The sequence below is a fragment of the Streptomyces sp. NPDC048389 genome (assembly GCF_040706335.1).
Taxonomy (GTDB): Bacteria; Actinomycetota; Actinomycetes; order Streptomycetales; family Streptomycetaceae; genus Streptomyces.
On record NZ_JBEZKP010000001.1, the window covers coordinates 1 to 56,636 of the forward strand.

A 56,636-nucleotide genomic window follows, 5' to 3' on the forward strand; every position below is an offset into this window, starting at 1 on the left:
GATCATGGAACAGAACCGTGGACAGACCATCGGGACCGACACCGGAACCCGCAGGTCACAGCGCAGCCAGTGGCCAGCGGCGAAGGAAACCTACACAGGGCGGTGGTGGTTAGGTCTCTCGTCAGGATCATGCCGCGCCGCCTCTGCCGGACGGCGGACGTCCCCCGGCAGGGCGGGCACCAGCACGACGACCGAGTCCCCGTCCCGCGAGGTGACCGCCGCCTGGTCCGTGACCGGTTCGAGCCGGCCGTCGGTCCGCAGGACGAACAGCACGTCGTGCTGCGGCGGCAGTGGCCGGGAGGCGGGCAGCACCGCGAAGCGGGCTCCCTGCGCGTGCCGGGTCGCCAGGGTGTGCCGGGTGAGCGTCCTGCCGAAGAGGATGGTCCCGCCGGTGTACGGGGCGACAGCGCCGTCCCTGTCGTCCGGGGGGCCGACCCGGTACACCGGACCGTCGGCGCCGCCCCCCATCACGACGGAGGCGAGCGCGTTGAAATCGTCGTCACCGGTCATCAGGAACACCGCGGTGACGCTCTCCGGTCGAGCGTCGTCGACAGCGGCGGCGGCCAGCAGTTCCCCGGAGGCCAGGGCGAGTCCCGCCTCTCTGATCCGGTGCCGCTGCTGTTCGGGCCCCGCCCACATCAACACGTCGAGTCCGGCGGACCGCAGCGCCCGTCCCAGCCCGATCACCCACGGATCGCCGCCGACGAGCAGCGGACGGGTTCGAGGGGAGACGACGACGCCCAGGGCGGTGGCCACCGGACCGGCCGTCAGCGCGTAGCACACGACGGTCCCGGTGATCACCAGGAAGGTGATCGGGAGGATCTTGTCCGCACCGTCCAACCCCAGGTCGACGAGGGCCGCGGAGAAGGTCGCCGCGGTCGAGGCGGCGACGATGCCGCGCGGTGCCATCCATCCGATGAAGGCCCGAGCTCCGGGGCTGAGGTCCGTGCGGAGGGTGGACAGACAGGCGACGAGGGGTCTCACCACCAGGACGAGCACGGCGACGAGGACGAGGCACGGCAGCAGCACGGGGGGCACGGAGGACGGCGGCACCGTGGCGGAGATGGAGACGAACAGCAGGCCGATGACCAACTGGACGAGCGTTTCGAAGAACGGCCGGCGGGAGGGCATGTCGAAGCCGGGCACGTTCGCGACCGCCAGCCCGGCCACGATCGCGGCGACGAGACCGGTGTCGTCGCGCACGACGTCACAGACCGCGGACACCGCGATGACGACGGCGAGCTGGGCGAGCGTGCCCAGGGTCTCGCCGAGCCGGAGCGTACGGAGCGTGAACCACAGGAGTGCCGCGGCGACCGCGCCGCCGGCCAGGCCGACCGCCAGGCTGAGGAGGAAGCCTCCGAAGCGGTACGCGCTTCCGCCGACGAATCCGCCGGCGGCAATGGACTGGAAGACGAGGGCGCCGAGGACGGCACCCAGCGGGTCGATGAGCGACCCCTCCCAGATGAGGATCCGCCGCACCGCGTCGGCCGGCCTGACGTACTCGAGCAGCGGCCCCACCACGGTCGGACCGGAGATGACGAGGATCACGCCCAGCATCGCGGCCACAGCGAGCGGGACGTCGAACAGCACGAGGGCCAGACCGAGGCAGGCCCCCCAGGTGATCAGTACGCCCAGCACGATCAGCCGCACCACGACACGGCGGGTGCTGCCCCCCAGACGGCGCAGGTCCAGCCCCAGGCCGGCGTCGTAGAGGATCACCGCCACCGCCAGCGAGACCAGGGCGGAGAAGTCGGGTCCCACGAGTTCGTCGGGCCGGACGGCGTCGGTCAGGGCTCCGGCGGCGAAGCCGACGGGAAGCAGCACGACGAGGGCCGGCACGCGCAGCCTGCTCGCCAGGATCTGGGAACCCACGGCGAGCGCCACGGTCAGGCCGAGGCCCAGCAGAATGTCGTCCTCGGTCACTGCGGCCTCACCTGTCGGAGGTCCGTGCCGCCATGGCCACGGGCGGTCACCTCTCGCCGCTCGTACCGCCGTGCGGGTCGGTGTCGCTGAGGGCTTCCGGTCTGCCGCGGGTGTCGAGCCGGGCAAGGGTGAACGCCATCGGCGACCTGGCGGGAGGCACCGGTGCCGGGGCGTCCGTCGGGAGGGCGGGAGTGCTGTGCTCGGGCGCCTTCTGCTGTCTGGGACGACGGGTGGGGGCGCAGGTCAGCCGCCGGTGGCGAACCCGGGGAACAGCGTCATCCCGCCGTCCACGTAGAGCGTGGTGCCCACGACGTAGTCCATGAGGTCGGAGGCGAGGCCGACGACGGCCCGGGCGATGTCCTCCGGCTCGCCGATGCGGTCGTACGGGATCAGCCTGAGCAGATCCTTCCGGGCCTCGGGCGTCTCCCAGGCGGCGCGGTTGATGGGCGTTTTGATGGCTCCCGGCGCGATCGCGTTGACGCGGATCTTCTGCGGGGCGAGCTCCTGGGCCAGGGTCTGCATCATCATGTGCACGCCACCCTTGGAGGAGGCGTAGTTGACATGGCCCGCCCAGGGAATCAGTTGGTGCACCGAACTCATGCAGATGATCTTTCCGGCCGCTCGTGACACCTCCGGGACGACCCCGCGGCGCAGGAACTCCTTCGTCGCCTCCCGGGCGCACAGGAACTGCCCGGTCAGGTTGACGTCCAGTACCTTCTGCCACTGGGCGAGGGTCATCTCGGTGAAGCGGGCGTCGCGCTGCAGCCCGGCGTTGGCGACCAGGATGTCGATCGTGCCGAACTCCTTGACCATCCGGTCCGTCATGGCGACGACCTGGTCCTCCTGGGACACGTCGGCCTCGTACGCCGCCGCGCGCACTCCGAGCGAGGTGATCTCCTCGACCACGCTCTCGGCTTCCTCCCGGCCCGTCACGTAGTTCACGACCACGTCGGCGCCGGCCCGGCCGAGCCCGATGGCCGTCGCCCTGCCGATGCCCGAGTTGGCTCCGGTGACCAGTGCCTTCTGACCTTTGAGCAGCTGGGCCGGGATCGTGTCCTGGAATGCGCCCGCGGTGGAATTCACGAATGCCTGCCTCCTCGTCGCCCGGCCGTTGGGCCGTCCGGCCCAACGGCCGGTCCGAGGGTCCACAGAAGCACCGGGCGGCCGGGGAGGCGGGGACCACCGAGGGGCGTTGGCCCGCTCGGCGGACGGTGTTCGCCCGTCCGGAGCAGCCACCGTGCGGGCGTCGGCCGGGCGAGGCCGGTGCCGTCCGTCAGCCGAGTCGGTCGAGGATGTGGTCTCCCACCCGCAGCGCGTTGGCGATGGCCGTCAGGGACGGGTTGACGGCGCCGATGCTGGGGAAAAAGCTTGTGTCCACCACATAGAGGTTGTCCAGGTCGTGGGCCTTGCAGTTGACGTCCAGCGCGGAGGTCGCCGGGTCGTCGCCGAAGCGGACGGTACCGGCCTGGTGGGCCGTGGCACCGATGGGCATGCCCTTGTGGAGGTAGAGGCTGCGTGACAGCAGCCCGTGCTCATGGCGCATGCCCAGCCTGCCGAGCATCTGCTGGAGCTTGTGCCGCAGCCGCGTGAGACCGGCGATGTTGTTCTTCTCGTCGAGCGTGAGACGGATGGTGCCGTCATCGCCCAGAGTGACTCTGTTGCCGGGCTGCGGCAGGTCCTCGCCGCACAGCCAGAAGTCGACGGCGTGACGGGCCATCACCTCGAAGGGCAGGTCGGGCGTGACGGCTCCGGCCCAGCGCGGGGCCTCGCCGTGGATCTGGTCGGCGTCGGACTTCCCGAGCATCTGGATGCCACCCAGCGGGTAGTCCCAGTCGTCCGCGCCGAAGTACCAGTCGTTCACGGCGAGGGTCTTCTGGAACCGGGTGTCGTTGGGCTCCTTCGAAATGGCCATCAGGGCCAGGTTGTTGTGCCGCATGTAGTGGCGGCCGACGACGTCGGAGCTGTTCGCGAGCCCCCGGGGGTGCTGATCACCGGCGGAGGCCAGCAGCAGGGCGGCGGAGTTGACCGCACCGCAGGCGACGACCACGATGTCCGCCGAGTACGTGGCCTCGGCCCCGTCGCCGTGCCGGGCGACGACACCGCTGACCGTGCGTCCCGTGGGATCGGTCTCCAGGCGGACCACCCGGGTGTTGGTGATCATCTCGACGCCGGGATGCCGCAGGGCGGGCTCCACACAGATCACCTGGGCGTCGGACTTGCCGCGCACCAGGCAGGGGAAGCCGTCCACACGGTCGCAGCGGATGCAGACGCTGGTGTGTGCGGCCCGCCCGTTGCCGTCCTGGGTCAGGTCGACCCCGATGGGCAGGTGGAAGGGGTGCAGGCCCTGCTTCTCCAGGTCGTCGCTCAACTGCTGGATACGCGGCTCGTGTTCGACGGGCGGGTAGGCGTACTGCGCGCTCACCGGACCTTCGCCGGGGTCCTCGCCGTGGCGTCCGTGCACGAGGTACAGATGTTCGGCCTGTGTGTAGTACGGCTCCAGGTCCTCGTACCGGATCGGCCAGGCGGGCGAGAGACCGTCGTGGTGCCGGATCTCGCCGAAGTCCTCCGGCCGGAGCCGGAAGAGAGCCGCGCCGTAGAACTTGGTGTTGCCGCCGACGTAGTAGTTCACCTCGGGCGGAAACTCGTTGCCGTGCTTGTCGAGCCAGAACTCCGGGGCACGGTACTTGCTCTTGACGAACACGGCGGTGGAGTCCCAGTTGTCCCGCTCGCGCGGAAGACAGTCGCCGCGTTCGAGGACGAGCACCCGCTTGCCGGAGGGCGCGAGCCGGTGGGCGAGTGTGCCGCCACCGGCGCCGGTGCCGATGATGATGACGTCGTAGTGCGGGAAGTCGCCCACGGCGACCACCGTCCTTGCTCTCGCGGCCCGCCTTCCGCGCGGACCTGACATCGCTCCGCAGAGCGGAGATCGGGCGACTCTGCACCTCTTCGAACGTATACGCCCTTCCGCCGTGCGGCACCCGGGGCCGGGCACCGCGGTCCCCGGCCGCCGGCCCCCTCGTCACAGCACGGCGATCGGGTTCACCGGGGAGCCGGTGGCACCGGGCAGTCTCAGGGGAGCGACCACGCACAGAAAGCTCCAGCGGCCGGCCTGCGCGCACAGGGGTGCCAGCTCCTCGAACTGCAGGTAGTCCATGAGGTGCAGGCCCATGGCATGTATGGCCAGCACATGGACGGGAAACGCGACACCGGCCACGGCGCTGGGCGCGGTGTCGTTGTTGCCGTCCGAACCCAGCGCAGCGATCCGCCGCTCCGCCAGGAGGCGCATCGCGGTCGGATGGAGACCTGCCCGTGCCTCGGCCGCCTTCCACGCCCCGAGCTCCCGGCGTCTGCGGCGATGACCGACCCGGACGAACAGGATGTCTCCCGGCCCGGCCCGGACCCCCTGGGCGGCCTCTGCCGCGACCAGGTCGCCGGCCGTCGCATGGTCTCCGGGTTCCAGCCACGGCACCTCTCGCAGCCGGGGAATGTCCAGGAGCACTCCGCGTCCGACGATGCCGTTGCGCACGGTGTCGAGGGACAGCGCACCCGCGCCCTCGGGTGTCACGCTGTCGGCCGGCACGCCGTTGTACAGCTCGCCGTCGAAGATCACGTGGCAGAGCGCGTCGAGGTGGCTGTCCGCGTCCCCGTGTACGTTCATCGCGAACCTGTCGAGGGCGAAGTGCAGTCCGTCGTCGGCGGTGCCCCCGTCGACCGGGCCGATCATCCGATGGCTCGCGGGGTGCGGGTCGTCGGGTCCGGGCTGTGTCTCGATGGGTGCGGCGAGCGACACCGTGAGCCCGGTGCGGATCTCGGCGGCGGCCGCCGCGACACGCTCGGGGGTCAGGTGGCCCAGGGCACCGCGGCGGTCCGCCGGGCCTCGCGAGGTGTCCCCGCGCAACTGTGCGTACAGGGCACGGAAGACCTCCTCGGTCATGCCTCGGCCGTCCGGTGCCTTCCTCGGCGCGGTCATGATGCCTCCCGGGAACGCGGACTTGACCGCGGGACGTGATGGGCGCGCGGTTCCAGGGCCGTGAGGTCCGTACCACCGCGGAAGGCGTCCGGCGGACATGACATGGCTCCACCTCTCGTGCCGCACGGCGGTCGCGGCACGGCCGGTGCGGAGGATCGCGCTGAGCCGGTCCGCCTCCTCCGGCTGCGTGCGCCCGTCGGAGGAAGCGGCTCGCGGACTCGGTTCCGTCATGAGGCCGTCACTTCCCGGTCTCCGGGTCGGCGCCACTCCTCACGCCACTCCTCACGAGCGGACCGTGGTCCGGGCGCACCGCCGCCGCTGCTCTGCGTCCGCGTGGCGGCGTCGGGGGCGGACGGCCCTCCGGGCCATTCCAGCACCCCGCGCGGGGCCCCGCATTTTCTGGCATCGAGTGTTCCCGTGGCCCGAGCCGGTGCTCCCGTGGCCCGAGCCGGTGCTCCCGTGGCCGGTCAGGGCACTAGTTCACGCCGTGCCCCTCCGCGATCCGCTCGACGCGCTCCGCGAGCTCGAAGTCCCGTTCCGTGAGCGCGTTCACATCGTGGGACTGGACGGTGAGGGCAACCGTGTTGTAGCCGAGAGTGAGGTCCGAGTGGTGGTTCAGCTCCTCCTGGATCTGGGCGATGTGCGCGACCATGGCGGTGGCCGCGAAGTGCGAGTCGAGGCGGTAGGAGCGGGCGATCCTGTCCCCCTCGAGGGACCAGCCGGGGAGTTCCCGGAGCCGGTCCTCGATCTCCTTCTGCGACAGCGACTCGGTGGGCATGGCCGGCTCCTTCCATGAGGGGGCGTCGGGACGGGGTCACCATAGATCCGATGCCCGGTAAATCGGATGCCCGCACCCGGCCACGCTGTGTACGTTCCACCGAGTGGAACCATTGACCGACAAACAGATCCGCGCGTCCTTCGTGAACTGCACCAAGGGTGAGGCCACCCGGATGCGCCTGCCCGCCGACTTCGCCGAACTGCCCTGGGAGGACCTGGACTTCCTCGGCTGGGTCGACCCGGGCGCCCCGCTGAAGGCACACCTGGTGCTGCCGCGGGAGGACGGGCCGACCGGCATCACCCTGCGGGTCCCGTCCGCCGGACGGACCAGTGCCCTGAAGTCGAGCATGTGCCAGGCGTGTCTCACCGCCCACGCCGCCTCCGGCGTGACACTGTTCGCGGCGCCGCTGGCGGGTCCCGCCGGGCGCGAGGGGAACACGGTGGGCACCTATCTCTGCTCGGACCTGGCCTGCTCGCTGTATGTGCGCGGCAGACGGCAGCCCAAGCTGCGGCACGGGCGGTACGAGGAGAACCTGACGCTCGAGGAGCAGATCGCCCGCACCATGGGCAATCTGTCGGCATTCGCCGACAAGGTGCTGGGTCGGCGCTGACACCGACGCCGCCGGGCGAGCGGCGCGGCGCCCACGAGGCGCGGGCTCAGCCCCCGGCGGACAGCACCTGTTCGATGGTGTCGGCCTGTGCCGCCGGCTTGTCCGGCCGGTGGCGCACGACCCGCGCGAAGCGCAGGGCGACCCCGGCCGGGTAGCGGCTGGAGCGCTGCAGTCCGTCGTAAGCGATCTCCACGACGAGTTCCGGCCGCACCCGTACCGTGAAGCCGTCGTCCTCGACGGCGAGTTCGCGCAGGGTCTCGGTCTGCCGGCGCAGCATCTCGTCGGTGAGCCCCTTGAAGGTCTTGCCGAGCATCACGAAGCCGCCGTCCGCCGCACGGGCGCCGAGGTGGAGGTTGGACAGCAGCCCGGTGCGCCGTCCGTGGCCCCACTCGGCGGCCAGGACCACAAGGTCCAGCGTGTGCACGGGTTTGACCTTCAGCCAGGAGCGCCCCCGGCGCCCGGCGCTGTAGGGCGCGTCGAGTGACTTCACCAGGACGCCCTCGTGACCGCGGTCCAGGGTCGCGGTGAAGAACTCCTCCGCGGCGGCGACCTGCTGCGCCGCGGCAGGGTCGTCGACGACGACGCGCCGCACCCGGGTGGGCTCGGGGACGAGCCGGGCGAGGATCGCGTGCCGCTCGTGGCCGGGCAGGTCGAGCACCGGCTCCCCGTCGGCGGCGAGGACGTCGAAGTACACCGGGTACAGCGGCAGCGAGGCACGGGCCGCCTCGACGTCGAGGCGCGAGCCCACGCGTGAGGCGATGTCCTGGAACGGTACGGGCCGGCCGTCGGCGGCCATTCCGATGACCTCGCCGTCGAGGATGAACCGGTCGCCGGTCATCTCGCGGGCCCGTTGGGCCACTTCGGGCAGCCGGTCGGTGATGTCGTCGAGGGACCTGGTGCAGATCCGGACATCCGTTCCGGCGCGGTGCACCTGGACGCGGATACCGTCGAGCTTCTCCTCGACGGCACAGGGGGTGCCGAGCGCCGCGACCGCCTCGGTCACGGACTTCGCGCTGTGCGCGAGCATCGGCTGCACCGGGCTGCCGACCCGCAGCCGGAACCGTTCGAGCGCCGCCGGCCCCTCGGCGAGCAGCGCCGCGGCCACCCGGGGCAGCGAGCCCTCCAGCATGACGGCGCGGCGCACATCGGCCGCCGGGGCACCCGCCGCCTTCGCGACCGCTTCGAGCGCGACGGCGTCCAGTGCTCCCTGCCGCACCTCTCCGGTGAGGAGCCGCAGCAGGAACTGCTGCTCCTCGGCGGTGGCCGCTGACATCAGCCGGTGGAGGCGGCTGCGGCGTTCCGCCTGGGCACCGGGGCCGGAGACCCGGGCGAGGGCGGCGAGCGCGGCATCGGTCCCTCCGACGGTGAGGGCCGGTACGGAGGCGGGCGGCACGGGCTCCTTCAGGAGGCTCCAGCCGATTCCGATACGGCCCTGCGGCACCCGTCCGGCGAGGTAGGAGATGACGAGCGCGACGTCCTCCGGCCATGCCTCCGTGAACAGGTCCGCCAGCGCGGCGATCTTGCGCGAGCGGGCGGAGGTGGCGGCGACCTCGCGGGAGACTTCGGCGACGCGGGCGAGCAGCATGCGGCCATCGTGCCCCGGCCGTACGACGCACGCACCCCGGCACGGCGTCCGCCGGACCGGCCCCGCGCGGCGTGCGGGCACCGACCGTGCGCGGCTCTCCACGAGCGCCCGCTGTGGCCGGGTACGGTCTCCCCACGGTTCACCCAACTCCCCTAGCCTTCCGTCGACTTGAGCCCGCCCGGCCGCGATCCGCCGGACGGGCCCACCTTTCGACTCAAAGGCAGGGACCCCCATGGGCACGCTCTCGCGCGCCGCTGTGACGACGACCGTCGCGGCCGGACTGCTCTCCCTCGCGCTCGCCCCCGCGCAGGCGACCACCACCGGCCGGGCGGACACGGGGCAGCTCCCGTACTCCTCCACCACCGGGGTCGGCGTCCACAACGCATACGAGAAGTCGAAGTACCCCTATTTCGCGGACGCGCTCGACTCGGGCGCGGCCATGCTCGAGATCGACGTGTGGACCAACGCCTTCGGCCGGTCGTGGCGGGTCTCGCACGGCAATCCGGTCGGGAACGACAACAACTGCGTGAACGCGTCGGTGGCCGCCGAGCTGCGCGGCAAGGCGAGAAACCAGGATCTCGGCGGCTGCCTGGCCGACATGAGGGCCTGGCACGACGCGAACCCGGGGCACCGGCCGATCCTGATCAAGCTGGAGCTCAAGGACGGCTTCCAGGGCCGTCAGGGCCGCGGCCCCGCCGCCCTGGACGCGCTGCTGACCGCGCGGCTCGGCGACGCCCTGTACCGGCCGGCCGATCTGGTCCGCGGGCATCAGGACCTCGACACGGCCGTGCGGGCGGACGGCTGGCCGGCGCGCTCGGTGCTGGCGGGGAAGTTCCTGGTCGAGCTGATCCCGGGCACGCTGGAGGAGGACAACCCGTTCGACTCCCTGTGGACGGACCGCGAGTACGCGACGCATCTGCGCGACCTCACCGCTGCGGGCCGCCTCGGCGAGGCGGGCGCGTTCCCGGCGGTGCACCACGCCGCGACGGGCGACCCCCGCGGCCGCTACGCGGACGCCTCGATCCGTCCCTGGTTCGTCGTCTTCGACGGGGACACGGCGGCGTACGCGGGCGGGTGGATCGACACCGCCTGGTACGAGCGGAACCACTACCTCGTCGTGATGACCGACGCGCACGGCGTCGCCCCGGCGATCGACGGCACGAACCCGACCGGGCAGCAGGCCCGTGACCGCGTGTCGCTGCTGGCGGGTCGGCACGCGAGCGTGGTGTCGGCCGACTGGTATCCGCTGCCGTCGGTACTGGGCTCGGTGGTCGTGAGAGGCGGAGCATGACCGAGCACACGACCTGTGTCCGGAAATCGCCCATCAGCCGGTAACTGGGCGTAACGCGCATCACAGCCGACCCTGGGCGTTTCCCGGAACGCCACCGAGTGGTTTATCGTTCATCTACACGTGGGTGCGGACGGGGCACTGCCCCCCGGGCCTCGCCATTCGCCCGCAGGGAAGATCGCCCGATCCGAGCCCTGTGGGAGCGCTCCGCCGAGAGGCGGCCGCAGCTCGCACCCACGCCCTGTGACCGCCCCGGCCGGAAACCCCCGTCCGGCCGGGGCTCGCTCCCTTCCGCCCCCGCCGCCACTTCCGCCCCGGCGGCGATGCCGGGCGGGCCGGGCCGCATCCCCTACCCGCACGTAACCAGCCAGGTGTCCCGTTTGTGGCGATTTACGTTGGCGCAAAAGCCTAGCCATCCTGGCGCAATCGTTTCAGTCTTGGTGATGCAGGTCACACGCGCCACTGGCGTCGCTGCACAGGCTCGCCTGCCCGTGCCGACGTACGTGCACGAGAGCGGATCCGCACAGCAGCAGAGGAGCGAGCGATGTCATCGACCATCGAGCAATCCGTCCGGGCCCGCCTCATCAGCGATGTGCCCCACCCCCTGGCCGTCCCGGTACTCCTGCGCTACAGCGACACCGACCCGTTCGCCGTGCGTATGGTCTTCCCTCCGGAGGCGTGCCTGAACGACACCGGCGTGACCTGGACCTTCGCCCGCACCCTGCTCGACGCGGGGCTGCGCGCCCCGTCCGGGGACGGCGACGTGCACATCTGGCCCTGCGGACGGGTACAGACCATGATCGAGCTGCGTTCGCCGGAGGGCGTCGCGCTGCTCCAGCTCGACACGGCGAGCCTGCGCCGGTTCCTGGTCCGCTCCTACGCGACCGTCCCGGCGGGCAACGAGGCGGCCGCCCAGGACATCGACCGGGCGCTCGCCGCGCTGCTGGGCAACGCACGGGGCTGAGGCGCCGGCGGGCCGAGTCCGTAATAACGTCTGGCCATGACAACTGCCGTGCCCGGTACCGGGGTCGGTCCTCTGCTGCGCCGCTGGCGCGAGGAGCGCCGGATCAGTCAGCTCGAACTGGCCCTGCGCGCCGACTCCTCGGCCCGCCACATCAGTTTCGTCGAGACGGGCCGCTCGCGCCCCAGCGAGGAGATGGTCCTGCGTCTCGCCGAGCATCTGGACGTGCCGGTGCGCCAGCGCAACTCCCTTCTGCTGGCGGCCGGTTACGCCCCCCGCTACGCCGAGACGCCACTGGACGACCCGGCGATGGAGGGGCTGCGCGAAGGCATGGAGCGGCTGCTCCAGGGCTACGAGCCGTACCCGGCGCTGGTCGTCGACGGTGCGTACAACGTGCTGGCCGCCAACCGGGGCATCGCGATGCTGCTCGACGGTCTGCCGGAGCACGTGCTCACCTCGCCGCTGAACGCCATGCGGATCACCCTCCACCCCGAGGGCCTCGCGCCCAGGATCCGCAACCTGCCCGAGTGGCGCGGACACCTGTTGGAGCAGATGGAGCGGCAGATGGCCCTGGCCCGCTCCGACGCGCTGCGCAGGGTGTACGACGAGGTCGCCGCGTATCCGCTGCCCGAGGGAGCCGGTGACGAGCGGAGCGTCGCGCCGGGCGAGGCACCGTACCCCTACTTCGCGCTGCCGCTGCGGATCGAGCACGAAGGCCGGACGCTCTCCTTCGTGTCGTCGATCGCGACGTTCAACACACCTCTGGACGTGACCGTCGCCGAGCTGGCCATCGAGACGCTGCTCCCGGCCGACCCGGCGACGGTGAAGTACCTGCGGTCTTTCACGCCGTAGCGGTGACGCGCAGGGCCGACCACTGCAGGACGGCGAAGCCGGCGACGGCCAGCGCCTGCAGCACGGTCCACACCGCGCCCACCGCGGTGGGGTCGAGCCACAGCGCGAGGGCGACGACGCTGACGACGGACCACAGGATGTTGGCGTCCACGACGAGCGTGACACCGGCCCGCGGCGGCCGGGGACGTGCGGCGAGCAGGCCCACGGCCAGGCCGTAGGCGACGAGGAAGGCCCCGAGGCCGAGGAGGAGCGTGCCGTCGACGCCGAGCAGCCGCCCGAGCGGCCCGGAAACCGCGGCGTACGCGACGCCGTTGGCACCGGTCACGACGGCGTCGGCAGCAAGGAACCGGCGCAGCATGGTCCGCGGCTCGGTGGTGCGGGAGATTCCGGTGAGCAAGGTCGTGGACATGGCGGATCAGCCTCCGTCGAGGTGTACGGGCCGTTCGTGGACCCGGGCCCCGGGCGGAGTGCGCCGCCCGGGGCCCGGTGACCCCAGACTGCCGCGCACCCCTGCGCCCGTCGATGACGCCCGAGGTAATGGCCCTCAGGCGTATGCGACGGCCCCGAGTCATCTCGGTGGCCCCGTTGCCGCAGCCGGTACCGAGCGCCGTCAGGGGGCCTCCGGCACCCCGTCCGGGGCGTCCGGCGACAGATGAGCGCCGCCGTCGACCGGGTTTTCCTCCTTCGCGGTGCCCTCCGGCAGGGGAACCCTCACCGACCCGCTCGGTCCCTGCGGCTCCTCGCCCTCCCGCAGCCACCGACGCAGCACCCGGTGCACCTGCTCCGCCCCGATCAGCTCGCCGCCGACGGCCGTCGGCGGCGAGACCAGATACGGCGACAGCAGGAACGCCTGCGACTGCTCCCCGCCGAGCCCGCCGTGCGAGCCGATCTGCTCCTCGAAGGCGTGCACCACACCGGTCTGCGGGTCGTGCATCGAGTTGACCATGATGTCGGCGACGTGCGGGAACGAGTCGGTGCGCCGCACGGCCTCGGCCGCGCCCGGCCCGAAACCGGCGAGCGGTCCGTCGTCGTCCTTCAACGCGTCGACGGGCACCTCCGCTCCGTCGGCGCCGAGCACCACCGAGCCGTGCTCCTCGCTGCGCACCAGCAGGAAGCCGACGCCGGGGTGGTTGGCCACCGTGCCGAGCAGCGCGGGGTGGCGGCGCCGGATCTCCTCACAGCTCATCCGGTACGGCACGTCGGGGAACGAGATCAGCGCCAGATTCCCCGAGGCCAGCACGATCGGGTCGTGCCCCGACGCCGGCCGCTCCTCCTCGCCGTCACCGGCCGGCTGCCTGTGCAGCGCCGTCCGCAGGGCGTCACGGGCCGCGTCCCTGGCCTCCGCACCGCTCTTCGAGCGCTCCGCCCGCCGCGACACCGGCAGCCCGCACCCGGCCCGCACCAGGTCCTTCAGGGTCAGCCCGTACGCCCCCTCGAAGGTCTCCCCCGGGCTCTGGCCGTGGTCGGAGAGGAGCACGATCCGGTAGGGGCGGGGCGCGTGCTCGGCGACCTTGGCGATCAGTGCGATCGAGCGGTCCAGCCGCTCCAGCACGGCCATCGCGTCCGCGCTGTGCGGCCCGGAGTGGTGCGCCACCTCGTCGTAGGCGACCAGGTCGGCGTAGACGGCCCGGCGTCCGGCGAGCATGTCCCCCATGACGGCGGCGACCACCACATCGCGCTCGACGACCGTCGCGAAGGCCCGGATGAAGGGGTAGAGACCGCCGCGGCCGACCCGCGGCGTGTCCCCGCGGAGCCTGGCGCGGGTCGACTGCCCGACCTCCCGGCCGACCTCGGCGACGAACGACAGCGCGGTACGGACGGCGTTGGCCGGGTCGGAGAAGTACGCGAAGTACCCCGCCCGGGAGCGGTTGCCCCTGCCGCGCCTGGCCGCCACCGACAGCACCAGGGCCAGTTGGCCGGCGCCACCGCTGAAGAGGTTGCCCCGGCTCGCGCCGTCCACCGTCAGCAGTCCGCCGTCGCCGGTGCGCGCGACGGCCCGCCGCTGCAGTTCGGCGGCGCTCGCCGGGCGGTTGCTGACCACGATCCGGCGGGTGTCCTTCTCGTACCAGCGGAAGGCGGGCACGTCGTGGTTGGAGCCGTGCAGGATGCCGAGCTGGCTCGCACCGGTCTGGCTGGACCAGTCGGTGCGCCAGCACGTGAGCCGGTGCGTCGCGCCGGTCCAGCCCGCGACGGTCGGCATCACCCCGCTGGCGGCGGCGGCGCGCAGCACCTCGTGGCCGACGCCGTCGAGCTGCAGGAAGACCGTGCCGGGCGGGCCGGAACGGGCGTGGGCGGACTGGCGGCGGCCGCGGCGGTGGGCGAGCCGGGAAAGTCTTCTGCGGTAGGCGTCGTCGTCACGGACGGCGAGCGCCGTGGAGGTGGCGGAGGCGACCGCCGACATCACGGCGGCGACGACGACCGCGGTCTCCGGGTTCGCCGCGCCGCGGCCGTCGGGGATGAGCCACAGAGCGATCAGCAGCAGGGAACCGTTGAGGAAGAACACGAGCAGGCCGAGTACCAGGGCCGGTACGAGCAGCAGCGCCCGTACGACCACGGGCCAGACCAGGCCGGTGAGCAGACCGAAAGCTCCGGCGCCCCAGGCCGCGGTGATCCCGGTCCGGGTGATGCTGTCGCCGTCCTCCGACTGGAGCCGGAAGTCCGGCAGCAGTCCGGCGAGAGCGAGCATCGTCAGCGTGGAGACCCCCCACACGACGGCCACGCGCACCAGCGCGCTGCCGACCCGGCGCCATCGCCTTTCGACCACGCCTCGTTCACCTCATCTCCGAGCCGGTCTCCAGCGTGGCACAGCGGGCAACGCGGCCGGCTTTCGCGCGGCTACGCTCGTACGGTACGGGCATCCGCAGCGAGGAGGCGTCGCGTGCCGGTGGAGGTCACCTGGTGGGGTCATGCCACCTGCACGATCGAGGACGCCGGGGTGCGGGTGCTGACCGACCCGCTCTTCGTGCGGCGCCTCGCCCATCTGCGGCGGCGCCGCGGTGAACTGCCTCCCCGGCAGGCCGCCGTCGCCGACGCCGTCCTCGTCTCCCATCTGCACTCCGACCATCTGCACCTGGCGTCGCTCGCCCGGCTCGCGCCCGGCACGCGGCTGATCGTGCCGCGCGGCGCGGCGCGTTCGGTGCCGGGGCTCGGCAGGCTGGTGCGCACGGCCGGGCTGCTCCTCACCGAGGTCGCGCCGGGCGACGAGGTGCGCGTGCGGGAACTGCTCGTACGGGCCGTGCCCGCGGCGCACGACGGGCGGCGGCTGCCGCTCGGGCCGCACCGCTCGCCGGCCCTCGGCTTCGTCGTCAGCGGCGAGTCGCACACGTATTTCGCGGGAGACACCGGCCTGTTCGACTCGATGGCCGACGAGGTCGGCCCCGTCGACATGGCACTGCTGCCCGTCGGCGGCTGGGGACCGTACCTGGGCCACGGCCATCTGGACGCGGTCCGCGCGGCGCAGGCGGTGGCCCGGCTCGCTCCGCGGGCGGCCGTGCCGGTGCACTACGGCACGTACTGGCCGATCGGGATGGACGGGATCCGGCCGCACGAGTTCTACGCGCCCGGCGACGAGTTCGCGCGCAAGGCCGCACAGCTGGCGCCGAAGGTGACGGTGCACCGGCTCGGGCACTGCGAGCGGACCGGGCCGGAGGACACCCGGTGAACGCACAGCGGGCAGAGGTGCTCGGCCGGTTGTCGGAGACGATGACCCGGCTGCCCCCCGAGTCCACCCAGCAGGCCGTGGGCTACCCGTCCCTGTTCGTGCTGGTGGCGCTCGGCGCGCTGGTGCCGGTCGTGCCGACCGGCGCGGTGGTCAGCTCCGCCATGGTGGTGGCCCTCCACCAGACGAGCCCGTTCTCGCTGCTGTTCGTCTTCCTCGTCGCCTCGGCGGCCGCGTTCGCCGGAGATGTGACCCTCTACTGGCTGGGGCGGCGCGGCGTCCGCTCCAGGAACGGCTCACGCCGGCTCGCCGCCCTGCGCGAACGCGCCGCGCCGGACCGGCTCGCGTGGGCGCAGCGAGGGCTCGACGAGCACGGGGTGGCGGTGCTGGTGCTCTCCCGCCTGGTGCCCGCCGGGCGGGTGCCGATCATGCTGGCGTGCCTGCTGGCCGGAATGCCGCTGCACGGCTTCATCAGGGGTGACGCCCCCGCGTGCCTGGCGTGGGCCGCGACGTACGGGCTGATCGGCGTCCTGGGCGGGGCGCTGTTCGCAGAGCCGTGGCAGGGCGTCGTCGCGGCGGTCGTACTGGCGGTGGTCGTCAGCGGTGGCCCGGCGTTGTGGCGCCGGTTCCGCTCGACGGGCGGCTCAGGCGGTCAGCACGCGTGATCCGCCGACCGGCAGGTCCCACAGGTGATGGCGCGGCCGGCCGGTGCGCTCCCAGGCGGCGCGGAGCCGCCGCAGCGGTTCCAGCACCGGCTCCGCGGAGAGCACGAACGTCGCCCAGTGCATCGGCGCCATGTTCCTCGCCCCGAGGTCGGTGCAGGCGAGGACCGCTTCTTCCGGGTCGGTGTGCACGTCCCTGAGCCACCATCGGGGGGCGTACGCGCCGATGGGGAGCAGCGCGAGGTCGAGGCCGGGGTGGCGGCGGCCGATCTCACCGAACCAGTGGCCGTAGCCGGTGTCGCCCGCGAAGTACACCGACCGGCCGTCGGTGCCGGTGAGCACCCAGCCGCCCCACAGGGAGCGGCAGGTGTCGAACAGGGTGCGCTTGGACCAGTGGTGCGCGGGTACGAAGTCGAACCGTACGCCGCCGAGTTCCGCCCCTTCCCACCAGTCGAGTTCGGTGACGTGCGTGAAACGGCGGCGGCGGAACCAGCGCCCCAGGCCCGCCGGGACGAAGAGCGGTGTCCGGCGGGGCAGGCGCCGCAGGGTGGGGGCGTCCAGATGGTCGAAGTGGTTGTGGCTGATGACCACCGCGTCGACGGGCGGCAGGTCGTCCCAGCGGACACCGACCGGGGTGATCCGTACCGGTGTGCCGAAGATGCGGCGCGACCAGACGGGATCGGTCAGGACGGTGAGCCCGCCGATCCGCAGAACCCAGCTGGCGTGCCCGGCCCAGGTCACGGCGACGGTCCGCTCGTCCACCTCGGGCAGCGGTCCCGGCTCGAACGGCAGCGCCGGGATGTCCCTCAGCCCGTCGGGGCCGGGCCGCACCGCGCCCTCTCTGGCGAACCGGGCCATGGCCCGCACACCGGGGAGCGGGGCGGTCAGCCGGTCGACGAAGGAGTCGGGCCAGGTGCGCTGCTCGTACAGGGGGCGGGGGCAAGGCCGCAGCCGCGGGGGGCGGGGGCAAGGCCGCAGCCGCGGGGGGCGGGGGCAAGGCCGCAGCCGCGGGGGGCGTGCCGCTGCCGGTGCGGGGTGCTCCGCCGGTCGCTCCGTCTGATTCGCCATCGGGATCTCCGATCAACGCGGTCCGGGTCCTTCAGCTCGTCCTGTCGCGCCCACCGCCGTGCGGACGGCGCGCCATGCTCATCGCAGTTGGTCGAATGCCGCCCCGAGCCTTTCCAAGGCCGCCGCGACATGGGGCAGTTCCAGGGGGGCCGGTGAGGCGAGCGCCTCCAGCCGCTCCTCGTCGGTGGCGCCCAGGAAGGGCGCCGTGTCCAGCCGTACGTGCAGGGCGCCCAGCTCGTCGCCGAACCGGTGTCCGCCGGGCACCGGCATGCCGAGGCGGCCGCTGAGATGGTCCTCGAGCTCCATCGAGTCGCTGACGCCGCGCGCCGCGAGGGAGCCTCGCAGCGGACCCAGGTCGGCGTAGAGGTGGCGCCCCGCCTGCGGGGGCCGGGACACCGCGCCGGCCGTCAGCACCAGGTGGTGGGCGGCGGCCGCGACCCGCGAGTGGAGCGCGGCCGCCCGCGTCGCCCGTTCGGTGACCTCAGGGGGCTCGTCGAGCGCGTGCGCCGCTGCCGCCGCCACGGGGGCGGGAACCACGGCCCCGAGCGCGGTGACGATGTCCAGGGTCCGGGCGCGCCGGGCCGCGCCGCGCTCCCCCCGCGGGAAGCGGGCGACGGCGACCGGCCAGGAGGACGGGGTGAGCGCACCCGCGAGGTCGCTGATGACGGTCACGTCCTCGGGATACATCTCGGCCGGGCTGATCAGCACGGTCTCGTGCGGCTGATGCACCGTGTCGCGCCAGGTCTCGTCGCTGACGATGTGCAGGCCCTCGCCGAGCGCCGCCTCGCAGGATTCGCGCACGGTCTCCGGCGGGGCGACGGTGGCGGTCGGATCGTCGGCGACGGACATCAGGAGCAGCCGGGGCCGGCCGCCCTCCGCCCGTACCCGGCGTACGGTCTCCAGCAGCGCGAACGGGTCCGGGACGCCGCCGCACTCCGCTGGGACCGGCACGTGGTAGGCGGGCCGCCCGAGCAGCCTCACCTGCGGCGTCCACCAGGCGGGGCACGGGCGGGGCATCAGCACGTCACCGTCGACGGCGCCGAGCAGGGCGAAGAGCAGGGACTGGGCACCGGACGCCGCGACCACTTCGCCCGCACGGGTGCGCAGTCCACGTCGCCACCAGTACCCGCAGGCCGCCTCGCGCAGTGTCGGCCCACCGCCGGGCGGCTCGTCCGCCGCGTGCCCCGCGGCCTCCGCGAGTACGGCGCTCAGCACGGGCAGCACGGGCAGTCCCGCACCGGGGGCGGGCGGCCCGTAGCGGACGGGTCCACGGCCTTCGGCGTCCGTCACCGTCATCGCACCCACCTCCGCAGTTCCCTCGTACCTCCGGAAACGCCTGCCCGGTCAGCGAGCCCTCCATACGAAGGACCACGAGCCCTTTATACGAAGGATCGGCCGCCCTCGCCCCGCGAGCGGCCCGTAAGTCATCGTGCGCCTGGCGGGGCCGGCCTGCGTGATGGCAGCGGGGCGGGGTATCCGCCGAACATGTCCGAAACGAACGCACAGGGAGAACAGGCGCTCCGCCGCCAGGTCGCGCCACTGCTCAGCGGCTGGGACCGGCGGCTGCTGCACGCCGTGGCGGCACGGGAGTGGCCGGGCGCAGAGCCGGTGCTGCCGAGGCTGAGCCGAAGCGCGAACCACGGGCTGCTCTGGTTCGGCACCGCCGCCGGCATCGCCGCACTGGGACGCGGCACCCGTTCGCGGCGGGCGGCGGTGCGGGGTGTCGCCTCCCTCGCGGTCGCCTCCGCCGTGATCAACACCGTCGGCAAGCGGTCCGTGCGCAGGGCACGGCCGCTGCTCGACGCGGTGCCGGTGATAAGGCGGTTGAAGCGGCAGCCGTTCACCACGTCGTTCCCCTCCGGGCATGCCGCGTCGGCGGCGGCGTTCGCGACCGGGGTCGCGCTGGAGTCGAAGGCTTGGGGCGCGGCCGTCGCGCCGGTGGCGGCGGCCGTCGCGTTCTCACGGATCTACACGGGTGCGCACTACCCGGGCGATGTGCTCGCCGGCGCGGCCCTCGGTGTGGGGGCGGCCTTCGCGGTGCGGGGAGCGGTTCCGACGAGGTCGCAGCTGCCCGCGCCGGGAACACCGCACACCGACGCGCCGGCGCTGCCCGGCGGCGAGGGCCTGGTCGTGATCGTCAACCGCGAGTCCGGCTCCGCGGGCATGGCGCCGGAGGTGCGGACCGCGCTGCCGCTCGCCGAGGTGGTGGAGTGCGCGCCCGACGAGCTGCGCGCCGAGTTGGAGAAGGCGGCAGGCCGGGGGCGGGCGCTGGGCGTCGTCGGCGGGGACGGAACGGTCAACAGGGCCGCGGCGGTCGCGGCGGACCGCGGCGTACCACTGGCTGTCTTCCCCGGAGGCACGCTCAACCACTTCGCGTACGACCTGGGTGTCGAGTCCGTCCACGACACCTGCCGTGCGCTCGCCGCAGGGGACGCGGTCCGGGTGGACCTGGGCAGGTTCACACCGGGCCCGGGCGGCAGCGCGGAGCCGGGCCACTTCCTGAACACGTTCAGCCTCGGGGTGTACCCGGATCTCGTGCGCATCAGGGAGCGCTGGTCACCGAGGATCGGCAGCTGGCCCGCGGGAGTGCTGGCGGCGTCGCTGGTGCTGCGGGGGCGGCGTCCACTCGATGCGGAGGTGCAGGGGCGGCGGCGCCCGCTGTGGCTGCTGTTCGCGGGCAACGGTGTCTACAAGGGCATCGACCCCACACCGGGCCACCGGCAGAACCTGGTGGACGGCCTGCTCGACGTCCGCGTGGTGCACGCCGGCCGGGCCCCGGGCTGGCGGCTCCTCGGCGCGGCCCTGGCGGGCAAGCTGGACCGGTCCCCCGTCCATGCGGCGCAGCAGTTGCGCCGGCTGCGGATCGGTGGCCTGGCGCCGGGGACGCTGCTCGCCTACGACGGCGAAGTGGCCGACGCGCCGAGTGAGTTGGTGGTGGACAAGATCACGGAGGCGCTGACGGTCTACCGTCCGCAGGCCCTGCTGTAGCGCCTCGATCTTCCGTCCACAACGCAAGACGCAGGTCTCGCATTACGGGACGTAAGCGTAGCGTACTGCTGTACTCGCCTCAGCAGAAGGAGACGTCATGCCGCAGGAGACCGCCGTCTACACCCACGGGCACCACGAGTCCGTACTGCGCTCCCACACCTGGCGCACCGCCGCCAACTCGGCGGCATACCTGATCGGCGAACTCCGGCCGGGGCTCGACGTGCTGGACGTGGGCTGCGGCCCGGGCACCATCACCGCCGACCTCGCGGAACTGGTCGCACCGGGGCGGGTCACGGCCGTCGACGCCGCGGCGGACGTACTCGACCGGGCGCGGGCGTACGCAAAGGGGCGCGGCCTGGACAACGTCCGCTTCGCGGTCGCCGACGTCCACGGCCTGGACTTCCCCGACGACGCGTTCGACGTCGTCCACGCCCACCAGGTGCTCCAGCACGTCGGGGACCCGGTGCAGGCCCTGCGCGAGATGCGCCGGGTGTGCGGGCCCGGCGGAGTCGTCGCCGTGCGCGACAGCGACTACGCGGCGTTCAACTGGTACCCCGAACCGCCGGTTCTGGACGAGTGGCTGGAGCTGTACCGGCGCGTCGCCCGCGCCAACGGCGGCGAGCCCGACGCCGGCCGCCGCCTGCTGTCCTGGGCCCGCGCCGCCGGCTTCACGGACATCACCCCCGGAGCGGCGGCGTGGTGCTTCGCCTCCCCCGCGGACCGCGCGTGGTGGAGCGGCCTGTGGGCGGACCGCACCGTCGCGTCGGAGTACGCGCGGATCGCCGTGGAGGGCGGCCATACGTCCCTCGAGCAGCTCGAGGCGATCTCGGAGGGCTGGCGCGCCTGGGGCGAACACCCGGACGCCTGGTTCATGGTCCCGCACGGTGAGCTGCTCTGCCGGGTCTGACGGCGCGGGCCCGCCCCGGCGGGCCGCCACGACCGCATGCGGCGCCACTCGGCCCGGCACTCATGTCGCCGTGCTCCGGCGTCTGCCGCCCGGACACCGCCGCCACCGGCTGCGGGCGCCGCCCCGCCGCCGGGAGCCCGCGCCCGCTGCGCGACCCGGCCGCGGGCGACCAGGACGAGGGCGGCCCGGAGGGCTGAAGTGGATACGCGTTGCCGGGTTCTGCCGCCTGGGCGGGCCAGGCAGTGGGGACGGGGCCGGGCGGGATGTGGGCGGTCATGACCAGATGGCAGGTTCAGTACCGTCGCCTCGGTGGGTATGCCCGGCGCCGCCGCCGCAGGTGGTCGTCTGTCCGGCTTCGACGGGGCGTTCGGCGCCGTCGACGACCAGGGTCATCCGCCCTGAGGTCACGCTGACGGTTTCGACGACTCCGGCCCGGTGGGGGTGGCCGGAGCACTCCTCGCCCGGCGCCTGCTCGCCCCGCACGCCGAGCAGACCACCGTGCACCACCTCACCCCGGAACAGCCGCAGGCCGACGTCTGAACGCTCACCGGCCTCGGACCGGCCGTCGGTGCCGGCCGGGGACCGGCGCCATGCTCCGCACCGCCCGGGAGCGCCGCAGGGCAGGCGGCGAGACGTCGAGCGGATCCGGCCCGGCCCGATCATCCGCGCTGACCACATGATGGGCAATTCACGTTGAGCGCCGTCGGCGGCATCGGTCCCAGGCACGGGACAGCCGGACCAAGTGCGCGAGGCGGCTCCCGCCCGGCGGGGCGCCCCGACGAACCGCGGGACGCGCTCCCGCCTTGCGGGGCCCTCCGGTCCCGACGCCAACTACCCTCGTCCGTATGGAGATCCTCGGAACCACACTCCGCATCTGCGTCGACGATCTGGAAGCCTCCGCGGCCTTCTACGAACGCCTCACCGGAGCCCCGGCGCTCCGCTTCGAGCGCGGCGGAGTCTCCGTCGCGGCCGTCGGCTGCTTCCTGCTGATGAGCGGCCCCGAGCCGGAACTGGAGATCCTGCGGAAGGTGTCGGCGACGATCGCCGTCAAGGACGTGGCCGACGCGCATGCCGCACTCACCGAAGTCGGCGCCCAGGTGCTCGCGGGCCCCGTGGAGACTCCCGTGGGCCGCACCCTGATCGCCGTCCATCCCGACGGGTCGGTCTTCGAGTACGCCGACCGCAAGCCGGCGGCGGCCTGAGCCTCCACGGCAGCACCCTTCAGCGGACCCCGGCCCGCCTCGCCCAAGGCCCCCCACGCGCCTTCTCCTCCGGGGACGACGGCCGGCAGCTCCGGTTCCCGTCTCCGGCTACACCAGATGACAGGCCACCTCGCGCGCCCCCTCACGTGAGTCGGCGATCCGCAGCAACGGCCTTTCCGTGCGGCAGATCTCCTGCGCCTGCGCGCAGCGCGGATGGAAGCCGCAGCCTGGGGGCGGTGCGGCCGGGCTCGGTGGATCGCCGAGCAGTACGATCCGCTCGCGCCGCCGCTCCGCCGCCGGATCGGGCAGCGGTACGGCGGACAACAGCGCCCGGGTGTAGGGGTGCTGGGGGTTCTCGTACAGGGCCTTCTTGTCGCCGATCTCGACGATCCGGCCGAGGTACATGACGGCGACCCGGTCACTGACCCGCTTGACCACCGACAGATCGTGCGCGATGAACACGTAGGCCAGCCCCAGCTCCGCGCGCAGCCGCTCCATCAGGTTGACGATCTGGGCCTGTACGGAGACGTCGAGGGCGGAGACGGGTTCGTCGGCGACGATCAGCCGGGGGCTGGTGGACAGCGAACGGGCGATGCCGATGCGCTGGGCCTGTCCGCCGGAGAACTCGTGCGGGTACCGGTCGATGTGCTCGGGGATCAGCCCGACGAGTTCCATCAGCTCGGCGGCGCGGCGGCGGGCGTCCCCCGCGCTCCAGCCCTGCACCAGCAGCGGATCGGAGACGATCCGGGCCACCGTCTGGCGGGGGTTGAGGGAGGAGTGCGGATCCTGGAAGACCATCTGGATGCTCTTGCGCAGCGGCCGCATGGCGCGCTGGGACACCCGGCTGATGTCCTTGCCCTCGAAGGCGACACGGCCCGAGGTGGGCTCCAGCAGCCGTACCAGCATCCTGCCGGTGGTGGACTTCCCGCAGCCCGACTCCCCGACGAGGCCGAGAGTCTGCCCGGCGGCCAGGTCGAAGGAGACGCCGTCCACGGCGCGCACCGGTTCCCCCCGGCGCCCGGTCACGGTCCGCTTCCCGGGGAAGGTCATGGTGAGGTCCTGCACGGACAGCAGCGGAGGGGCGGTGGTGGTGTCGGTCATCGGGAAGCCTCCTCTGCGGTTCGGGCGCCGGCTCCGGCGAAGTGGCAGGCCACCGTCCGCTCCGGTCCCTCCCCGTACGCCGAAAGTTCCGGCCGTTCTTCGGTGCAGCGCGCGGCGGCGCGCGGACAGCGCGGGGCGAAGGCGCAGCCCGGGGCGGGTGTGAGAAGGGACGGCGGGGCGCCCGGGACGAAGGGCAGGGGTGCGTCGTCGGCGGTGTCGAGGCGGGGCAGCGAGTCGAGCAGGCCCCGGGTGTAGGGGTGGGCCGGGTCGGCGAACAGCTCGTGGACCTGCGCCTGTTCGGCGGCCCGGCCCCCGTACATGACCAGCACCTCGTGGGCGACACGGGCGACCACGCCCAGGTCATGGGTGATCATCACGACGCCCAGGCCGCGTTCCTCCTGGAGCCGGGCGATCAGCTCCAGGATCTGCGCCTGCACGGTGACGTCGAGGGCGGTGGTCGGCTCGTCGGCGATCAGCAGATCGGGCTCGCACGCCAAGGCCATGGCGATCATGGCACGCTGGCGCATACCGCCGGAGAACTGGTGCGGGTACTCCCCCGCGCGGCGGGCCGGTTCCGGGATGCCGACCTCGCCGAGCATGTCGACCGCACGCTTCTTCGCGGCGGACCGCCCGGACCTGAAGTGCACCCGGAAGTGCTCGGCGATCTGCTCGCCGACCGTGTAGTAGGGGTGCAGGCTGGAGAGCGGATCCTGGAAGATCATGGCCATCCTGCGGCCGCGCACCTTGGAGAGTTCCTTCTCGGAGAGGCCGGTCAGCTCCCGACCGGCGAGGGCGACGGAGCCGCTGACCTCGGCGGCGGCACCCCGGTGCAGGCCCATGACGGCGAGCGAGGTGACCGACTTGCCCGAGCCGGATTCGCCGACGATCCCGAGGGTGCGTCCGGCCTCCACGGTGAAGCCGAGCGAGTCGACGGCCCGTACGGAGCCGTGCGGGGTGGTGAACGTGACGCGCAGATCGCGCACTTCGAGCAGGGGGGCGGTCGTGGCGGCGGTCATCAGTACCTCACCCTCGGGTCGATGACGGCGTACAGGAGGTCGACGGCGAGATTGGCGACGACGATGAAGAGGGCGGCGAGCAGAGTGACGCCGAGAACCACGGGCTGGTCGGCGCTGACCAGGGCGCCGTAGAACAGCCGCCCGATGCCGGGGAGTCCGAAGATGGATTCGGTGATGACGGCTCCGGCGAGCAGTCCGCCGAGGTCCATGCCGAAGATGGTGAGGATGGGGGTCATGCCGGAGCGCAGTCCGTGTTTGACGACGACGGTGCGCTCGGGCATGCCCTTGGCGCGGGCGGTACGGATGTACGGCTCGGCCATCGCCTCGATCATCGAACCACGGCTCTGGCGGGCGTACATGGCGGCGTACAGCAGCGCGAGCGCGGTCCAGGGCAACAGCAGGTTCGAGGCCCAGCCGAGCGGGTTGTCGGTGAAGGACTGGTAGGTGGGGTAGGGCAGCAGCCCGGCGATGCGGATGACTCCGTGGATGAGCATCACGGAGGTGAAGTAGACGGGGAGCGAGGCCGCGGCGACCGCGCCGACCATCAGGGCCTTGTCGGTCGCGGTGTCCTTGCGCAGGGCGGCGGTGACCCCGGCGCCGAGGCCGAGGATCAGCCACAGGACGGCGGCGCCGACGGCGAGGGACGCGGAGACCGGGAGCCGGTCCATCAGCAGGTCCCATACGGGCAGGGAGTTCTCGTACGAGTAGCCCAGGCACGGGAAGTCGCACTGGACGGCGTACGGGCCGGTGCCGAGGGTGCGCCCGGTGAAGATGCCCGTCAGGAAGTCGCTGAACTGCCGCCACAGCGGCTGGTCGAGGCCCAGGTACGCCCGTACGTCGGCCAGCCGCTCGGCGCTGCAGGTCTTGCCGCATGCGGCGGCGGCGGGGTCGGAGGGCAGGACGTAGAAGATGAGGAAGGTGACGGCGGCGATGGCGAGCAGTACCCCCGTGAGGGCCAGCAGCCGGCGGGCGAGGTAGCGGATCACGTACGGCCGCCCCTCGGGTCGAGGATGTCGCGCAGCGCGTCGCCGAGCAGGGTGAAGGCGAGCACGGCGAGGAAGAGGAAGACGCTCGGGATGACGAAGTACATGGGGTCGGTCTCGTAGAAGGCGACGGACTCGGCGATCATCTGGCCCCAGGACGGGGTGGGCGGGCGTACGCCGACACCGAGGTAGCTGAGCGCGGCCTCGGTGCTGATCATTCCGGGGATGAGCAGGGTGGTGCAGGCGATGACGGGGCCCGAGACGCCCGGGAGGATGTCGCGGGTCAGGATCCGCCAGGAGCCGGCGCCCCCGACGCGGGCGGCGTCGACGTACTCGCGGTGTTTGAGGGAGAGGGTCTGGCCGCGGACGACGCGGGCGACTCCGGGCCAGCCGAAGACGCCGATGACGGCGGTCATGAGGACGATCCGGTTGACGTCCTTGGCGACGGACAGCATCGCGATCATGAAGATCAGCGAGGGGAAGGACATCGTCAGGTCCATGAGCCGGGACAGGACCGCGTCGGTGCGGCCGCCGAAGTAGCCGGCCGCGATTCCGGCGGCGGTGCCGGTGACGACCACGATCGCGGTGGCGGCGAAGGCGATGAGGAGGGAGACCTGCGCGCCGTGGACGACTCGGGCGAACAGGTCGCGGCCGGTGACGGGTTCGACGCCGAACCAGTGCTCCGTGCTGATCCCGCCGAAGGAGCCGAGGGGCAGGCCCCCGAGGTAGGGGTCGATGGCGGTCTTGTCGAACTGCTCGGGTGACCAGCCACCGAGGGCGCCCAGCCAGGGCGCGGTGACGGCCATGAGAACGAAGAGCAGGACGAGGCAGAGGCTGACGCGGACGGCGGGGCGGCGGCGGAGTTCCCGCCGGGCGAGCTGCCAGGGGCTGCTGCCCGGGGGGACCTCCTTCGCCGCCGGGCCGCCGCCGGTGGCGGGTCCGGGTGCGGGTGCGGTGACGGTCATGGCTGCTGGGTGCGCCCGTCCGGCCTCAGCCCTGGCTCTTCGACGGGTCCTTGAGGCCGATGGTGGCGTAGTCGATGGTGCCGGTCCACACGGGGTGCCCGAAGGCGCCGGCGACGTTGGGGCCGACGAGCAACGGCTTGCGTTCCAGCAGGACCGGGACGGCCGGGGACTTGGCCATGAGGGCCGCGTCCAGGTCGATCCATGCCCGGCCGGCCTCCTTGGCGTCGGCCATGGCGTTGATCTCGTCGATCCGCTTCATGGTCGCGTCGTCGCGGAACTGGCTGTAGTTGCCCTGGTTTCCCTTGTCCTTGATGGTGCGTCCGTCGAAGACGAAGGGGATCCAGGTGGCGCCGGAGGGGTAGTCGGGGCACCAGCCGGCGAGCGTCATGTCCGGGGTGGTGGAGAGGTCACCGATGACGTCGTAGTAGGCGCCCGGGTCGACGGTGTCGACAACGACCTCGATCCCCGCGCGGGCCAGGCCCTGCTGGAGGGCCTCGGCCTTGCCCTTGTCGCCGGTGGAGACGGCCAGGGAGACCTTCAGGGTCTCCCTGCCCGCGGCCTTGAGCAGTTCCCTGGCCTTGGCCGGGTCGCCCGCCGGGGCGATCTTGAGTGTGTCGGCCTGCTCGCCGCCGGAGAGGGCAGGGGGCAGGTAGGCGGTGGCGACCTCGTTGAGGGCCGGGCCGCCGCCCGCGGTGACGACGGCTTCCTTGTCGACGGCGTACTGCATGGCCTCGCGGACCTCGGGGTCGTCGAAGGGCGCCCGGGAGTTGTTCAGGTGGAGCATTTCGGTGCAGCCCTGGGACTCGGCGAGCAGGCGTGCCTTGACGTCCGGCTCGGGCAGTACCTTGGGGGCGCTCTCCGGGCGCATGTCGGAGTACTGGACGGCGGAGGCGTCCGCGCCCTCGCCGGCGATGACGCGGTCGTCGATCTGGCCGCCCTTGAGGCCCATGACGACGACGAACTTGTCGGGGTACGCCTTGCGGACGGTGTCGGTCCTCTCGTCCCAGTGCTCGTTGCGGACCAGGACCAGCTTCTTGTCGCGGTCGTACGACTCGATCTTGTACGGGCCGGAGGAGAACGGGCGGGAGTCGTACTGGGTGCCCTTCTCCTGGGACTCGGGCACGGGCGCGAAGGTCGGCAGGGTGGTGGTCGCGGAGAACTCGGCGACGGGCCGCTCGAGTTCGAAGACGATCGTGCGGTCGTCGGGGGTCTTGACGGAGTCGAGGTGCTTGCCGTCGAGGGGACCCTTGTAGCCCTCGGTGCCGGCCAGGTACTGGGCCGCGTAGTCGGGCCCCCCGGTGAGGTCGGGGGCGAAGGAGCGCTCCACGTTGTACTTGACGTCCTGGGCCCGGACCGGTGAGCCGTCCTCGTACTTCACACCCTCCTTGAGGGTGAAGGTCCACGTGCGGCCGCCGTTGGATGGAGTGCCGAGGTCGGTGGCGAGGTCGGGCACCAGCTCGCTGCCGGCGTCGCCGGGCTCGGCCTTGAAGGTGACGAGCGTGCGGTAGAGCAGCCGGGTGCCGAAGTCCATGGCCGGCATGACCCAGTTGCGGGCGGGGTCGAGGTGGGCGAAGTCCTGGTTGGACAGGATGGTGAGAGTGCCGCCCCTGACGGGAGTGCCACCGAGGATCTTTCCCTCGTTGCCCGTTGCGGGGTTGGAGGCGCCGCCGCCCGCCGAGCTCTTCTTCGCATCGCCGGAGCACCCCGAGGCGCCGAGTGCGAGAGCGGCCACCAGAGCAGTGGCGAGGGCGAGTCGGGTGCGCTTGGTCATGGGTCACTCCAGTCGAGGCACGCTCTATGATGTGACCGGTAACATAGTAATGTGAAATTTTACTGGCAAGGGTTTGGCGGCGTCGTTTTCCAGACGTATCCGAACCCGCTCGCGGACCTGCCGGTCGGGGCCCGGACCGAATGATCCGGACCCCTCCACGGAATGCCTGGGTCAGCTCTTGACGGAGCCGCCCAGGCGGCTCGCCGGGCGCCCGACGGGCTCGTCCCTGCCCTGCGCCCAGAGCGAGCGCACATGGCCGAGGTGACGGAGCATGCACTCCTCCGCCGCCTCGGCGTCCCCGCTCAGCATCAGGTCGAGCAGCTCGATGTGCTCCTGGGCCGAGGACACCAGCTTGCCGGCCTCGTCCAGGCCGGTCAGCCCGTACAGGCGGGAGCGCTTGCGCAGATCGCCGACCGTCTCGACGAGCCGGTCGTTGCCCGCCAGACCGAGCAACGTCAGGTGGAAGCGCCGGTCCGCCTCCAGATAGCCGATGAGGTTGTGCTCGCGCGCACTGGTGACGATCTCCTCCGCGATGGGACGCAACGCCTCCAGCTGCTCGGCCGTGGCGATCTTCGTGATCCGGCCGATGGTCGGCACCTCGATCATGGTGCGCAGTTCGGTGTACTGGTCCAGGTCGCGCTCGCTCACCTCGGTGATCCGGAAGCCCTTGTTGCGGACCGGCTCGACCAGGCCCTCACGGGCCAGATCGAGCATCGCCTCGCGCACCGGCGTGGCCGAGACGCCGAGTTCGGCCGCGAGACCGGGAGCCGAATAGACGCTCCCGGGGCGCAGCTCCCCCGCTATCAGGGCTGCTCGAAGGGCATGGCCGACCTGATCGCGGAGCCGTTCCTGGGCCTTGATGAGACTGTGTTGCTTCAGGTCACCCATTGCATTTCCTCCGAGACCCCTACACCGCCGACGAGCAGAGGGGCCAGCGTACAATGTCACGTTGCGCAGCCACCCCGACGGCCCCGAACAGTGCGACTCCACGGCGAGATCCTCCCAGGCCATGCCCATGCTCTTGAGAGCAGTGGACACGCCGCGCCGGCCGAGGCCGGCCCGCAGGGCGGCGCCTGCCGCGGCCGGGGTCAGCGGCACTGCCAAGGTCGGCCGAGGAGCGGGCAGCGGCCGCGCGCCGGGAGCAGGCGGCTCAGGGCGCTTTGGCGTCCGGCTGCCGGCTGCCGGCTGCCGGCTGCAAAGTACCCGTCACAGCCCTCCGAGCGAGAACCCGACGCCGACGGAATCGTGCGGGTCGACGAGGAAGGTGTGTTCGCCGGTGCGGTAGGCGGTGCCGGTGACCTCGGTGACCGCGCCCTCCAGGATGCGGCCGGTGAACACCGTGCCCGTGAGCGACTCGTGCAGCAGGTCCTCGCCCGGAGCGAGTCGCCCGTCCTCCGCGAGCAGCGCGAGCCGGGCCGAGGTGCCGGAGCCGCAGGGCGAGCGGTCGACCTGGCCGTCGGCGAAGACGGTGACATTGCGCTGGTGCGGTCCCACGGGGGTGTCGGGCAGTTCCTGGTGGAGGATCACCCCGTACACGCCCGAGAGCAGCGGACCGCCGGGATGCCAGGTGGCCGGGTGGGTGGCCACCGCGGCCCGGATCTCCTGCGCGGCGCGGACCAGGGCGGGCAGCGCGGCCCGCGAGACGTCCAAACCGAGGTCGCGGGCGGAGACGGAGGCGTAACAGGCCCCTGCGTGGGCGATGTCCACCTCGGCGAGCCCGAGGGAGGTGGCGACGGGGACCTTGCGGGCGCCCACCCGGGCCGGGACGTTGCGGAAGGTGACACCGGTGGTGCGGCCCCCGCCGCGGTGCACGGTGGCGGTGACCCGTCCGGAGGGGACGTCGATGCGCACGTGCGCGTCCCCGTCGTCCGGGGCGGCGACCCGGCCGGTGTCCACGGCCCAGACGCCGAGCGCCATGGTGCCGTGTCCGCAGGTGGTGGAGTAGCCGTCCTTGTGCCAGAAGACCACGCCGAAGTGGGCCCCGTCGTCGTCGGCCGGAACGACGAACCCGCCGTACATCCCGGTGTGCCCGCGCGGCTCCTGCACGAGGAGGCGCCGTACGTCGTCCAGTGCGCCTTGGCGCGGAGCCGTCCCCGAGCCCCCCGGGCCGATGACCGTGGTGCAGCGCTCGGCGGCGGTGCCACCGGGCACCGGCGGGAGCCGTTCGGCGGCCGTGTCGACGATCCGGAACGGCTCGCCGGCGGTGTGGTAGTCGGTGGTCCGCACCGATCTCACCGGGTTCATTGACGTCATAGCAGGAACCCTCCGGGGAAGGGATCGGTCGGGTCGAGGAAGTACTGGGCGGTGCCGGTGATCCACGCCCGCCCGGTCACGGTGGGAACCACCGCCGGGCGCCCGCCGACGGTGGTCGTCCCGATGAGCCGGCCGGTGAACTCGGTTCCGATGAAGGATTCGTTGACGAAGTCCGCGCCGAGGCAGAGGAGTCCGCGGGCGTGCAGCTGGGCCATGCGGGCGCTGGTGCCCGTACCGCAGGGCGAGCGGTCGAACCAGCCGGGATGGATGGCCATGGCGTGCCGGGAGCGGCGGGCGTCGGAGCCGGGGGCCGCGAGGTAGACGTGCTTGACCCCGGCGATGGAGGGGTTCTCGGGGTGGACGGGCCGGTCGGCGCCCGCGTTGACGGCCTCCATGACCGCGAGCCCGGCGGCGAGCAGGTCGTCCTTGCAGGCGCGGTCGAAGGGGAGGCCGAGGGCGTCGAGTTCGACGAAGGCGTAGAAGTTGCCGCCGTAGGCGAGGTCGTAGGTGACCGTGCCGAAGCCGGGGACGTCGGCTTGCAGGTCGAGCCCGGCGCAGAAGGAGGGGACGTTGGTGAGGGTGACGGCGGTGGCCGCACCGTCCTCGACCCGGACGTCGACGGAGACCAGCCCGGCCGGGGTGTCGAGCCGGACGGTGGTGACCGGCTCGACGACCGGCACCATGCCGGTCTCGACCAGGACGGTGGCGACCCCGATGGTCCCGTGCCCGCACATGGGCAGCAGGCCGGACACCTCGATGTAGAGGACGCCGAAGTCGGCGTCGGGGCGGGTGGGCGGCTGCAGGATGGCGCCGCTCATCGCGGAGTGGCCGCGCGGCTCGTACATGAGCAGGGTCCGGACGTGGTCCGTGTGCTCGATGAAGTGGAGCCGCTTCTCGGCCATGGTGGCACCGGGGATCGTCCCGACTCCGCCGGTGATCACCCGGGTCGGCATGCCCTCGGTGTGCGAGTCCACCGAGTGGTAGACGTGGCGCGTGCGCATCGGATCCCCCTCTGACTGGTGGGTCGGTTCCGGGCAGGGCCTGGTGGCTGCCCGGGTGATGTCCGCGGCTCGGCCCGCGCCGCCAGGCGCGGCGTACCGCGAGGCGGAGAAGCGCGTTTGCCCTGGCCGTACTCGCGCGCTTCGACAGCTCGGCCTCCAGACTCCCCGAAGAGGAGTCGAGACGAGGTGAGCGCGGCGGACGCGGTGCGGCGGGGTGCCGTGCCAGGCGCCGCGGGCCGCGAGGACCACCCGGACATCCCTGGCGCCCCTCCCGGCACCAGGGCGTGTCGCGGGAGTCGCGCCTGGCCCGCACTGCGGGCGGACGGCGCCGCCTTCGCAGCGCGCCCTAGTCGAGGCCCTCGGCCAGGGCCTTCTCGGTGGCGGCACGGACGGCGGCCTCGCTCTCCCCGGTGAGCGGGAAGCGCGGCGGGCGGGTGGAGCCGCCGGGGCGGCCCGCCAGGTCCATGGAGAGCTTGACGGCCTGGACGAAGACGGTCTTGGAGTCCCAGCGGAGCAGGGGGTGCAGGGACTTGTAGAGGGGCAGAGCGGTGGCGAGGTCACCCGAGACGGCGGCTCGGTAGAGGGCGGCGCACGAGTTCGGCAGGGCGTTGGGGTAGCCCGCGATCCAGCCGACCGCGCCGGCGAGGGCGAGTTCGAGGAGGACGTCGTCGGCACCGATGAGGAGGTCGAGCCCCGGGGCGAGTTCGGCGATCTCGTACCCGCGGCGCACGTCCCCGCTGAATTCCTTGACGGCGACGATGGAGCCGTCGGCGTGCAGCCGGGCGAGCAGGTCCGGGGTCAGGTCCACCTTGGTGTCGATGGGGTTGTTGTACGCGACGACCGGCAGCCCGGCGCGGGCGACTTCGGCGTAGTGGGCGCGTACGGCGTCCTCGTCGGCGCGGTAGGCGTTGGGGGGCAGGAGCAGGACGGAGCCGGCGCCGGACTCGGCGGCCTGGTCGGCCCAGCGACGGGCTTCGGCGCTGCCGTAGGCGGCGACGCCGGCCATGACGCGACCGCCGTCGCCGGCGGCCTCGACGGCGGTACGCACCACGCGCGCCCGTTCGTCGTCGGTGAGGGTCTGGTACTCCCCGAGGGAGCCGTTGGGGACCACGCCGTCACAGCCGTTGGCGATCAGCCAGGCCACGTGCTCGGCGTACGCGTCGTGGTCGACGCCGAGATCCTCGCGCAGGGGGAGCACGGTGGCGACCATGATCCCGTGCCAGGGGCGGGTACGGGTGTCCTTGCGGGGCGCTGGGGTGGGCGCGTGGGGCATGAGGCGACTCCCTTTTGTGGTGTGTGACATTTTACAAGTGTGGACGCCATGGCCACAAGAGCCGGCGTCCCTCCGGTCAGTGCTCGGCGGGCGGCAGTTCGGCGAGATGCCGCAGCGGCACCGGGCAGGACAGCGGCCGCCGGTCCGGCGCCGTGTCGGGAGTCGGAGACGGAGAGGACTCCCCGGCGAGGGCGGTGACGGCGGGGCCGCACATCCGCCCCTGGCACCAGCCCATGCCGGCCCGGGTGAGGAGCTTGACCGTACGGGCGTCCCCCGCGCCGAGGTCGAGGACGGCCTCGCGGATCCGGCCGGCCGGGGCCTCCTCGCAGCGGCAGACGACGGTGTCGTCCCGCAGCCAGCCGGTCCAGCCCGAACCGGGCCGGTGGGCGGCGGCCATCGCGTCGGCGAAGGCGCGCAGCCGGGCGCGACTGCGGACGAGCCGGGCGACGCGGCCACCGCGCGAGGCGTCCTGCCCTGACCCGGCGCGGGCTTCGGTCAGCGGCCCCGGGGGCCCGTGCAGCACGCCCGCGATGGAGTGCGCGGCCAGTTCGCCTTCCACCGTGGCCAGCCGGGCTCCGCCGATCCCGCCGGTCTCCCCGGCGGACCAGATGCCCGGGACGGAGGTGCGCTGTGCGGCGTCCAGGTCCAGGGCGACGGTGCCGTCCGGGCTGCGGCGGGTGGCACAGCCGAGGCCGGTGGCGAGTTCCAGCTGGGGCACGAGTCCGTGGCCGACGGCGAGGGCGTCGCAGGGGATCCGGCGGGCGGTGCCGGGCAGCGGACGCCAGTCGCGATCGAGCCGGGCCACGGTGACGGCCTCGACCCGGTCGGTGCCGTGGGCCTCGATGACGGCGTGCCGGGTGAGGAGGCGGACGTGGTGGCGCAGCAGGGCACTGCCGTAGGCGGCGCCCTCGGTGATTTTGCCCGGGTTGCGCAGCAGGGCGGGAAGGCTGGTGGCGTACGCGGTGTACGCCGCGCCCTCCACGACGGCGGGCACGGCGGCTCCGGCGGCCGCGAGCGACCCTGCGACGGCGAGCAGTAGCGGCCCGCTCCCGGCGACGACCACCCGCTTGCCCGGCAGCACGAGCCCGCCCTTGAGCATGGCCTGTGCCCCGCCGGCGCCGACGACCCCGGGAAGGGTCCAGCCGGGGAAGGGCAGTTGGCGCTCGTGGGCGCCGGTGGCGATGAGGACCGCCCGGGCGGTGACGCCTGCGGCGCGCTCGGTGGGAGCGTGGCCGGCGACGGCGTGCAGGGTCCAGGCGGTGGGGGTGGTCGCGGTGCTCGCTGTCGCCGCCGTCGTACTCGGGACCACCGTCCAGACGTGGTGGTTGGGGAGGTACGTGATCCGTCCCTCGGACTCGTGCGCCCAAAGGGCCGCTTCGCGGGTCGCGAAGACGGCCCAGTCGTGGTGCAGCGCCTCGGGGCGGGTGGCGCCGAGGGCGGGTGCGGGGTGGCGGTAGTACTGGCCGCCGGGACGCTCGGCGGCGTCCAGGACGGTGACGTTCAGGCCGAGGTCGGCGGCAGTGACGGCGGCGGCCAGGCCGGCCGGACCCGCGCCGACGACGGCGAGGTCGGTGAGCCCGGTCGGGTCAGACGGCGAGGTCGGCATGGCCGGTTCCCTCCTGGGTGGTGACGGTGTCCCCCGGTTGGGCCGGGACCAGGCAGGCGCGCTGGTTCGGGCGGCCGTTGACGGTGACGAGGCAGTCGTAGCAGCTGCCGATCCCGCAGAACGCGCCGCGCGGGGCGCCGGTCTCGCGGGTGGTCCGCCAGGCGAGGATGCCGGCGGACCAGAGGGTCGCGGCGATGGACCGGCCCGCCTGGGCGGGAAGGTCACGGCCGTCGAAGGTGATGGTGTACGTCGCGTCCGGGGTGCCGCCGACCAGTGAGCGGGGACTGCGCATCGGGGGTGCTCCTCAGGGGTGTCGGCGATGGGGGCCGGACTCGTCGAAGCGGTCCGGCCGGAACGGCCCACCGTCCAACGGCGGTTCGGCGCCCGTCAGGGCCGCCGCGATCAGGCATCCCGTGGCCGGGGCCAGGCCGATGCCCGCCCCCTCGTGGCCGCAGGCGTGCAGCAGGCCCGGGCGGCGGGGGTCCGGACCGATCGCCGGGAGGTGGTCGGGGAGGTACGGGCGGAAGCCGTGGTAGGTCCGCAGGACGCGGATGCCGGCCAGGACCGGGAAGAGGGCCGCCGCCTGGGCGGCCAGGCGGCGCAGGGCCTCGGTGGAGAGGGAGCGGTCGAAGCCGACCCGTTCGCGGGTGGCGCCGACGAGGACCGGGCCGGAGGGAGTGCCTTCGACCACGGCCGAGGACTGGAGGGCCGCCGATTCGCTGGCCACGTCCGCGATGTAGTCGGCGGCGTAGACCTTGTGCCGGACCAGCCTGGGCAGCGGCTCGGTCACCAGGACGAAGCCGCGGCGCGGGAGGACGGGGAGGGTGACCCCGGCGAGAGCGGCGATGCGGCCGCCCCAGGTGCCGGTCGCGTTCACCACGCCCGGGGCGAGGAGTTCACGGCGCGGGGTACGGACCCCGCGTACCGCCTCGCCGGAGCGCACGAGCCCCGTCACCTCCTCGCCCAGGTAGAGCTCGGCCCCCGAGGCGGCCAGCAGCCGGGCCGCCGCCTGGGCGGGCTGGACCTGGGCGTCCTGCGGGTAGTGGAAACCCCCCGCCAGGCCGGGGGCCAGGTGGGGTTCCAGGTCGTGGAGGTCCCCGGCCCCGACCTCCACGGCGTCGACCCCGGTGGCGCGCTGGCCGGCCGCGAAGCTTCGTAGCGCGTTCACGGTGGTCTCGTCCGGGGCGACGACCAGACCGCCCTTGGCCTCGTACTCGACCTCCTCGGGGAGGACGGCGGCGAGTTCGCGCCAGAGCCGGGTGGAGAGGAGCGCGAGGTCGAGTTCCGGCCCGGCCTCCTTGTCGGAGAGGAGGAGGTTGCCTTCACCGGCGCCGGTGGTGCCGCCCGCGACGGGGCCGCGGTCGACCACGGCGACCGAGAGTCCGGCGCGGGCCGCGTAGTAGGCACAGGCCGCTCCGACGACGCCGGCGCCGATGATGACGGCGTCCAGGGAGTGTCTCTTGAGCACGATAGTAATATGTCACATTCTTCAGTGGCTGCCCAGACCGGCCCCGCGGCCGCCGGCCGGCGGGACCGGTCCCGAGCGGATCAGCTGCGGAGCGGTCCCTCGCAGCTGTAACTCGACGTGCCCGCCGCCTTGTTGTCCCAGATCGCCATGGGCCCGAAGGAGCAGTTCATGTCGGCGAGGTTGTTGGAGACCGCGCCCGCCCGGTCGAGGATGAAGTAGTCGACGGTCTCGGACATGTCCTTGAAGTTCTGGTCGTCGCTGCGCCAGTTCCTCAGGTTCGCGGTGATGTTGCCGGTGCAGGTGAAGCGGCGCATGCCGGGGTCGCCGTTCTCCACGCACTCCGGGGTGTTGTAGGTGGCCTTGGCGAAGGACGCCTTCACCGACTCGAGCGCCGCGTCGCGCAGCTGGTCGTTGGGGGTGAAGGAGGTGTTCGGTACGAAGAGATCGTCGACCTTGGCGATCTGCGCGTCCAGGAAGCGGTCGTAGTCGCGCTGGAGGTAGGTGTCCGCGCCCATCCGGTGGCGCCAGGCGTCGTACGCCGCCACGTCGTCGCCCCGCAGATGGGTGTACATCTCGCGGAGCGCAGCGGGCTGCTCGGTCCACAGGAACTCGAAGAAGGTGCCGGCGTAGCTGTAGAAACGGAAGCCGTCTCCGTCGTAGGTGGCGTTCAGCACCTGTTCGACGCTCATGCGGGGGCCGCCCCCGGCCGTGTCGTTGATGATGCTCTTGACCAGGGACTTGCGGACGGCGATGCCGTCGTCCCGGGTGGCGCCGTCGAAGAACTCGGCCGTGCCCTCGTCCATGGCGGTCGTACGGTCGCCCTCGTACCAGGGCCCTTCGCCGAAGAAGCCCGGGACGGCGTAGCGGCCGTTCAGGTAGTGCGTGTACTCGTGGCGGAAGAGCTCCTCGAGGGTGAGGGAGGAGTCCTGCGGGACGCGGCGCTGGTAGGTGTAGAAGGTGGCGCCCCGCTCGATGTAGATGCCGCCGTTGTCGGTGCCGTAGCCCGTCAGGATCGGGTGGTAGGTCTCGTAGTCGGCGCGGGAGCCGTAGAGCACGATGCTGAGCGTGGAGTTCGGGTCGTCCGCGAGCGGCTGGTCGGTGCCGAGCACGCGGTGGAACTGCGACTTGACCTGCTTGGCGGCGTAGTAGAGCTGGTCGACGGTGGCCCGGTCGAGGCCGGTGCGGACCTTGATGGCGCCGTTGTCGTAGGTGTGGGTGTGGGGGAAGATCTGCTTCTCGATGTCCTCCTTGCACACCCCGTACGGCTTGCATGCCTCGTAGAAGTTGAGCCAGGAGACGATCTTGGCCCACTGCTCGCTGCCGTTGCCGAAGGCGGACCTGACGGGCTCCAGCAGGGCCCCGAGGTCCGCGACGACCGGCTCGCGCAGGGGCGCGATCTGCCCGAACCGGCCGTACTCGCCCAGCGCGTCGCGCGCCACCCAGGAGTTGGCCGTGCCCTTGAGGTGGGTGTGGCCCCCGAAGGCTTTGAAGGTGGCGCGGTACGAGGCGTCGGCGGTCACCGCGGCATGGAAGGCGGCGTCCTGGTTGCCCGGGTAGGTGCCCAGGTAGTTGACGGAGAGGGCGGCCAGCGCGGCGCCCGCCCAGGCGGTGTCGTGGTGCGTGGCCGGATGAGCCGGGCCCATGGTGGCCAGGACCTTCTGGATGAGGCCGAGCTGGTGCTGGCGCAGGCCCGGGGCGCTGCCGGCGTAGAGGGCCTCGCGCAGGGTGTTGGCGTTGGCCTTGGTGACGTCGAAGGTGCGGGCGGCGTTGCCGAAGTCGGCGATGGCCCGGCGCATCGCGTTCACGGTCGGGGCGTCGGTGATGTCGATCTCGGTCCGCGAGTGGTCGTGGTAGGCGACCGCGTGCAGGTAGGTGAACATCTCCTCCAGGTGGGAGGAGTTCCGGCCGTCGTGGGCGGCGGCCAGGCCGGATATCCGGCGCGAGACGGCCTGGACGTGGTCGTCGGACATGACGGGTATCAGGCGGGCGTCCCAGGTCCAGATGAGACCGCGCAGACAGCCGTCGGCGAGGACGGCCCGGTCGCCGAGGAAGTCGGCGAACTGTTCCGGGGTGAGGTTCTTGATGCCGTCGAGGGTGCAGGGCACGCCGTCGGCGACGCTCCGCGCGGTGGGGGCGGCCCGGGCCGGGCTACGGCTCTTCTCGGTGTGTTCGGCGGGCACGGGGGCGGCCGTCGTCGTGCCCGGGACCTGCCCGGCGAGGTCCTGCCCGCCGGGGGCCGGGGCGGGCGCCGGGGTGCTGTCGCGCGGGGCGGCGACGCGGTCGACCTCGTCGAACGGATTGCCCAGGGGGCCGGAGGTCCGGGCGCCGGTGAAGGTGGCCGGGGCCGCGGTCGAGGCGGGGGCCAAAGGCGCGGATTCGGCGGCCTGCGTGGTGGCCGCGCCGGCGGAGGCGAGGAGCGTCACAGCGATGGCGGAGGCGAGAAGGGGCGTGCGCACAGATCTGTGCTTGGACACCGGGGACTCCTGGTGGAGAGGCGAGGTGGTGGGGGTGGTGCGTGAATGCGTGAACTGCCCTGTTCCACGGGGGTTTTGACAGGGATCAACGAGCGCGGTGAGCTGTAACATAGTAATGTGAAATGGCACTGCCAAGACCTGTGCACCCATCAGTTCTCATCTTCTTGAGGGAGCCCCGTGACCGACACCACCTCCCGCCCCCATACGGGCAGCCACGACTTTCCCGTATCCCCGGAGTTGTCCCGTTTCATGGCGGCACACTGGGCCGCCTCCCCACTGCCCGCCTCCGCGCAGCCCGGCTCCCCGCTCGACCCCGCCGCTGCCGTCACCCCTGCCCGCCGCGCCCGGCTCTCGGCACGCTTCCCGGGCGAGCGGCTGATCATCAGGGCCGGCGAGCTGAAGGTCCGCTCCAACGACTGCGACCACCGCTTCCGCCCGCACAGCGCGTACGCCTGGCTGACGGGTCTGACGGGCGAGGACCAGGCGGGCCACGTCCTGGTCATGGAGCCGTCGGGCCCGCACGCCCATGAGCCGGTGCTGTACCTGCGGCCGCGCTCACCACGGGCGGACGGGAACGAGGAGTTCTACCGGGACCGCCGGTACGGTGAGTTCTGGGTGGGCCGCAGGCCCGAACTGGCTGAAGCTGAACGCCTCACCGGCATCCGCTGCGCGCATCTGGACGGACTCGGAACACCGGCTGGGCGGGACGCGGACTCCGACACCGAACTCGCCATGGTGCTCTCGGAGTTGCGCCTGGTCAAGGACGCGTGGGAGGTGCGCCAGCTCGAGCTCGCGGTCGACCACACCACGGCGGGCTTCGAGGACGTCGTACGGGCCCTGCCGCGCGCCCTGGCGCACCCGCGCGGGGAGCGGTGGATCGAGGGGGTCTTCGGCCTGCGCGCGCGGGCCGAGGGCAACGGCACCGGGTACGAGACGATCGCCGCGTCGGGCGCACACGCCTGCGTCCTGCACTGGATCCGCAACGACGGCCGACTGAACGGGGACGAACTGCTGCTCCTGGACGCGGGCGTGGAGACGGACACCCTCTACACGGCCGACATCACCCGCACCCTCCCGTTGTCGGGGCGCTTCTCCTCCGTCCAGCGGCAGGTCTACGAACTGGTCCTGGCCGGCCAGGAGGCGGGCATGGCGGCGCTGCGCCCGGGAGCCAGTTTCCGGGACTTCCACCGGGCCGGGATGCGGGTGATCGCGGAGGGCCTGGCGGAGTGGGGCGTCCTCAAGCACGCGGAGGGCGACCTGCACCGGCGCTACACCCTGTGCAGCAGCGGGCACATGCTGGGCCTGGACGTGCACGACTGCGCGAAGGCGCGGGCGGAGACCTACCTGGACGGTGTCCTGGAGGAGGGCCAGGTCCTGACGGTGGAACCGGGCCTGTACCTCCAGCCGGACGACGAGACCCTCCCGCCGGAGCTGCGCGGCATCGGCGTGCGCATCGAGGACGACCTGGTCGTCACGGCGGACGGCGCACGGCTGATGTCGGGGGCGCTGCCGCGCACGGTGGACGGCATCGAGGAGTGGATGGGCAGCCTGCTGGAGAGCCGGCCGCGGGCCAACCGCTGACGGGGGCGCTGAGGGCGCGCGGCTGGGGCGTGTTCCAAAAGTCCCGCCCGGCCCGGCGGGCGGACGACGCTACTTTCGCAACACGCCGTAGCGCCTCCGGCGGGCGCGGTCCGCCATCTCCCGGGTGATCGCCCAGCGCTGGTGGTCGCGCCAGGCGCCGTCGATGTACAGGAAGTCGGGCGAGTAGCCCTCGAGGCGGAAACCGACGGCCCGTACGAGCCCGGCCGAGGCCGTGTTGCCCGGCTGGATGTTGGCCTCCAGCCGGTGCAGGCCGAGTCCGCCGCCGCTCGAGAAGGCGTACGAGACCAGCAGCCGAAGGCCCTCGCCCATCAGGCCGCGGCCGAGCGCGTGCGCGAAAGCGCCGTAACCGACGGCACCGCTGAGGAACGCTCCATGGACGATGTTGTTGACGTTGACGTATCCGGCGATCCTGCCGGTGGGCCGCTCGCAGACGAGAAACCCGGCGCGGGCAGGGTCCTCGATGAGGCGCTCGGCATAGGCCGCGTAGTCGTCCTCGGTGAGCGGCGGGAAGAGCCAGGGCCGGTGGTGCGCGGTGCTGCGCCGGGCGGACGCGGTGAATTCGGCGACGTCGTCGTATGCGCAGTGGCGCAGGGCGACGCGCTCACCGGTGACCAGGTAAGTGCGGCGGGTGCCGCCGAGGCCGTCAGGGCCGCCGGCGGACGCTGTTTCGGACATGGCATCAGATTACCGGCGAAGATCCAACGGGAATTCTCCCCGGCTTGTCAGACAAGATCGGGACGGGCTCGCTTTGCCAGCGGCGTGCGCACTCGCATAGCTTGCCGCCAGGTGATCCGAGGAGGGCCCGTGGCAGTCAACCGGCAGCAGCGCAGACCGGTCGTCGTCCTGTACGAGCGGATCGCGGACGCCATCCGCGAAGGCGTCTACCCGCCGGGCTCCACACTCCCGTCGGAGCCACGGCTCGCCACGGAACTCGGCGTCAGCCGGCCCGCGCTGCGCGAGGCACTGCTCCTGCTCCAGGAGGACGGGCTGCTGTCGGTGCGGCGCGGGGTCGGGCGCACGGTCAACGACCGGGTGCGCAGGCGTGGTTACGAGCGTATCCAGCCGCTGGAGGAAGTGCTGTCCCAAGGGGCGCCGCTATCGGTGCGGCCACTGCTGCGGACCGTGGAGGAACCGACCGACTTCACCACCCAGCACCTGCTCGCACCGGCCGGCGCGGAGCTGCGGTTCTGGGAGTCGCTGATGGAGGGCGACGGTCCTGCGGCGCTCAGTCACGAGTGGGCCGCCCCGGAGGGGACGCTGGCCGCGGCACACCCGGCCTTCGCCGCGGGGCTGCGGGCGGCGGGGCCGGCCGTGTCCATGCTGTCGGTGCTCACGGCAGCGTCCCGTGGTCTCACGCTGTCCGCGCGCAGCAGCGTGAGCGCGACGCTACTGGGGCGCCGGCGCGGTGAACAGCTCGGCCGGGCGGCGGACACGCCGGCGGTGCTGATCACCCAGGTCGTGCTGGCCGGGGACACGGCGGTGCCGGTGCTGGCGGCTAAGCACATGCTGCCGACGGGGGCGCCGGGCCTGCCGGTCCTGTCGCACTGAGGGTGACGGCACGGTGGCGCGGCGGGAGCCGTGGCGCCTGCGGCGGGCCGTTCCCCCACCCGCCCTTTCCCGGACCGGGGGCTCCTCCCCCTCGGCCCGGCAACCTGGGACACCCACCCAACCCAACCCCCGCGCCTCCACCTCCCCCACGGCCCGGCGGCCGTGGGGCGTACCCCGAAGCAAGGCCGGAAACGGCCGCGCAGCGGCATTTCCGGCCCGTGCGGCGACTGAGGACACGAGCGCGAAGCGCGGTACGGGTCGGAGCCCGAACCTCCGGGTCGAGCCTCACATCCGGTGCGGCGGGGCGGGACAGGGCGAGGAGCACCCCCGGCCGGAGAGGCGTGTGTACACTCCCTGGATGCACTTGTCTGACATCATCCGCGCCCCCAAGGTCGTCCTCCACGACCACCTCGACGGCGGTCTCCGCCCTGCCACGATCATCGAGCTCGCGCACGAGGCCGGTTACCGGGATCTGCCCACACAGGACCCCGACCGCCTCGCCGTGTGGTTCCGCGAGGCCGCCGACTCGGGCTCCCTGGAGCGCTACCTGGAGACCTTCGCGCACACGTGCGCCGTGATGCAGACCCGTGAGGCCCTGGAGCGCGTCGCGGCCGAGTGCGCCGAGGACCTGGCCGCTGACGGGGTCGTGTACGCGGAGGTGCGGTACGCGCCCGAGCAGCACCAGGAGCGTGGGCTGAGCCTCGACGCGGTCGTGGAGGCGGTCAACGCCGGCCTGCGCGAGGGGGAGCGCCGCACCGGCGGCCGGATCACCGTGCGGGCGCTGCTCACGGGCATGCGCCACACCGACCGGTCGCTGGAGATCGCCGAACTCACGGTCGCGCACCGCGACCGCGGCGTCGCGGGCTTCGACATCGCCGGCGGCGAGATCGGCAACCCGCCCGCCCGCCACCTCCCCGCCTTCCGGCATCTGAAGCAGCACAGCTGCCACTTCACGATCCACGCGGGCGAGGCGGTCGGCGCCGAGTCGATCCACGAGGCCGTGCAGGTCTGCGGTGCCGAGCGGATCGGCCACGGCGTCCGGATCACCGACGACATCCAGGTCCACGACGACGGCACGGCCACCCTCGGCCGGCTCGCCTCGTACGTGCGCGACAACCGCATCGCCCTCGAGGTCTGCCCGACGTCCAACCTCCAGACGGGCGCGGCGAAGTCGTACGACACACACCCGATCGACCTGCTGCGCCGCCTCGGCTTCCGCGTCACCCTCAACACGGACAACCGTCTGGTCTCGGGCACGACCATGAGCGAGGAGTTCCGGCACATGTCGGACGCCTTCGGCTACGGCCCCGAGGTGTTCGAGGAACTCACCGTGGCCGCCGCCGAGTCGGCGTTCCTGCCCCTGCCGGAGCGGCAGCGACTGATCGAAGACCTCATCCGCCCCGGGTACACGGCACTGCGGCGTTAGTGGCGGCTCCGGCCGCCGCGACCACCCGGCACAGGCTTCGCCGGCGACCGGTCACCGCCGCCCGCGGCCGCCGACCGTGAGCGTGAGGGCCGCCGCCAGGGCACCGACCAGCACCGCCACCCCGAACGAGGCGAAGAACAGGGCCTCGGCCCAGGCGGCGTTCGCGCCCGTCGTCGTGCCGTCGCCGTTCCTGCACGACACTTCCGGAGGGAAGCTCTGCCGGTGCGCGTCCCGGCAGACGTTGGGCAGGTCGTCGTTGAGCCCGTACGCGTTGGCCCAGGTGAGTCCCCAGGTGACGAGGAAGACGACGAGCGCCGCCGCGAAGACGCCCCAGAGCGCGGTGGGGCGTTCGGGCAGCGGCTCCGCGGGCGGGGCGGGGTCGGTCACGGGGTCGAGCGTAACCACCGGTGTCAGCTCAGCGCGGGCAGGTCCAGGGTCAGGGTGCGGGCGTCCGCGTCCAGTACGGCCGGGATGCCGAGCGGGACCGTCAGGTTCGTGGGGCCGTGGCCGAAGCCGAACTCCTCGACCACCGGGACGCCGAGTTCGCCGAGCCGGTCCGCGAGGACCGCGCGGACCTGCTCGTAAGGGCCGCACTCCGCCCAGGAGCCGAGGACCACGCCCGCGACGCCGTCCAGCCACCGGGCCCGCAGGAGCTGGGTGAGGGTCCGGTCCAGGCGGTAGTCCTCCTCCCCCACGTCCTCGATCAGCAGCAGCCCGCCCCGCGCCGACGATCGGGCGTGCGGGGTGCCCAGGTCGGCGGCGAGGAGGGCGAGGCAGCCGCCGAGGGTGGTGCCGCGGGCCCGGCCGGGGACCATCGTCCGGGCGCCGTCCGCGGCGTGCAGGCTCTGCACCGACTCCGGCTCGAAGAGCGTGGCCCGCAGCGACTCCTGGGTGCGGGCGTCCTTGAGGAACGTCATGGCCCCGGCCATCGGCCCGTGCAGGGTGGCGATGCCCAGCCGCACCGCGAACGCCTCGTGCAGCGCGGTGATGTCGCTGTAGCCGACGAAGACCTTCGGGCCGGCGGCGCGCATCGCGGTCCAGTCGGCCAGGTCCGCCATGCGCTGCACGCCGTAGCCGCCCCGTGCGCAGATCACGGCGGAGACCGACGGGTCGCACCACGCCTCGGTGAGGTCACGGGCGCGGGCCTCGTCCGCGCCGGCGAGATAGCCGAGCGCGGAGTGGGTCTCGCGGGTGTGGGGCATGACGACGGGGTCGAGTTCCCAGCCGCGCAGGATGTCCAGGCCGGCGTCGAGCCGCTCGTCGGGCACCGGGCCGCTGGGTGCGACGAGAGCGACCCGGTCGCCCGGACGCAGGCGCGGCGGTCGGGTCAGCGCTGTCATTTCGTCAACTCCGGTGTTTCCTCAGCTCCAGCAGCGGGACATCGGTCCGGGTGATGCCGAAGCTCTGCGCGTACAGGGACAGTTCGGCCTCCAGCGCGCGGACCAGCGTCTCGGCCCTGCGGAATCCGTGGCCCTCGCCCTCGAAGGCGATGTACGCGTGCGGGACTTCGCGGCCCGCCATCTCCTCCAGGAACCGTTCGCACTGCACGGGCGGGCAGATCACGTCGTCCAGGCCCTGGAGCAGCAGGAAGGGCGCGGTGATGTGCTCCACGTGGTTGATCGGCGAGCGTTCGTCGTAGCGTCCGGGGACCTCCGCGAACGGGCCGACCAGCGACTCCAGGTACCGGGACTCGAAGTCGTGGGTCTCGCCGGTGGTCCACGAGCGGAGGTCGAGGACCGGGTAGACGATCGTTCCGCAGGCGTACACATCGGTGGTGGCGAGGGAGGCGGCGGCGGTCCAGCCGCCCGCGCTGCCACCCCGGATCGCGAGCCGCGCCGGGTCCGCGGTGCCCTCGTCGGCGAGGGCCTGGGCGACGGCGGCGCAGTCCTCGACGTCCACGATCCCCCACTGCCCGCGCAGCCGGTCGCGGTAGGCCCGGCCGTAGCCGGTGGAGCCGCCGTAGTCGACCTCGGCCACGCCGATGCCGCGCGAGGTGAAGTACGCGATCTCCAGATCGAGGACGAGTCCGGCCCGGCCGGTGGGCCCGCCGTGCGCCCACACCACGTACGGCGGCAGTTCGTCGTCGGGAGCGACCCGGTCGGGGCTCTGCGGCGGGTAGACGTAGGCGTGGATGTCGCGGCTGTCGGGGCCGGTGAAGGTGCGGATCTGCGGCTCGGGGTAGTACGCCGGGTCGACCGGGTCGTCGTGCGGGCTGCCGACGACCCGGGTGTGGCCGGTACGGGTGTCGAGCTCCACGACCTCGTACGCGCTGCGCGGGCTGGCCGCGACACCGAACACGCGGTCCCCGAGCACGGCGAGCGTCGGCGCCCACTCGCTCCACGGGCCCGCGGCGTCGACGAGTTCGCCGGTCTCCGGGTCCAGTATCCCGAGCGCGGTGGCGCCCTTGCCGTGGATGACGGCGACCAGTCCGCTCTCCAGCGGCTGGAACCACTGGGAACCGATCTTCCACAGCGGCCCGCCGAACTCCTCGCCCCTGCCCGGGCACAGCGGCGTCCGGGCAGAGGGTTCTGCGGTGCCGGGCCGGATGCGCTGAAGGTCCCACCAGCCTCCGAGGTCGCCGGTGAACAGCAGGGAGCCGTCCGGAGCCCACTCGACCTGGGCGACCGACTCGTCCCTTTCGCCGGCCACCGGCCGGACGGAGCCGAACGGGCCGTCGTCCGTCACCTCGCCGAGCATCACGACCGTGGCGTCCCACGGCATCCGCGGATGGTCCCAGGCGAGCCAGGCCGCGTACCGGCCGTCCGGCGACAGGCGCGGCCCGGTGACGAAGCGGTGCCGGTCGTCGCTGAGTTCCCGTACCGCGGACCGGTCGCCGGCCGCAGAGCCGTCGAGCGGTACGGCGGCGATCACCCGGCGTACGTCGGTGGGCGAGGGGCCGGTGAACTCCTCGAGGACGCACCAGACTTCGCCGCGCTCCGGCCGCAGCTGCGGGTCGGCCCAGCGGAGCCCGCCGCCGATGCCGGAGACCGGGGTAAGCGGCCGTGGCCGCGCGCCGGGCAGGTCGGGTTCGTAGGCGTACAGCCGCTGGTCGGGGAAGTGCACGAAGACGACGAGCGGGCCGGTGCCGTCCCGGGCGGTTCCGGCCCACGGCAGGCCGCCGTACTCGATGACCCGGCTGCGCACGTTCCACGGGGCGGGGAGGACGGACTCCTCCGTGCCGTCGGCGCGCCGGCGCACCAGGGCGCGCCTGCCGCCCTCCGTCGGCCGCGGCGCGGTCCACCACACCTCGTCGCCGACGACGCCGAGATACTCGGGGTGACCGTCGTGCGAGGCGGCGAGCGCCGCGTCGATCGGTGACGGCCACGTTCCGTACGGCCCGGTGGGCACCATTGCGTTCCCCCTATGCCGTCTGCAGATAGTGGTCGAGGACCCGTACGCCGAAGTGGAGGGCGTCCACGGGGACGCGTTCGTCGACTCCGTGGAAAAGGGCCTGGTAGTCGAAGCCCGGTGGCAGCTTCAGCGGTGAGAAGCCGTAGCCGGTGATGCCGAGCCGGGCGAACTGCTTGGCGTCGGTGCCGCCCGACATGCAGAACGGGACGACGTGGGCGTCGGGGTCGAACGCTTCGAGGGCGGCGCGCAGTTTGGCGAAGGTCGGGGAGTCGACCGGGGCCTGCAGCGGGACTTCGTTGTGGTCGAACTCCCAGTCGACGTCGGGGCCGGTCAGCGCGTCCATGGCGGCGTGGAACTCGGCGTCGGTGCCGGGCAGGATGCGGCCGTCGACGAGCGCCGTCGCGTATCCCGGGATGACGTTCACCTTGTAGCCGGCTTCCAGCAGGGTCGGGTTGGCACTGTTGCGCACGGTGGCCTCGACGAGTTTGGCGGCCGGCCCGAGCTTGGCGAGCAGCTCGTCCACGTCGAAGCCGATGGTCTCCAGATCTGCGGCGGTCAGCGAGATGCCGTGCAGCGCGGCCAGTTCCAGGAGCGCCGCCTTGACGGTCGGGGTGAGCCGCACCGGCCACCGGTGCTCGCCGATCCGGGCGACGGCGGCGGCGAGCCTCGTCACCGCGTTCTCGCGGTTGACCTTGGAGCCGTGTCCGGCCCTGCCCCGGGCGGTGAGCCTCATCCAGGCCGTACCGCGCTCCCCCGCTGCGACGGGGTAGAGCGCGAGGCCCGGTCCGGCGTGGAAGGTGTAGGCGCCGGACTCGCTGATCCCTTCGGTGCAGCCGTCGAAGAGGTCGGCGTGCTCCTTGGCCAGGTAGGCGGAGCCGTCCTCCGCGCTGGCCTCCTCGTCCGCGGTGTACGCGATGACGATGTCGCGGCGGGGGCGGACACCGTGCCGTGCCCAGGCCCGCACGACGGACAGGATCATCGCGTCCATGTTCTTCATGTCGACCGCGCCGCGGCCCCAGACGACCCCGTCGCGGACCTCGCCGGAAAACGGGTGCACGGTCCAGTCGGCGGGCTCCGCGGGGACGACGTCGAGATGTCCGTGCACGAGCAGCGCGTCCGCTCCGGGGTCCCAGCCCTCGTAGCGGGCGACGACATTGGTGCGGCCGGGGGCGCGCTCCAGCAGTACGGGGTCGAGCCCGGCGCCCACCAGCCGCTCGGCGACGTACTCGGCCGCGGGCCGCTCCCGGCAGTCGCCGCCGCCGCGGTTGGTGGTGTCGACGCGGATGAGTTCGGAGGTGAACGTCACCACTTCGTCGAGGGCGCGGACGTCGATGGGGGTGTCGTTCACGTCAGCCATACTGCTCCTCCACTGCGGCCGAGACGATCGTCGTGACCGCCTTGAATGTCCGGATGCCCTCGTACATCGTCCCGCTGGTGTACACCACCCGCCGCTCGCCGCGTGCCCTGGCCACGCCGGGGACGACGGTCGCCGCCGCCGCGAGGTGTTCGGCGTCGAACTCGACCTCGACGGTGAACGGTCCGCCGGCGACCGGCTCGTGGCGTACGGCGAGGGCGGCGGCCTCCTTCGCCGCGGCACGGATGTCGGCCGCGGTGCGGGCCGGGGTGCGGCAGACGGCGGCGTAGCGCGAGACGTGGTCCTTGACGGCGACCTTGAGCGCCTCGGGGGCGTAGCCGAGCGCGTCCTCGCAGGTCAGGTCGTCGCCGGTGACGAGGACGACGGGCACGCCGTGTTCGGCGGCGACCTGGGCGTTGAGGTGGCCCTCGCTCGCGGGGACGCCGTTCAGCCAGACACCGGTGATGGAGTTGGCGAGGTAGGTGTGGGCGAGGACGCCTTCGGTGCCGGCGCCGGTGTGGTAGCCGACGAAGGCGATGCCGTCGACGTCGCCGTGCTGGACGCCCTCCACCATGGACAGGGACTTGTGGCGCCCGGTGAGCATCTCGGCCCGCTCGTCGAGCTCTTCGAGGAGCAGGTTGCGCATGGTCCAGTGCGCCTCGTTGATCAGCACCTCGTCGGCGCCGCCGTCGAAGAGGCCGAGGACGGCCGCGTTCACGTCGGAGGTGAACAGGGACCGGCAGCGTTCCCACTGGGGTGTGCCGGGCAGTACGTCGGCCGGCCAGGTCACCCCCGTGGCGCCCTCCATGTCGGCGCTGATGAGGATCTTCACGCACTGTCTCCGTTCCGCCTCGGCCACGCTGCCAGGAGTGCACCTTACGACAGCGTGGCCGTGGACCGGAGGGGCTGGTCACCCGCGCCCCGGCCGTTCCCGGGGCGCGGGTGGCGGGGCGGTCAGCCGAGGACCTTCTCCAGGGAGGCGAGGGCCGTTTCGAGTTCCTCGCGGGTGATCGTCAGCGGCGGCGCGATGCGGATCGTGGAGCCGTGGGTGTCCTTGACGAGGATGCCCTCCGCCATCAGCCGTTCGCTGATGTCGCGGCCGGTGCCGATGGCCGGGTCGACGTCGACGCCCGCCCACAGGCCCCGGGAGCGGAAGCCGACGACGCCGTTGCCGACGAGCGCGGCCAGGCCGTCGCGCAGCACCTCGCCCAGGTCTGCCGCCCGGCGCTGGAACTCGCCGGTGGCGAGCAGGTCGACGACGGCCGAACCGACCGCGGCGGACAGCGGGTTGCCGCCGAACGTGGAGCCGTGCTCGCCGGGCCGCAGCACGCCGAGGACGTCGCGGCGGGCGACGACCGCGGAGACGGGGACGATGCCGCCGCCGAGCGCCTTGCCGAGCAGCAGCATGTCGGGCACGACGGACTCGTGGTCGACGGCGAGGGTGGTGCCGGTGCGGCCGAGGCCGGACTGGATCTCGTCGGCGATGAACAGGCAGCCCGCCCGGCGGGTCAGTTCCCGCACGCCCGTGAGGTAGCCGTCGTCGGGGATGAGGACGCCCGCCTCACCCTGGATCGGTTCGATGAGCACGGCTGCCGTGGTCTCGTCGATCGCGTTCTCGAGCGCGGCGAGGTCGTTGTAGGGGACGATGCGGAAGCCGGGGGTGAAGGGTCCGAACCCGCCGCGTGCGCTCTCGTCGGTGGAGAAGCTGACGATGGTGGTCGTGCGGCCGTGGAAGTTGCCGTCGGCCACCACGATCGTCGCGCGGTCGGGGGCGACGCCCTTGACCTCGTAGGCCCATTTGCGGGCGACCTTGACGGCGCTCTCGACGGCCTCCGCGCCGGTGTTCATCGGGAGGGTCGTCTCGAGGCCGGTGAGCTCGGCGAGGCCCTCGGCGAAGCCGGCGAGCCGGTCGTTGTGGAAGGCCCGGGAGGTGAGGGTGACCTCGTCGAGCTGGCGGTGTGCGGCGGCGACGAGGCCGGGGTGGCGGTGGCCGAAGTTGAGTGCCGAGTAGCCGGCCAGCATGTCCAGGTAGCGGCGGCCCTCCACGTCCTCCACCCAGACGCCTTCGGCGCGGGCGACGACGACGGGCAGCGGGTGGTAGTTGTGCGCCAGAGCGGTCTGCTCGGCGCGGATGAGCTCCTCGGAGGAGCGCCGGGTGCGTACGGGGCTGAGCGTCATGCGCGGATCTCCTGAGTGCAGCACTTGATGCCGCCGCCGGCCTTGTGGAACTCGGACATGTCGACGGGGACGGGTTCGTAGCCGTGCGCGGCGAGCTGTTCCACGAGGGCGTGCGCCTGCGGGGCGACGAGGACGTGGCGGCCGTCGGAGACGGAGTTCAGGCCGAACGCCATGGCGTCCTCCCGGGTGGCGGTCAGGGCGTCGGGGAAGAGCCGCCGCAGCACCGCGAGGCTGCCCGGTGAGAACGCCTCCGGGTAGTAGGCGATGTTCGCGTCGCGCCCGGCGTGCCCGTCCTCGAGCACGAAGAGCGCGGTGTCCAGGTGGTAGAAGTACGGGTCGACGAGCTGGAGCCCGACGACCGGGACGCCGAAGAACTCCTGCACCTCGCGGTGGGCCCGGACCGTCGTACGGAAGCCGGTGCCGGCCAGGATGTGGCCGCCGACGGGAACGAGGTCGCCCTCTCCCTCGCACACCGCGTCCGGCCGGTGCACGTCGAACCCGGCGACCTTGAACCAGGCCGCGTACGCCTCCTCCTCCAGCCGCCGCTGCGGTGCGTGGAAGCGGGAGCCGAAGACCAGGCCGTCGAGGACGAGGGCCGAGTTGGCGGCGAACACCATGTCGGGCAGCTCGGCGTGCGGTTCGACGGTCTCGACCTTGTGGCCGAGGGCGCGATAGGCGTCGGTGAGGGCGGTCCACTGGGACCGGGCGAGGTCGTGGTCGACCTCTGTGTGCTCACTCATCCACGGATTGATGGCGTACTTCACGTCGAAGTAACGAGGTTCGCAGACCAGGTAACGCCTGGGACGCGGCATGCGGCTGGGTGGCACCCGGGTTCCCTCCCGATTCCTGAGGTGACCGCTCGACGGCGGAGACGGCGATGACGACCGGTGACGACCGGTGACGTCTCAACGGTAGGAATCGGGAGGTTCGGGCGACAAGGAACAAGTGCTGCGTGTACACGCAGGAATGCTGCGTCGTGGGGCCGTTCGGCGGCGTTTCACGTCGCCGCCGTCCGCACACCACTCGTTCGGGCTACGCGAGGGGAGCTCCGTACCACCGCCAGGTGCCGGGGCGGGGCCGGCCGGGGAGGTCGGCCCTGCCGGTCGACCAGAGCAGGGCGGGCCAGGGCTCGGCGCCGGCAGGCGTGTCCCGGAAGAGGCGGGCGAGTACCCGCGAGCAGAGGGCGGCGGGCGGCTCCCAGGGCAGCCCGAGACCCCCGGCCAGGTCATGGGTGTGCACCAGCGTCTCCACGATGCCCATCGCGGCGAAGCCCTCGGGGTCAGAAACCCCGAAGAGATGGTGGGACCGTACGTCCGGCGAGGCCGTGCGCACCATGGCGATCAGCAGGGCGCCGCTCGCCTCCAGCACCTCGAGCAGGCCGTCGGGGCCCGCGGCACGGTTCGCGTGGACGGAGTTCGCGGGCCCGCCCGGCCGGCGGCTCTCGCAGCCGAAGGCCACCTCGCGGTCGAGCGGCGGGGTGCGGGGACCGAGCTGGACGGCGTAGGCGAAGAGGTCGTCGGCGAGGTGTTCGGCCGTCTCCCAGCAGGTCCACTCCAGGGTGCCGGCCTTGCCGTCCCAGGCGGAGGTGGGCGCGCCGCGGAGGGCCTCGACCGAGAGCCGGACCGCGAGGTCGAGGTCGTCGGCGGTGACGGGGGCGCGTTCGGCTGCGGCGGTTGGCGACATACCGGGAACGGTACGCGGTATGCCCCGGCACACCCGTCGGCCGGGCACCGTGGGGCACATCCATCACCGGACGCCGTGATGACACACCGTCAACTGCCGCCGCAGCAGGTTACGTTGACAGATCGTCGCCGTCGCGAGCTATTTTTGACCGGCATCCTTGCCGACTGATCACACATGTGCGAGAGGAGTGCGGGCGCTGCTGCACCGAGAAGGCCGAGCCCGACCCACCACCCGCACAGCCGGAGCGCCGCTCCGGGCAGATCGGAACACCCCGCGGCCCGTGCGGAGTTCCCGCCTGCCGGATGCCGTACGCCTTGACCGACCAACAAGGAGTCCCACGTGCCCGTTCAACGTTCCCGGAGCATACGCGGCATGGCGCTGCTGGCCGCAGCGACCGCAGTCGGCACCCTCACCGTCACCGCCCCCGCCCGGGCCCTGGTCGGCGACGCGGTCACCGACGGTTCTTACGCCTTCACGGCAAGGGTCGTCGTCGGCGACAAGGCGGCCTGCACCGGCACGCTGGTGGACGCGCAGTGGATCCTGACGGCCGCCAGCTGTTTCGCCACGGACCCGCAGCAGCCCACCGGCGTGCCCGCGGGCGCGCCGCGGGAGCGGACCACCGCGGTCGTCGGCCGCACCGATCCGACGGGTACGGGCGGGAGCGTGACCGAGGTCGTGGAGCTCGTGCCCCGTACCGACCGCGACCTGGTGATGGCCCGGCTCGCCGTGCCTGTGACATCCGTCGCCCCCGCCGTGCCGGCCACCACACCACCGGTCCCGGGCGAGACGCTGCACGCGCTGGGCTACGGCCGCACCGGGACGCAGTGGGTCCCCGACCGGCTGCACTCCGGTGACTTCACCGTGACGAGCACCGACGCCACAACCGTGGGCATCACCAGCGACGGCGGCAGCATCTGCCAGGGCGACGCCGGGGGCCCGGCCCTGCGCGAGACGGACGGGCGGGTCGAGCTGGCCGCCGTGCACAGTGCGTCGTGGCAGGCGGGCTGCCTGGGCTCCGACGAGACCCGCAGGGGCGCCGTGGAGTCGCGGGTGGACGACCTGGGGCCGTGGATCGAGCAGATCCGCGCTCTTCCCCGCGAGTCCCAGGTCACCTCCGGTGACTTCAACGGCGACGGCAAGGACGACGTCGCCGCCTTCTACGACAACGGCACGTCGGCCGAGGGCAAGAACCGCTCCTCCCTCTACACGTTCTTCAGCACCGGCACCGGTTTCCGGGCGCCGGTGAAGACCTGGAGCACACCGGGCGGCTTCACCTTCGCGTCCTCCAAACTGACCGCAGGCGACTACAACGGCGACGGCAAGGACGACGTCGCCGTCCTCTATGACAGCGGCACGGCGGCGGACGGCAAGAAGATGTCGTCGCTGTACACGTTCTTCAGTGACGGCTCTGCCTTCAAGGCGCCCCGCAAGTCGTGGACCACGCCCGGTGGTTTCACCTGGGAGGCGAGCAAGGTGGCGTCCGGCGACTTCAACGGCGACCGCAAGGACGACATCGGCGTCTTCTACAACCGCGGTGTGTCGGCGGACGGCAAGGCCACCTCGGCGCTGTTCACGTTCACCAGCAAGGGCCTGGACTTCGACTCCCCGCGGCTGAAGTGGGAGAGCACCGGCTCGTTCAGGTGGAGCGCCTCCAAGCTGACCGCCGGTGACTACAACGGCGACCGCAAGGACGACATCGCGGTCTTCTACGACCTGGGGAGGTCCGCCGACGGCAGGAACCGTTCGTCGCTCTTCACGTGGACCAGCACGGGCACCGGATTCCAGGCACCGCGTACGACGTGGACCGCCGGCGGCGGCTTCACCTGGGATGCCGCCAAGGTCGTCTCGGGCGACTACAACGGCGACCGCAAGGAGGACGTCGGGGTCCTGTACGACCGGGGCACCTCCGCCGACGGCAAGCACGCCTCGTCGCTGTTCACGTTCCTCAGCGACGGCGTGGACTTCGGTGCGCCGCGCGAGATGTGGGCGAGCACCGGTTCCTTCCACTGGAACGCCTCCCAGCTGACCGCCGGTGACTACAACGGCGACGGCAAGGGCGACGTCGCCGTCCTCTACGACGGCGGCAGGACGGCCGACGGCCGCCTGCGGAACATCCTGTTCTCGTTCCTGAGCACCGGACCGGGCTTCCAGGCACCGGTGAGCCGCTGGTCGGGCACCGTCATCTGACCTGCGTGGAGGACCTGTGCCCGCGTACCACCCGGTGCGCGGGCACACACGCGCGGACGCCCGTCGGCATCAGCCGACACAGGCGCCAGCCGACACAGGCGTCAGCCGGCACAGGCGTCAGCCGGCACAGGCGTCAGCCGGCGCTCTCGCCCGACGTCGCGGCGCGGCCGGCACCGGCCTCCGGGCTGCCGGTCAGCAGGTGCGAGAGGACCATGTAGCTGATCGTCTTGCGGATGAACGGTTCGACCCTGATGCGCTCCAGCACCTCCTCGAAGTGCTCGACGTCCGTCGCCCGTACGTGCAGCAGCGCGTCGGCGCCCCCCGTCACCGTCATCGCGGCGGTGATCTCGGGATGGTTGCGCACGACCTCGGCGAGGCGCCGGGGAGGCGCGGCACCGGCGCAGTACACCTCCACGTACGCCTCGGTCGCCCAGCCCAGCGCGGCGGGCCGCACCGTCGTGGTGAAGCCGGTGATGATGTCGTTCTCGCGCATCCGGTCGACGCGGCGCTTGACCGCGGTGGCCGAGAGCCCGATCGCCGCGCCGATCTCCGAGAAACTCGTCCGCGCGTTGGCCACCAGGGCGGCGACGATCTTGCGGTCCAGCTCGTCGAACGGCGCGGATTTGTTCGTCATACGATGTTCCTTCTGACGGCCCTGTCGCGCGCGGACCCTATCGGAAGACGGCCGCGGCCCGCACGTCGGCGTCCCGCAGGGTCGGGCTCCACCAGGGTCGGCCGGGTACGGTCGGTTCGCGTGCCCGAGCTGCAGATTCCGCTCGGTCCGCCCGCCGCCGGCGACCTGGAGGACGGTGGCGACCGGCGGACAGCCCGACGCGATGACCGTGTACTCGCCCTTCGCCTTGCACGCGAAGTGGGAGCAGGCCGGGCACGACCCCGGCCAGACGTTCGAGAGGTGCCTCAACAGCCCCTGGAAGAGGCCCAAGTGAGGCGCCCACCAGGGGCTTTCCCGCCGACCCGGCACACGCGGGGTCGGCGGGCGCACTTCGGGGCGGCGGGAAAGACCACTCGAACCGGTGAGGTTACTTCTCCACGTTCGCGGCGAGATTGGCCAGCACGGCGTCGTAGATGCGTCCGAGCCCCTTGGGGGCGAAGGTCTTCTCGAAGAAGCCGCCGATGCCACCGGCACCGTTCCAGACGGTGCTCACGACCACCTTGCACTTGCCCTCGCCGGCCGGGGTGACCGTCCAGGTGGTGACCATGGAGGAGTTCCGGTCCTTCTCCACGAGGCGCCCGTCGGTCGGCTCGGTCACCTCGAGCAGGCAGTCACGGACGCGCTTGCTGGTCGCCTGCAGCTTCCAGTGGACGAGGGTACCCTCCCCGTCGCCGCCCTCGCGGACCTCGTACTCGCTGAAGTGCTCGGTCAGGAGCTTCGCGCGGGTGTTCTCGTAGTCGGCCACGGCATCGAACACCGTCTCCGCGTCCGCCGCGACGATCCGTTCCGTGGTGGCTTCGACCTGCGCCATTTTGGTTGCTCCTCCATCACTCACTCCAGCGGGATGCCGCTAGCCAACCACCTCCCGCACGGGCCCCCCAAATCGCCCTTGCGGCGATCATGGGAACAAATGTTCTATTCTGAGGTCAGTGCGAACAAGGAGGCACCCATGCGCTGGGACAATCTGGCCGACGGCCCCGCCCCGTCCGGGGACTCCGCCCTGTTCGGTACGTCGGCGGTCACCACCCGGACCTTCGACACCCCCGAGTTCCGCGGCATCACCTTCCACGAGGTCCGCGCCCGTTCGATCCTGAACCGGGTGCCCGGCGCGTCACGGATGCCGTTCGAATGGACCGTGAATCCCTACCGGGGCTGCACCCACGCCTGTGTGTACTTCACTGCATGACCCTATTGAGCCCGGGAGGGCCGATGCTCAGCACTCCGAACGCGGACAAGGCCTGGAAAGGCATGGCGAGGTCATTCCCGACCCCGGAGGCGCCCGGCCAGTATGCCGCCCCGAGCAAGGCGGAGAGGACGGCTTACGCCGTGCTGCTGCATGAACCGGCTGCGCGCTCAGGCGGCGCCGACGCGAGTCAGTGGCTGCTGCTGCGCGACCGCACAGCGAAGCGCCTGTAACCGACGCACGAGCAGCAGCCACACTTCAGGATGCTTCTCGGAAGTTGAGCCTGAGCTGCTCTTCTGACGGAGCATCAATCGGGTAGGAGGGCCGGGCGACCCGGCCCTCCTACCCGATTGACACGTCGGCGTCTCGCCATGGACATCTTCGAGTTCCGGTGGTGTCCCGGAGGAGACGTTTTGCTGCCACCGGCCGGACGCGAAAACGACGCTGATCGCCGAAGCCCCGAGCAAGACACCGATGAGGCCCGTCAATGCACCAGCCGGGACACGCATAGGCCTCCAACCAGACCCCTGACGGCCTCCCACGAGTACGCCCAGTCCCCGACGCGGAACAGCGGCGCGGGAGCGGTCAACTGGTTCGCCACTGCCGATCATTGAACACTCCCTCAACGCGCGAACACGAAGCGTTTCGGATCAATAGGCTGTTTCGTCCCCATATCTAGGGGCTTCGGTGGTGCGGTGCGATGTCTCACGCCCCTTTTCGGAGGCGTTCACTGACCTGTCTCCCCAAAGCAGGTGTGAGGTATCCGGATGGAAGGTCCACACCGAGCGACAGCGCGAGGTCAGCGGCGTACAAGTCCACGACCGATTCAGTGAGGTCCGCCAGGTTGACCGCCGCTTCTCGGCCGCGTCGCCAGCCGTTGAGCAGTAGGACAGCACCGACCAGGGCCGCAGGCCACCACTGGCTGCCCAGGCACAGGTAGAGCACGCCCCAGCCGCCCTGTGTCGACGCGCCGGTCAGTGCCGCGCGGGCCGCGATCAGATCGGTGCGGCAGGTTTCCGGCAGCAAGATCCACAACCGGGGCCAGGCGTACGGGAAGTCGAGCCCGTACTGGCCGTGGACGCGGACTC

At 72.4% G+C, this 56,636-nt stretch carries 50 protein-coding genes and 2 pseudogenes (1 of these 52 running past the window's edge); 16 read left to right on the forward strand and 36 right to left on the reverse strand.

All coding sequences use genetic code 11. The features are described from left to right. Positions 1-90: 90 nt before the first annotated feature. The 5 genes from AB0903_RS00005 to AB0903_RS00025 all read right to left on the reverse strand — a co-directional run bounded on the left by AB0903_RS00005 (position 91) and on the right by AB0903_RS00025 (position 6,671). On the reverse strand, positions 91-1,923 hold the full coding sequence (locus AB0903_RS00005) for a cation:proton antiporter (protein WP_366697300.1): 1,833 nt from the start codon (positions 1,921-1,923) through the stop codon (positions 91-93). Positions 1,924-2,166: 243 nt separating this feature from the next. Next, positions 2,167-3,006 (reverse strand): SDR family oxidoreductase, encoded by an 840-nt coding sequence (locus tag AB0903_RS00010; protein WP_366697302.1) that lies wholly within the window; start codon positions 3,004-3,006, stop codon positions 2,167-2,169. A 190-nt stretch (positions 3,007-3,196) separates the two neighbouring features. Continuing rightward, a complete protein-coding gene (locus AB0903_RS00015; protein ID WP_366697304.1) occupies positions 3,197-4,780 on the reverse strand; it encodes a GMC family oxidoreductase in 1,584 nt (527 codons plus the stop codon). A 162-nt stretch (positions 4,781-4,942) separates the two neighbouring features. Then, positions 4,943-5,857, reverse strand: a complete 915-nt coding sequence (locus AB0903_RS00020; RefSeq protein WP_366697868.1) for a cyclase family protein — start codon at positions 5,855-5,857, stop codon at positions 4,943-4,945. 511 nt (positions 5,858-6,368) lie between these two features. Further along, a complete protein-coding gene (locus AB0903_RS00025; RefSeq protein ID WP_366697306.1) occupies positions 6,369-6,671 on the reverse strand; it encodes a 4a-hydroxytetrahydrobiopterin dehydratase in 303 nt (100 codons plus the stop codon). Between the two features lie 103 nt (positions 6,672-6,774). Here AB0903_RS00025 and AB0903_RS00030 point away from each other — a divergent pair, with 103 nt between their 5' ends. Beyond that, on the forward strand, positions 6,775-7,281 hold the full coding sequence (locus tag AB0903_RS00030) for an FBP domain-containing protein (protein ID WP_366697308.1): 507 nt from the start codon (positions 6,775-6,777) through the stop codon (positions 7,279-7,281). 46 nt (positions 7,282-7,327) lie between these two features. On the opposite strand, the gene AB0903_RS00035 is transcribed toward AB0903_RS00030, so the two are convergent. Continuing rightward, on the reverse strand, positions 7,328-8,866 hold the full coding sequence (locus AB0903_RS00035) for an ATP-dependent DNA ligase (protein WP_366697310.1): 1,539 nt from the start codon (positions 8,864-8,866) through the stop codon (positions 7,328-7,330). A gap of 232 nt (positions 8,867-9,098) precedes the next feature. Here AB0903_RS00035 and AB0903_RS00040 point away from each other — a divergent pair, with 232 nt between their 5' ends. The 3 genes from AB0903_RS00040 to AB0903_RS00050 all read left to right on the forward strand — a co-directional run bounded on the left by AB0903_RS00040 (position 9,099) and on the right by AB0903_RS00050 (position 11,967). Further along, entirely contained in the window at positions 9,099-10,157 is a 1,059-nt protein-coding gene (locus AB0903_RS00040; protein ID WP_366697312.1) for a phosphatidylinositol-specific phospholipase C domain-containing protein, read from the forward strand. A 541-nt stretch (positions 10,158-10,698) separates the two neighbouring features. Continuing rightward, a complete protein-coding gene (locus AB0903_RS00045; protein WP_366697314.1) occupies positions 10,699-11,118 on the forward strand; it encodes an SsgA family sporulation/cell division regulator in 420 nt (139 codons plus the stop codon). Positions 11,119-11,154: 36 nt separating this feature from the next. After that, complete coding sequence (locus AB0903_RS00050; protein WP_366697316.1) at positions 11,155-11,967, forward strand: helix-turn-helix domain-containing protein; 813 nt, start codon at positions 11,155-11,157, stop codon at positions 11,965-11,967. Here the strand turns inward: AB0903_RS00050 and AB0903_RS00055 are convergent. Both AB0903_RS00055 and AB0903_RS00060 read right to left on the reverse strand, forming a co-directional pair. Continuing rightward, the gene (locus tag AB0903_RS00055; protein ID WP_366697318.1) at positions 11,957-12,376 is read right to left on the reverse strand and encodes a hypothetical protein; all 420 of its coding nucleotides are present in this window, start codon (positions 12,374-12,376) and stop codon (positions 11,957-11,959) included. The genes AB0903_RS00050 and AB0903_RS00055 overlap by 11 nt on opposite strands. 201 nt (positions 12,377-12,577) lie before the next feature. Then, complete coding sequence (locus AB0903_RS00060) at positions 12,578-14,731, reverse strand: phage holin family protein (protein WP_366697320.1); 2,154 nt, start codon at positions 14,729-14,731, stop codon at positions 12,578-12,580. Positions 14,732-14,845: 114 nt separating this feature from the next. On the opposite strand from AB0903_RS00060, the gene AB0903_RS00065 reads away from it, so the two are divergent. Next, on the forward strand, positions 14,846-15,628 hold the full coding sequence (locus AB0903_RS00065) for an MBL fold metallo-hydrolase (RefSeq protein WP_366697322.1): 783 nt from the start codon (positions 14,846-14,848) through the stop codon (positions 15,626-15,628). A 41-nt stretch (positions 15,629-15,669) separates the two neighbouring features. Next, positions 15,670-16,290: a VTT domain-containing protein gene (locus AB0903_RS00070; protein ID WP_366697869.1), complete on the forward strand. Its 621-nt coding sequence runs from the start codon at positions 15,670-15,672 to the stop codon at positions 16,288-16,290. Here AB0903_RS00070 and AB0903_RS00075 read toward each other — a convergent pair. Further along, positions 16,270-17,355 carry an MBL fold metallo-hydrolase gene (locus tag AB0903_RS00075; RefSeq protein ID WP_366697324.1) on the reverse strand — a complete coding sequence of 362 codons (1,086 nt, stop codon included), beginning with the start codon at positions 17,353-17,355 and terminating at the stop codon, positions 16,270-16,272. The two genes, AB0903_RS00070 and AB0903_RS00075, sit on opposite strands and share 21 nt — an antisense overlap. A 78-nt stretch (positions 17,356-17,433) precedes the next feature. Further along, positions 17,434-18,651 (reverse strand): aminotransferase class I/II-fold pyridoxal phosphate-dependent enzyme, encoded by a 1,218-nt coding sequence (locus AB0903_RS00080; RefSeq protein ID WP_366697326.1) that lies wholly within the window; start codon positions 18,649-18,651, stop codon positions 17,434-17,436. A gap of 189 nt (positions 18,652-18,840) precedes the next feature. On the opposite strand from AB0903_RS00080, the gene AB0903_RS00085 reads away from it, so the two are divergent. Together AB0903_RS00085 and AB0903_RS00090 are read left to right on the forward strand one after the other, a co-directional pair. Next, positions 18,841-20,343, forward strand: a complete 1,503-nt coding sequence (locus tag AB0903_RS00085; protein WP_366697328.1) for a phosphatase PAP2 family protein — start codon at positions 18,841-18,843, stop codon at positions 20,341-20,343. Between the two features lie 97 nt (positions 20,344-20,440). Then, positions 20,441-21,250, forward strand: a complete 810-nt coding sequence (locus tag AB0903_RS00090) for a methyltransferase domain-containing protein (protein ID WP_366697330.1) — start codon at positions 20,441-20,443, stop codon at positions 21,248-21,250. A gap of 250 nt (positions 21,251-21,500) precedes the next feature. On the opposite strand, the pseudogene AB0903_RS00095 reads toward AB0903_RS00090, so the two are convergent. Then, positions 21,501-21,715 (reverse strand): annotated as a pseudogene (locus AB0903_RS00095) (cupin domain-containing protein); the annotation flags it as partial. 380 nt (positions 21,716-22,095) lie between these two features. Between AB0903_RS00095 and AB0903_RS00100 the strand changes: the two are divergent. Then, the gene (locus tag AB0903_RS00100; protein WP_366697332.1) at positions 22,096-22,452 is read left to right on the forward strand and encodes a VOC family protein; all 357 of its coding nucleotides are present in this window, start codon (positions 22,096-22,098) and stop codon (positions 22,450-22,452) included. Between the two features lie 108 nt (positions 22,453-22,560). Here the strand turns inward: AB0903_RS00100 and AB0903_RS00105 are convergent, their stop codons facing one another. The 13 genes from AB0903_RS00105 to AB0903_RS00165 all read right to left on the reverse strand — a co-directional run bounded on the left by AB0903_RS00105 (position 22,561) and on the right by AB0903_RS00165 (position 38,363). Then, positions 22,561-23,553 carry an oligopeptide/dipeptide ABC transporter ATP-binding protein gene (locus AB0903_RS00105; RefSeq protein ID WP_366697334.1) on the reverse strand — a complete coding sequence of 331 codons (993 nt, stop codon included), beginning with the start codon at positions 23,551-23,553 and terminating at the stop codon, positions 22,561-22,563. Continuing rightward, entirely contained in the window at positions 23,550-24,569 is a 1,020-nt protein-coding gene (locus tag AB0903_RS00110; protein WP_366697336.1) for an ABC transporter ATP-binding protein, read from the reverse strand. Before AB0903_RS00110 ends, AB0903_RS00105 begins: the two co-directional genes overlap by 4 nt. Next, entirely contained in the window at positions 24,569-25,555 is a 987-nt protein-coding gene (locus tag AB0903_RS00115; protein WP_366697338.1) for an ABC transporter permease, read from the reverse strand. Before AB0903_RS00115 ends, AB0903_RS00110 begins: the two co-directional genes overlap by 1 nt. After that, entirely contained in the window at positions 25,552-26,517 is a 966-nt protein-coding gene (locus tag AB0903_RS00120; protein WP_366697340.1) for an ABC transporter permease, read from the reverse strand. Before AB0903_RS00120 ends, AB0903_RS00115 begins: the two co-directional genes overlap by 4 nt. Positions 26,518-26,542: 25 nt before the next feature. Next, a complete protein-coding gene (locus tag AB0903_RS00125) occupies positions 26,543-28,288 on the reverse strand; it encodes an ABC transporter substrate-binding protein (protein ID WP_366697342.1) in 1,746 nt (581 codons plus the stop codon). Between the two features lie 171 nt (positions 28,289-28,459). After that, the gene (locus tag AB0903_RS00130) at positions 28,460-29,176 is read right to left on the reverse strand and encodes a GntR family transcriptional regulator (protein WP_366697344.1); all 717 of its coding nucleotides are present in this window, start codon (positions 29,174-29,176) and stop codon (positions 28,460-28,462) included. 318 nt (positions 29,177-29,494) lie between these two features. Further along, on the reverse strand, positions 29,495-30,532 hold the full coding sequence (locus AB0903_RS00135; protein WP_366697346.1) for a proline racemase family protein: 1,038 nt from the start codon (positions 30,530-30,532) through the stop codon (positions 29,495-29,497). Between the two features lie 5 nt (positions 30,533-30,537). After that, positions 30,538-31,542, reverse strand: a complete 1,005-nt coding sequence (locus AB0903_RS00140; protein WP_366697348.1) for a proline racemase family protein — start codon at positions 31,540-31,542, stop codon at positions 30,538-30,540. A gap of 346 nt (positions 31,543-31,888) precedes the next feature. Beyond that, positions 31,889-32,815 (reverse strand): dihydrodipicolinate synthase family protein, encoded by a 927-nt coding sequence (locus AB0903_RS00145; RefSeq protein ID WP_366697350.1) that lies wholly within the window; start codon positions 32,813-32,815, stop codon positions 31,889-31,891. Positions 32,816-32,891: 76 nt separating this feature from the next. Beyond that, positions 32,892-34,421 carry an FAD-dependent oxidoreductase gene (locus tag AB0903_RS00150; protein ID WP_366697352.1) on the reverse strand — a complete coding sequence of 510 codons (1,530 nt, stop codon included), beginning with the start codon at positions 34,419-34,421 and terminating at the stop codon, positions 32,892-32,894. Next, positions 34,402-34,713 carry a (2Fe-2S)-binding protein gene (locus AB0903_RS00155; protein WP_366697354.1) on the reverse strand — a complete coding sequence of 104 codons (312 nt, stop codon included), beginning with the start codon at positions 34,711-34,713 and terminating at the stop codon, positions 34,402-34,404. The genes AB0903_RS00150 and AB0903_RS00155 overlap by 20 nt, the downstream gene beginning before the upstream one ends. Positions 34,714-34,725: 12 nt before the next feature. Further along, entirely contained in the window at positions 34,726-35,889 is a 1,164-nt protein-coding gene (locus tag AB0903_RS00160) for an FAD-binding oxidoreductase (protein WP_366697356.1), read from the reverse strand. Positions 35,890-35,969: 80 nt separating this feature from the next. Then, complete coding sequence (locus AB0903_RS00165; protein ID WP_366697358.1) at positions 35,970-38,363, reverse strand: collagenase; 2,394 nt, start codon at positions 38,361-38,363, stop codon at positions 35,970-35,972. A gap of 177 nt (positions 38,364-38,540) precedes the next feature. Between AB0903_RS00165 and AB0903_RS00170 the strand changes: the two genes are divergently transcribed. After that, positions 38,541-39,944, forward strand: coding sequence for an aminopeptidase P family protein (locus tag AB0903_RS00170; protein WP_366697360.1), 1,404 nt, complete (start codon positions 38,541-38,543; stop codon positions 39,942-39,944). Between the two features lie 69 nt (positions 39,945-40,013). Here the strand turns inward: AB0903_RS00170 and AB0903_RS00175 are convergent, their stop codons facing one another. After that, a complete protein-coding gene (locus AB0903_RS00175) occupies positions 40,014-40,640 on the reverse strand; it encodes a GNAT family protein (protein WP_366697362.1) in 627 nt (208 codons plus the stop codon). 129 nt (positions 40,641-40,769) lie between these two features. On the opposite strand from AB0903_RS00175, the gene AB0903_RS00180 reads away from it, so the two are divergent. Together AB0903_RS00180 and AB0903_RS00185 are read left to right on the forward strand one after the other, a co-directional pair. After that, positions 40,770-41,513, forward strand: a complete 744-nt coding sequence (locus AB0903_RS00180; RefSeq protein ID WP_366697364.1) for a GntR family transcriptional regulator — start codon at positions 40,770-40,772, stop codon at positions 41,511-41,513. A 358-nt stretch (positions 41,514-41,871) separates the two neighbouring features. Further along, positions 41,872-42,939: an adenosine deaminase gene (locus tag AB0903_RS00185; RefSeq protein WP_366697366.1), complete on the forward strand. Its 1,068-nt coding sequence runs from the start codon at positions 41,872-41,874 to the stop codon at positions 42,937-42,939. A 51-nt stretch (positions 42,940-42,990) separates the two neighbouring features. Here the strand turns inward: AB0903_RS00185 and AB0903_RS00190 are convergent, their stop codons facing one another. From AB0903_RS00190 to AB0903_RS00225, 8 genes are all read right to left on the reverse strand, one after another. After that, the gene (locus AB0903_RS00190; protein WP_366697368.1) at positions 42,991-43,326 is read right to left on the reverse strand and encodes a hypothetical protein; all 336 of its coding nucleotides are present in this window, start codon (positions 43,324-43,326) and stop codon (positions 42,991-42,993) included. 23 nt (positions 43,327-43,349) lie between these two features. Then, on the reverse strand, positions 43,350-44,279 hold the full coding sequence (locus tag AB0903_RS00195) for an LD-carboxypeptidase (protein WP_366697370.1): 930 nt from the start codon (positions 44,277-44,279) through the stop codon (positions 43,350-43,352). 4 nt (positions 44,280-44,283) lie between these two features. Beyond that, positions 44,284-46,290, reverse strand: a complete 2,007-nt coding sequence (locus tag AB0903_RS00200; RefSeq protein ID WP_366697372.1) for a prolyl oligopeptidase family serine peptidase — start codon at positions 46,288-46,290, stop codon at positions 44,284-44,286. A gap of 10 nt (positions 46,291-46,300) precedes the next feature. Beyond that, complete coding sequence (locus AB0903_RS00205) at positions 46,301-47,647, reverse strand: M20/M25/M40 family metallo-hydrolase (protein WP_366697374.1); 1,347 nt, start codon at positions 47,645-47,647, stop codon at positions 46,301-46,303. Continuing rightward, positions 47,640-48,476, reverse strand: a complete 837-nt coding sequence (locus AB0903_RS00210) for a M55 family metallopeptidase (RefSeq protein ID WP_366697376.1) — start codon at positions 48,474-48,476, stop codon at positions 47,640-47,642. The genes AB0903_RS00205 and AB0903_RS00210 overlap by 8 nt, the downstream gene beginning before the upstream one ends. Positions 48,477-48,598: 122 nt before the next feature. Further along, the gene (rocD, locus tag AB0903_RS00215) at positions 48,599-49,822 is read right to left on the reverse strand and encodes an ornithine--oxo-acid transaminase (protein WP_366697378.1); all 1,224 of its coding nucleotides are present in this window, start codon (positions 49,820-49,822) and stop codon (positions 48,599-48,601) included. Beyond that, entirely contained in the window at positions 49,819-50,649 is an 831-nt protein-coding gene (ddaH, locus tag AB0903_RS00220) for a dimethylargininase (RefSeq protein WP_366697380.1), read from the reverse strand. The genes rocD and ddaH overlap by 4 nt, the downstream gene beginning before the upstream one ends. A gap of 205 nt (positions 50,650-50,854) precedes the next feature. Beyond that, positions 50,855-51,505 carry a maleylpyruvate isomerase N-terminal domain-containing protein gene (locus tag AB0903_RS00225; protein WP_366697382.1) on the reverse strand — a complete coding sequence of 217 codons (651 nt, stop codon included), beginning with the start codon at positions 51,503-51,505 and terminating at the stop codon, positions 50,855-50,857. A gap of 339 nt (positions 51,506-51,844) precedes the next feature. On the opposite strand from AB0903_RS00225, the gene AB0903_RS00230 reads away from it, so the two are divergent. Beyond that, a complete protein-coding gene (locus AB0903_RS00230) occupies positions 51,845-53,692 on the forward strand; it encodes an FG-GAP-like repeat-containing protein (RefSeq protein WP_366697384.1) in 1,848 nt (615 codons plus the stop codon). Between the two features lie 133 nt (positions 53,693-53,825). Here the strand turns inward: AB0903_RS00230 and AB0903_RS00235 are convergent, their stop codons facing one another. Beyond that, a complete protein-coding gene (locus AB0903_RS00235; protein WP_366697386.1) occupies positions 53,826-54,326 on the reverse strand; it encodes an Lrp/AsnC family transcriptional regulator in 501 nt (166 codons plus the stop codon). A 175-nt stretch (positions 54,327-54,501) separates the two neighbouring features. Between AB0903_RS00235 and AB0903_RS00240 the strand changes: the two genes are divergently transcribed. Then, entirely contained in the window at positions 54,502-54,639 is a 138-nt protein-coding gene (locus tag AB0903_RS00240) for a hypothetical protein (protein WP_366697388.1), read from the forward strand. A gap of 93 nt (positions 54,640-54,732) precedes the next feature. Here the strand turns inward: AB0903_RS00240 and AB0903_RS00245 are convergent, their stop codons facing one another. Continuing rightward, positions 54,733-55,176, reverse strand: a complete 444-nt coding sequence (locus tag AB0903_RS00245; protein WP_366697390.1) for an SRPBCC family protein — start codon at positions 55,174-55,176, stop codon at positions 54,733-54,735. A gap of 138 nt (positions 55,177-55,314) precedes the next feature. Here AB0903_RS00245 and AB0903_RS00250 point away from each other — a divergent pair. Beyond that, positions 55,315-55,539, forward strand: a pseudogene (locus tag AB0903_RS00250) (radical SAM protein); the annotation flags it as partial. Between the two features lie 35 nt (positions 55,540-55,574). Further along, positions 55,575-55,781, forward strand: a complete 207-nt coding sequence (locus AB0903_RS00255; RefSeq protein WP_366697392.1) for a hypothetical protein — start codon at positions 55,575-55,577, stop codon at positions 55,779-55,781. Positions 55,782-56,253: 472 nt separating this feature from the next. Here the strand turns inward: AB0903_RS00255 and AB0903_RS00260 are convergent, their stop codons facing one another. Further along, positions 56,254-56,636, reverse strand: the end of a protein-coding gene (locus tag AB0903_RS00260; protein WP_366697394.1) for a hypothetical protein. It continues 493 nt past the right edge of the window; the window shows 383 of its 876 coding nt (coding positions 494-876); the start codon falls outside the window, past its right edge — the gene reads right to left on this strand; the stop codon is at positions 56,254-56,256.

Bases quoted from the DNA above. Each gene is read 5' to 3' on its own strand.
- AB0903_RS00040 (WP_366697312.1), top strand. From the start codon at position 9,099: ATGGGCACGCTCTCGCGCGCCGCTGTGACGACGACCGTCGCGGCCGGA.
- AB0903_RS00135 (WP_366697346.1), bottom strand. From the start codon at position 30,532: ATGAACCCGGTGAGATCGGTGCGGACCACCGACTACCACACCGCCGGC.
- AB0903_RS00145 (WP_366697350.1), bottom strand. From the start codon at position 32,815: ATGCCCCACGCGCCCACCCCAGCGCCCCGCAAGGACACCCGTACCCGC.
- AB0903_RS00235 (WP_366697386.1), bottom strand. From the start codon at position 54,326: ATGACGAACAAATCCGCGCCGTTCGACGAGCTGGACCGCAAGATCGTC.
- AB0903_RS00155 (WP_366697354.1), bottom strand. From the start codon at position 34,713: ATGCGCAGTCCCCGCTCACTGGTCGGCGGCACCCCGGACGCGACGTAC.
- AB0903_RS00195 (WP_366697370.1), bottom strand. From the start codon at position 44,279: ATGACAGCGCTGACCCGACCGCCGCGCCTGCGTCCGGGCGACCGGGTC.
- AB0903_RS00255 (WP_366697392.1), top strand. From the start codon at position 55,575: ATGCTCAGCACTCCGAACGCGGACAAGGCCTGGAAAGGCATGGCGAGG.
- AB0903_RS00130 (WP_366697344.1), bottom strand. From the start codon at position 29,176: ATGGGTGACCTGAAGCAACACAGTCTCATCAAGGCCCAGGAACGGCTC.
- AB0903_RS00025 (WP_366697306.1), bottom strand. From the start codon at position 6,671: ATGCCCACCGAGTCGCTGTCGCAGAAGGAGATCGAGGACCGGCTCCGG.
- AB0903_RS00125 (WP_366697342.1), bottom strand. From the start codon at position 28,288: ATGACCAAGCGCACCCGACTCGCCCTCGCCACTGCTCTGGTGGCCGCT.
- AB0903_RS00085 (WP_366697328.1), top strand. From the start codon at position 18,841: ATGTCCGAAACGAACGCACAGGGAGAACAGGCGCTCCGCCGCCAGGTC.
- AB0903_RS00070 (WP_366697869.1), top strand. From the start codon at position 15,670: ATGACCCGGCTGCCCCCCGAGTCCACCCAGCAGGCCGTGGGCTACCCG.
- AB0903_RS00225 (WP_366697382.1), bottom strand. From the start codon at position 51,505: ATGTCGCCAACCGCCGCAGCCGAACGCGCCCCCGTCACCGCCGACGAC.
- AB0903_RS00185 (WP_366697366.1), top strand. From the start codon at position 41,872: ATGCACTTGTCTGACATCATCCGCGCCCCCAAGGTCGTCCTCCACGAC.
- AB0903_RS00100 (WP_366697332.1), top strand. From the start codon at position 22,096: ATGGAGATCCTCGGAACCACACTCCGCATCTGCGTCGACGATCTGGAA.
- AB0903_RS00050 (WP_366697316.1), top strand. From the start codon at position 11,155: ATGACAACTGCCGTGCCCGGTACCGGGGTCGGTCCTCTGCTGCGCCGC.
- AB0903_RS00200 (WP_366697372.1), bottom strand. From the start codon at position 46,290: ATGGTGCCCACCGGGCCGTACGGAACGTGGCCGTCACCGATCGACGCG.
- AB0903_RS00105 (WP_366697334.1), bottom strand. From the start codon at position 23,553: ATGACCGACACCACCACCGCCCCTCCGCTGCTGTCCGTGCAGGACCTC.
- AB0903_RS00205 (WP_366697374.1), bottom strand. From the start codon at position 47,647: ATGGCTGACGTGAACGACACCCCCATCGACGTCCGCGCCCTCGACGAA.
- AB0903_RS00245 (WP_366697390.1), bottom strand. From the start codon at position 55,176: ATGGCGCAGGTCGAAGCCACCACGGAACGGATCGTCGCGGCGGACGCG.
- AB0903_RS00080 (WP_366697326.1), bottom strand. From the start codon at position 18,651: ATGACGGTGACGGACGCCGAAGGCCGTGGACCCGTCCGCTACGGGCCG.
- AB0903_RS00035 (WP_366697310.1), bottom strand. From the start codon at position 8,866: ATGCTGCTCGCCCGCGTCGCCGAAGTCTCCCGCGAGGTCGCCGCCACC.
- AB0903_RS00150 (WP_366697352.1), bottom strand. From the start codon at position 34,421: ATGCCGACCTCGCCGTCTGACCCGACCGGGCTCACCGACCTCGCCGTC.
- AB0903_RS00045 (WP_366697314.1), top strand. From the start codon at position 10,699: ATGTCATCGACCATCGAGCAATCCGTCCGGGCCCGCCTCATCAGCGAT.
- AB0903_RS00120 (WP_366697340.1), bottom strand. From the start codon at position 26,517: ATGACCGTCACCGCACCCGCACCCGGACCCGCCACCGGCGGCGGCCCG.
- AB0903_RS00020 (WP_366697868.1), bottom strand. From the start codon at position 5,857: ATGACCGAGGAGGTCTTCCGTGCCCTGTACGCACAGTTGCGCGGGGAC.
- AB0903_RS00110 (WP_366697336.1), bottom strand. From the start codon at position 24,569: ATGACCGCCGCCACGACCGCCCCCCTGCTCGAAGTGCGCGATCTGCGC.
- AB0903_RS00090 (WP_366697330.1), top strand. From the start codon at position 20,441: ATGCCGCAGGAGACCGCCGTCTACACCCACGGGCACCACGAGTCCGTA.
- rocD (WP_366697378.1), bottom strand. From the start codon at position 49,822: ATGACGCTCAGCCCCGTACGCACCCGGCGCTCCTCCGAGGAGCTCATC.
- AB0903_RS00055 (WP_366697318.1), bottom strand. From the start codon at position 12,376: ATGTCCACGACCTTGCTCACCGGAATCTCCCGCACCACCGAGCCGCGG.
- AB0903_RS00075 (WP_366697324.1), bottom strand. From the start codon at position 17,355: ATGGCGAATCAGACGGAGCGACCGGCGGAGCACCCCGCACCGGCAGCG.
- AB0903_RS00140 (WP_366697348.1), bottom strand. From the start codon at position 31,542: ATGCGCACGCGCCACGTCTACCACTCGGTGGACTCGCACACCGAGGGC.
- AB0903_RS00175 (WP_366697362.1), bottom strand. From the start codon at position 40,640: ATGTCCGAAACAGCGTCCGCCGGCGGCCCTGACGGCCTCGGCGGCACC.